Below are 57,052 nucleotides of genomic sequence, written 5' to 3' on the forward strand. Positions count from 1 at the left end.
GACAGCGCCGAGCGGCTCTGGCGCATCCGGGTGCACCTCGACAACAAGCCCGGGCGGCTGGAACTGCTGGCCAAGCAGCTCGCCGACCGGCGGGCCAACATCCTCGCCGTACACGTGCATCACCTGGAGAACGGCGTGCTCGACGAGCTGGTGGTCTCGACACCGGCCGAGATCGGCCCGCAGCGGCTGACCCAGGCCATCGCCCGCGCGGGCGGCGTCGCCGCCGGCATCTGGCCCGCATCCGCGCTCACCCTGGTCGACGGCCAGACGCGCGCCTTGGGACTGGCCGCCCGGGTGGCCGCCGACCCCGCGGAACTGCCGCTGGTGATCGCCGAACTGCTGGGTGCGCAATACGTTCCGGATCCGGACCCGGGCCGCGTGCCCGGCGGCACCCTGCTCGAGATCGGTCCGCACGACGATCTCGCGCCCATGACCTTCCTGCGCACCGGGGAGCCGTTCACGCCCGCCGAGGTCGCCCGGGCACACCGGCTCACCGATCTGGCCCTGGTCACCGCCCGGCACTGACCCGTCACCAGCGGATTCCCTTCGCGCATCCCACCATTCAGGACGCGGTACCGAGGCGTACAGGTTTTCGTACCGCATAGTTTCACTTCGTGGCAGACTCCCTGATGCGCATTCGATCGAAACGCGCGCTAGGGGTTGGTTGATCGATGAGTTTGCGGCGAAGCGGTGCGCGACGGGGGGATGCGGACATTGGCGGGAATCCGCCTGCCCGCACGGTGATTCGCACCGCGAAACTGGCCGCGGTGCCGCTGGCCTACGCCGGGCGGCAGGCGGCCGGGGCCGGCAAGCGGGTGCTGGGCCGGCCGGCGGGTGAGATCGATCGGGAGATCCAGCTGCGCACCGCCGAGCACATGGCCGAGGTGCTGGGCGAATTGAAGGGCTGCGCCGCCAAACTGGGCCAGGTCCTGGGCATCTACGAGCTGGCCCTGCCGCCGGAGCTGGCCGAGCCCTATCGGATCGCGCTGGCCCGGCTGCAGGACGCCGCGCCGCCCATGCTCCCGCGCACCGTGCATACGGTGCTGGCGGCGTCCTTCGGCCCGGATTGGCGGGACAACTTCCGGGAATTCGACGATCGCCGCGCCGCCTCGGCCACCATCGGCCAGGTGCATCGCGCGATCTGGCACGACGGCCGCGCGGTGGCGGTCAAGGTCATGTACCCCGGGGCCCGCGCGGCCGTGGACAGCGATCTGCAGCGGCTGCGCGGATTGGCCTGGCTGACACCGGTTTTCGCGCCGCACGCCGACGGTCGCGCGGTGGTGGACGAGCTGGCCGAATGCCTGCGCATGGAGCTGGACTTCGCGGCCGAGGCACAGAGCCAGCGCCGCTTCGCCGAAGCCTACGCGGGGGATCCGGATTTCCGAGTGCCGCAGGTGGTGGCGCAGTGCGGCGATGTGATCGTCAGCGAGTGGCTGGACGGAATTCCGCTGTCCCGCTTGATCACCACGGGCGCGCAGGCCGAGCGCGACCGGGTGGGCATGCTGGCGGTCCGGTTCTTCTGGTCGTCCGCGCCGCGCTCGGGGCTGCTCTACGGCGATCCGCATCCGGGCAATTTCCGGGTGCTGCCCGACGGCCGCCTGGGCGTGGTGGATTTCGGGGCCTGCCCGCCGTGGCCGCCGGCCCAGTTCCCGGCGCTGGTGCACGACCTGGCCGACGCGCTCATCAACGGCGGGCCGGCCGAGCTGGACCGGGCCACGCGCAGCCATGGGTTCACCGACGAGCAGCGCGGTCTGGACAGCGCGGGGCTGGCCGAGAAGCTGCTGCCGTTCACCGAACTGCTGCGGCGCGAGACGTCCCGGGTCGATACCGAGTGGCTGCGCGGCCGCACCCGCGACGCCATGAGCCCCAGGCTGGACAATGTGTACCGCCAGCTCGGGATACCGGCGTATCTGATGCCGTTCCAGCGCGGACTGGTCACCCTGCTGGGGCTGGTCGCGCAGCTCGGGACGACCGGGCCGATGCGCGCCGAGATCCTGCGCTGGTCACCGGAATTGAGCGCGGTCATGGACCGGCATCGGGCGCGCGGCGGGCAGCCGTCCGATCTCGAGGCCGTGCGGCTGCGCCGCGCGGGCGCGGCGGCAACCGGGTTCGCGGCGGGCTGAGCCGCACCGGACCGGCTTGCGGGCGCACCGTCACCCCAGGTCTTGATCACTGTCCCAGACAGAACTACCCTGGGGTGACAGGCGCAACATAGCGCCGGAGTCTGTCCGGAAGGTCCCCGTCGTGACCAGTGCATCCAAAGACATCCGCCCTCCTGAGCTTTCGGCTCCGGACCACGAGGTCGCCGTCATCGGCGCGGGGCCCGGCGGCATTGCCGCGGGGGTCAAGCTGAAGCGGGCCGGGGTGCGCGACTTCGTCCTGCTGGATCGGGGCGACGAGGTCGGCGGCAGCCGGCACGAAAACCATTACCCGGGGCTGGAAGTCGATATCCCGTCCCTGGCGTATCAGTACTCGTTCGCGCGAAACCCCAACTGGAGCAGACTGTTCGCCTCCGGCGCGGAGGTGAAGCGATATCACGTGGCGGTGGCGCGGCGGTTCGGGCTGTATCCACACATCCGGTTCGGGACCACCGCACTTCCTGTTCGCCGACTACGAATTCGAGCGGTTGCCCGCCTGACCCCGCCGTTCGACAAGGAAGTCGAGCCATGATGGAACTGCCGAAGTCGGTCCGGATCGCACTGGGCGCGGCCGGATACGGCATCAGCGACCGCCGCCTGGCACCGGCCGTGACGGGCCGGGTGATCCTGGTGACGGGTGCGTCCTCGGGCGTCGGGCGGGCCACCGCGCGCCGCCTGGCCGCCAATGGCGCGACCGTGCTCGCGGTCGCCCGCCGCGAGTCCCTGCTGGCGGAATTACGGTCGGAGACAGCGGAATTCCCGGGAACCGTTTACCCCTATCCGGCGGATCTCTCCGATACCGAGGCCTGCGCGGCACTCATCACGCGCGTGCTGGCCGAGCACGGGCACGTGGATGTCTTCGTCAACAATGCCGGTAGATCGATTCGCCGCTGGCTGTCGGATTCGCTGGACCGCTGGGACAATTTCGACGACACCGCGCGCATCAACTTCCTCGGCCCCATGCGCCTGGTGCTGAGCCTGCTGCCGTCCATGCGGGCGCGCCGGCAGGGGCACATCGTCAATATCAGTACCGCCGGTGTGCACGGCCCGGGTGTCGGCTGGACGGCCTATATCGCCTCGAAGTCCGCGTTCAATTCCTGGATGCGCGGCGCCGCACCGGAATTGCGGGCGGACGGCATCGATGTCACGACCATTCACCTGCAGCTGGTGCGCTCGGACATGCTGGGTCCGTACCGGATCTATCGCTACACCCCGAGCATGTCGACCGAGGAGGCGGCGAGCATGGTGTGCCGGGCGATCGTGGACCGTCCGCTGGCGATCCGGCCGTGGTGGGAGCGGGCGAGCGCGCCCCTGTCCTATGCACTGGACAATTCCCGTGCGGCACAACGGCTGCTGACCACCTACGCCAAGGCCGGGAACTGGAACAATCGGCCGGTCGACTGGGCAGGGCCGATCGGGCGGGTCGAGCGGGCCGCCAATCTGCTCGACGACGCGGTGACGGTGGCCGGGTGGATTCCGGCCAGCGGCGCGCTGAACCTGGTGCCGCCCACCCGGATTCCTCAGCTGGCCCGGGCATTGCGCGGTGGGGTCGGACTGGCCACGGCACTGTCGGTGTGCGCCGCGCGATTCCCGGATCGGCCCGCCATGATCGACGACGACGGCCCGATCACCGCGGCCGAGCTGGATCGGCAGGTGCAAAGGCTGGCGGCGGCGCTGCGGGCACGCTGGGATGTGCGGCGCGGGCAGCGGGTGGGGGTGCTGTGCCGCAATCACCGGGGATTCGTGATCGCGGCCTATGCGGCGGCGCGGCTCTCTGCGGATCTGGTGCCGTTGAACTACGGCTTCGCCGGGCCGCAGATCGGTGAGGTGCTCGACCGCGAACGCGTGGAATTGCTGCTGTACGACGGCGAATTCCAGACCGCGATCGACAAGTCCGGATACCGGGGTCGGCGGGTGGTGGTGCGAGGCGCCGCGGACGGCTTGCCGACCGTCGCGGACCTGGTCGCCGCGGGCGGGCCGCCGATGCGCGAACCCGCGGGCGGGGGCGCGATCATTCTGCTCACCGGCGGCACCACCGGAGTACCCAAGGGCGCGCCCCGCACACTCGGCGCGCGGTCCGTACTGGCCGGGCTGAGCCCGCGCATGGTGCTCGCGCTCGGCGACCTGGCCCGGATCGAAACCATTCCGCGGCTCGGACGGCCCATGGTGATCGCCCCGCCGCTGCATCACACCTACGGGTTCCTGGCGCTCGCCGCGGCGTTCCTGCTCGGGTCGACCGCCATCGTGCACGACCGGTTCGACGCCGAAACCGTACTCGCCGATATCGAGCGGCACGGTGTGCAGATCGCCTGCCTGGTGCCGACCATGATCAAGCGGATCATGGATCTCCCGGCGGCGGACCGCCGCGGCCGTCACCTCGAGAGCCTGCGGATGGTGGTGTGCGGCGCCGCTCCCCTGCCGGCCTGGCTGGCCACCGCCTTCATGGACGAGTTCGGCGAGGTGCTGTTCAACGCGTACGCCTCCACCGAGACCGGCGCGGGGACCTTCGCCACGCCCGCGGATCTGCGGGCCGCGCCCGGGACCGTGGGGCGGCCCCTGACCGGGATCGTGGACATCCGCATCGTCGACGGTGACGGCCGCGAGGTACCCGCCGGTGTCACCGGGCGGATCGTCAACAAGAACCCGGGCCTGTTCGCCGGCTACAGCGACGGCCGGACGAAGACGATGGTCGGACAGCACATGGACTCCGGTGATCTCGGGCATGTCGATGCCGAGGGCAGGCTGTTCGTGGACGGCCGCTCCGACGACATGATCGTCTCCGGCGGCGAGAACGTCTTCCCGCAGGAGGTCGAGGAGGCGCTGCTGGCGCATCCGGCGGTGGCCGACGCCGGGGCCGTCGGAGTGCCCGACGACGATTTCGGGCAGCGGCTGGCGGCGGCCGTGGTGCTCCGGCCCGGGGCGCGGGCCGGAGCACGCACCCTGCAACGGCACATCAAGGCCACGCTGGCCGGCTACAAGGTGCCGCGCGACATCGTGTTCGTGCCCGAACTGCCGCGCACGACCGCGGGCAAGCTACGGCGGCACCAGCTTCCGGAGGTCATCGCGCGCGCGGCGGCCGAATCCGGCGTCGCTCCCGAATCCGATCCATCCAGAACGTGAGGTCTCAGTCATGAGCGCTACCAATGGTTCCCAGCCCCGGCCCACCCATGAGGTCGTGATCGTCGGTGCGGGTCTGGGCGGGATCGGCGCGGGTGTCGCACTGCGCCGCATCGGAGTCGAGAACTTCGTCCTGGTCGACAAATGGCCGAAGGTCGGCGGCACCTGGCTGGCCAATACCTATCCCGGTGTGGCCGTGGATATTCCGTCGCCGGTGTACAACTTCTCGTTTCAACCGCGGTCGCACTGGTCGCGATTCTTCGCGCCCGGCGCGGAATTGCAGCGGTACGCGGAGGAAGTCGTCGATCGGCAGGGGCTGCGCGCCAAGCTGCGGCTCGGATCGGGCGTCGTGCTCGGGGTTTTCGACGAGGACCGCGATCTGTGGCGAATCGCCCTCGAGGACGGCACGGAGATCACGGCACGCTACGTGATCGGCGCGGTCGGCGGGCTCGAGCAGCCGCACAATCCGGATATTCCGGGGATCGGCGACTACACCGGCAAGATCGTGCACAGTTCCCGGTGGGATCACGACTACGACTACCGGGGTAAGCGGGTGGCGGTGATCGGCACCGGAGCCACGGCGCTGCAGGTGATTCCCGAACTGGCCAGGGAGGTCGCGCAGCTGACCGTGTATCAGCGGCGGGCCATCTGGATCGGGCCGAAGGTGGACTTCCCCATGGGGCCGGTCGCGAACGCGGTGCTGAATTTCGCGCCGCTCCAGCGGACGGTGCGCTTTCTCGGCAATGTGGGCGTGAACGCCGGGCTTGGGGCAGGGCTGGCCATCTCCAACTATCCGCGGCTGACGTCAATGGGTATGACGGCGGCCGAAACCGCCATGAAGGCCTTCCTTTTCAGTCAGGTGCGCGATCCCGAGCTGCGCCGCAAGCTGACGCCGGACTACCGGTTCGGGTGCAAGCGGCCGTCGATCTCGAACTCGTATTTCAAGACGTTTACCCTCCCGCATGTCGATCTGGTCACCGAGGCAATCGAGCATTTCACGCCGACCGGCATCGTCAGCGCCGACGGGCGGGAGCGGGAATTCGATATGGTGCTGTGCGCCACCGGATTCAAGGTGATGGAGAAGGGGTACACGCCGCCCTATCCGTTCTACGGTCGCGACGGGATCGAACTGGGCGAGTTCTGGGACGAGCACCGCTTCCAGGCCTATCAGGGGGTGTCGGTGCCCAGGTTCCCCAATGCCTTCCTGATCGTCGGGCCCTACGCCTACGCGCCCGGTTCGTATATTCCGCTGATCGAATCGACCTCGGCGCATGCGGCCCGGGTCATCGGAGAGGCTCGCCGGCGCGGCGCGACCCGGGTGGAGGTGCGGCAGCAGCCGCACGACGAGTACTTCGCGCGGATGGACAGGCGGGCCAAGCAGACCCACCTGTTCACCCAGGGCTGTATCACCTCGAACACCTACTACATCAACTACCAGGGCGACGGCGCGGCGTTCCGGCCTTCGACCCAGTTGGAAATGTATTGGGAGAACCGGCATTTCCCGCTCGACGACTACCGCTACACCACCGCCGCGGTCCGCGAGCTCCAGGAAGCGGCCTCCTGAGGTCCCCTGGCACCCGGCTTGCCGATCACTCCTCTTCGGCCAGCGCCGCCAGCCGATCCACCGATCCCCGCAGCATCTCCGAGGTGGTGGCGCGCGCCCGGACCAGGCGCCTCTCGTCGGAGAGATCGGTCCAGTCGAAGGTGTGTGTCACGCGGGTCCGGTTGTCGCCCAACGGCTCCAGCTCCCACCGCCACAGGTGCCCGATCGGCTGCGCCCCGGTTTCCGAAGGCATCCAGGCGATTCGGCAGCCCTCCTCGAATTCGACGATCAGGTTCTCCCGGACCGCTCCATGGGTGAGCGTCATCTCGAAAACGTCACCGACCGACCGCACCCGCTGCCCGGGCTCCGCGTGTGCGAGATTGTCGTTCGCATCCCAGCGGGGCTGCTGCGCCGGATCAGCGATCAATTCGAATATCCGCGCGGCCCCGGCGGCTACCTCACGCTCCGCGGACACAACTCGCCTGGCTTCTCCACCGTCGTTCATTCCCCGATCGAACCACCCCTCGAGCCGTCCACCGCGATCGGGGAGGCCGGACCGGCTAGGTGGTGGCGGCCGGGTAGTCCGGGCTCGGCCGAGGATCGACACGTCGGCCAGGATCGAACCGCCCCCGAGCCAGAGGACGCTGAGCGGGCCCGCGTGGTCGACCGCGATGCCGCCGGCCAGCGCGCCCAGGGCGATACCCCGGCACACCAGTACCCCACGGGCGGCCCGCCGCATCCGGAACGCCGGGCGGCCGTGCTGGATTGGATACGCGCGTCCGGTGCGGTGCTGCTGGAGGACGACTACGACGGCGAGTTCCGTTACGACCGGCAGCCGGTCGGCGCACTGCGGGGACTGGACCCCGATCGGATCGCCTACCTGGGTTCGGTCAGCAAGAGCCTGTCCCCCGCGCTGCGGCTGGGCTGGATGGCGCTCCCTGATTCACTGATCGACAATGTCCTGTCCGCCAAGGGTTCTCGCGAGATGTGGGTCAGCGGCATCGCCGCCGGACTGCACGCCGTCCTCGAATTGCCGGACGGCACAGAGGATTCCACCCTGCATGCCGCCCGCCGCCGCGGCCTGGCCCTCGACGGCCTGCGCCGCTACCGTCACCCCGCCGCCTCCATGCCGCACCGCGACGGTCTGGTCATCGGCTACGGCACCCCCTCCGACCATGGTTTCGGCCCCGCACTCGAAGCCCTGTGCCAGACCGACCGAGGACGCACCACTTCCGCCACGGCGTCGGCCTGTAGCGCGGAGGTAGCTCCGGGCTGCTGAACACTCCCGGCAGTGTGCAGAATAGGACGATGACCGTTCGACAGCTTGTTTCCTCAGGTGCCCAATGGGAGCCGATCGTCGGCTATTCGCGCGCGGTCCGCGTCGGCCAATGGATCGCGGTGGCCGGCACCACCGCCGCCACCCCCGACGGCCCGCCCGTGGGCGGCGACGATATCGCCGAACAAACCCGCGAGGCTCTCCGCCGAATTGCCGCCGCTCTCACCGAAGTCGGCGCCTCCCTCGAAAACGTCATCCGCACCCGAATCTATGTCACCGACATCTCCCGCTGGGAAGAAGTGGGCAAGGCCCACGGCGAAGCCTTCGCGCACATCCGCCCCGCCGCCACCATGCTCCAAATCTCCCAGCTGATCGACCCGGAACTCCTGGTCGAAATAGAAGCCGACGCGATACTCCCGTAGCCGCGCTCTTCCCGAGTGGCAGCCCGGCTCGAGGTTCAGGACATCCATCAGAGACGGGTCCTCGTCGATCGCGTGGTAGCGGTGCCCCGACGGGGCCGTCGACGGTTGCGGCTGTGCTCCCGGTCAGGTGCCAGAGGGTATCCGCGGCGCCAATGGTGACCGAAAGAACGGGCTCCCGTCGTGCGGGTCGGCTCCAACCGGCCAGCCGAACGCGTAGCACGCGAGTTCGCCTCGGGGACCGATGAATTCACCGAAGGCGCGGCAATCCTGGTCGCCCGGGTGTCGGTGCTTCGAGCAGTCGGCCTGGGATTACTTGCACATTCACGCGGCGACCTCAGCCGGAGTCAAGGGGTTTGGAGAGATTCGATCTGGTGGCGGAGGTGGTCCAGGAGTTTTTCGGGATTGTCGAAGTCGGCGGGGTTGATGGGCGCGCCGAAGTGGATGGTTACCGGGTGGCGGCGGTTGAAGGGGCGGGCGGGGGTGGCGGCGCGGCGGATGGGGAGGACATTGTCGGTGCCGGTGGTGGCTACGGGGATGATGGGGACGCCGGTTGTCAAGGCCAGATTGGCTACGCCGGGTTTGTAGGGTTCGTGGTCGCCGGGCGGAACCAGGCGGCCTTCCGGGTAGATGATGAGCACACCGCCGTGGTGGAGAATTTGCTCCGCTTGGGCCGTGGCATCGCGGCCGGAGTCGGAGTCGCGGCGAATGACGGGAATCTGGCCCAGTCGGCGGACGAGCCAGCCGATAACCGGCCAGGACCACAGTTCGGCCATGGCAATGGCGATAGCGCGGCGGCGGAGCGCTCCCCAGAGGAAAACCGCGTCGAGCATCGAGATGTGGTTGCTCGCGATGATGACCGGGCCGGTTTTCGGGATCCGGTCGCGGCCGATCACGGTGACGTGGACGAAGTTCGACCACGCCAGCGTGCGGAGAATACGCCGGACCAGCTGCGTTGTCAGCCAGGCTCGTTTGCCCAGCCCTTTGGGCCGTCGTGCGTCGGTGTTCATCGCTCTCCCACATGGATAGTCCGGCAATGGTTTTCATACTCGCCGGGCGACGGGGTGCGCGCTACCGCAGAACTACTCAGGGACCGAGCGGAAATCGTGAAATAGCAGATTGCTATGGCGATTTTTCGGGCGTAGCCTGGAGATTGCTGTACTCACAGCAGAATCCCAACAGAATTCAGCAAGGGGCGAGTGCTGCCATGACTGGAAACTGGTGGCGTCACACCGTTTTGTCCCAATTGTCCCGATCGCCGGGGAATGCCGCGGTGCTCTTCCTCGTCGTCGAAGACGGTACCAAGGTCATCACCTTCCCGAGACTCAACTGGGGATTCGTGGCGGTCGGTTGCGCCGCGGTGCTCGTATTCGCCATCGCAGTTCTGCTGCTGGTGAATTCCGCGCATTTCGAGGAACCGCAGGCACCGGCACCGGCACCACCCGCATCATGCGAACCGTTCTGCCCCACGCCTCACTGAGTGCTGTTCGCCGATCGCTAAGATGAGGATGAAAACCATTCCGCCGGAATCCGATTCGATCTCCGGCGTGACGTCATGGAGCGCCGCGATCTGGGACGCGATGGACAGTCCCAGGCCGTGGCCCTGCGGCGTGGGCCGCGACGATAATTTTCCCGCCGCAATGAACCGTGACCAACCGCACATTTCGGTTATAGCCTGTAAAAAACCCTCAACGGCAAGCTGAGGAACAGGGTGATGGCGATGGCTCGGTGCGACTTGGTGATACGCGGTGGCACGGTGTTCGACGGCACCGGGAAGCCGCCGGTCCGCGCGGATGTCGGGGTGACCGACGGCAAGGTCACGGTCATCGGTGGCGAGATTCCGGACGGGGAGCGCACGGTCGACGTTACAGGCAGATGGGTGATACCGGGCATGCTCGATGTGCACACCCACTACGACGCCGAGGTGCTCGGGAATCCGGGATTGGGGGAATCGGTCCGGCACGGGGTCACCTCGGTCGTGCTCGGGAACTGCTCGCTGTCCACCGTGTATTCCGAGGCCGAGGACTGCGCCGACCTGTTCGCTCGCGTCGAGGCGCTACCGTGGGACGCGGTGCATTCGGCCGTCGAAAAGCACAAGGACTGGGACGGCCCGCACTCCTACGCGAAGGCCATCGCCGACCGCCCGCTCGGCGCGAATGTCGCTGCGTTCCTGGGACATTCGGATATGCGCGTCACGGTGATGGGCCTGCCCCGCGCGGTGGACGCCGCGGCACGTCCGACGGAGGCCGAGCTGACCCGCATGTGCGCCATGCTCGACGACGCCCTCGACGCCGGATTCCTGGGTCTGTCCACGATTCGAAGCTCGTTCTCCAAGCTGGAGGGCGTCCGATTCCCCACCCGGCAGCTGCCGTCCACGTATGCCACCTGGCGGGAGTACCACGCCCTCAATACGATCCTGCGCCGCCGCGGCCGCGTGCATCAGAGCACGCCCAACCTCACCGCTCGCGCCGAGATCGCCCGCTACTTCGCGGAGAGCGCGGGCCGGTTCCGCAAGCCGCTCAAGACCGCCCTCATCGCCGGCATGGACGTCAAGGCCGACCGTACCGTCGCCCGTGCCGCCACCACCGCGGCCTGGATCGTGAATACCGTTGGCGGAGCACGCTTCCGGTGGCAGCATCTGCCGGTCCCGTTCGAGGTGTATGCCGACGGCGTGGATCTGGTGGTGTTCGAGGAGTTCGGTTCCGGGGTCGCCGCACTCAATATCCGCGATGTCATGAAGCGCGGCGAACTGCTGGCAGACGAATCCTATCGCCGCGATTTCCGCAAGGATCTGGCCAAGAAGTACGGCCCACGCGTGTGGAATCGCGATCTGTACGACGCGGTGATCGTGTCCTGCCCCGAGCCCGAGGTCGTCGGCAAGTCCTTCGGCGCGGTAGCCGACAAACGCGGCATCCATCCGGCCGACGCCCTGCTGGATCTGGCGGTCACCCACGGCCCGAAGCTCCGGTGGCGCGCGGTCATCGCCAATGACCGTGAGGAGGTCCTGGACCGGCTGCAGCGCTCGCCCATGATGCAGGTGGGTTTCGCCGATTCCGGTGCGCACCTGCGCAATATGGCCTTCTACAACTTCGGGCTGCGCCTGCTCGAGCGCGTGCACCAGCGCGGATTCCTGCCGCTCGAGACCGCGATCCACCGAGTCACGGGCGAGTTGGCGGACTGGTACGGTCTGGACGCCGGTCACCTGCGAGTCGGCGCCCGCGCCGATATCGCCGTCATCGACCCCGCCGGTTTCGACGGCTCCAGCAGCGCCTACGCCGAGGCGCCGTTCCCCGGCGTCGCGGGCCTGCAGCGCATGGTCAACCGCAATGACCGTGCGGTGGCCGCCACCGTGGTCGGCGGCCACCTGGTCTACGAGTACGGCGAGTTCGCGCCCGGTTTCGGCACCACGCTGCACGCGGGCACCTTCCTGACCGCGCAGCACTGACACCGAGCGGCGCGGCTACACCAGCTCGGGCATCCTCCCGCGCGCGCGATACTCCTGCGGCGGACAGCCCTGCCACCGCCGGAAGGCCCGGATGAACGAGGCGGCCTCGGCGTAGCCCAGCCGCCCCGCCACCTGCTCGGTGGTCATGTCGGTCCGGTCGAGCAGTTCCTCCGACAGCGCCTGCCGCACCTCGTCGAGCAGTGTGCGGAAGGAGGTGCCCTCCTCGTGGAGCCGCCGCGACAGCGTGCGCGCACTGACATACATCTCGGCCGCCACCTCCGACTGATCCGGAAGCACCCCCGGAGTGCGGATCAGCAGATCCCGCACCGCGCCCGCGACGCCGGTACGAGCGTGGCGGCGGGCCAGCAGGTCCCGGCACATCTGCTCGCACCGACTGCGCGCCCACTCGTTGGCCTGCGGCAGCGCCACATCCAGGTGGGCGGCGTCGAACGCGAGCTCGGTGCCGGCCGCGCCGAAGTCCGGCTCCACCCCGAAGACCGACCGATATCGCGCGGTATCGGCGGGCGCGCCGTGTCGGAAACTCAAGCGCCGCACCGGAACTCCCACGGAGAACAATTCCCGGGCGATCACCTGGACACCGGCCATGACCCGCTCGCCCAGAAAGGCGCGAATCTCCTCGGGAAACTCCCAATCATCGAACCGCAGCCGCCCTTCGCCGTCCGCCTCCTCGAAGCTCAACCGCCCGAAGGCGAAGGCCGGCTCCACGCAGTGCAGGGCAACCTGCACGGCGTCCCGCAGCGTGCGGCTGGCCAGCAGCGCCAGCCCCCACGGTCCATGCAGCGAGACGCGATAGCGGAGCCCTGCCTCCACGCCCAGCCCCGATTCGTCCCCGAATCGGGCGAGCAGATTGCGCACCACCGTAAGTTCCTGCCGCGCGGACAGTTCCGCGTATCGATCGATCACCGCCTCGGGCGGCACTCCCGTGCCGGCCAGGCACTCCCCCACCGGCATCCCCCGTTCCTCTGCGAGCCGCGCCACGATGTGCACGCCGGAGGTGTTCCTGACTAGATCCCAGTCGAACATGTACGCGTCGTCCTCTTCGACTACTCCCGACCAAATGTCTGTTCCCCATCGGGTTGGCGAAACATATCAACGAGAGACCGTCCGGTGTGGCGCAACCGACAGATTCGAATGCGACACATGATGCGTTTCGGTCGACACGCGATTCGTCACGTAACAGCCGGTGCCCCCGTGCGATTCATCGACATCCGGTCCGGACGACGACCAGCAATCGAGGCCTGCCCACCATGAGCTTCACCGCCATCCTGCTAATTCCCGCGCTGGCGGCACCCGCCTTCGGCATCGGCATTTGGCTCGGCATCCGGTCGGTTACCAGCGAGACGGCTGCGGAGCACCGCCAGGCCCTCTGCACCGAGGTCCTGCGCTCATGGCCCGACATCCGGATGCAACACCGACCCACCACCTGGCCGGAGTCCCGCCGAGCCCGATAACGTCTGCCGCATGAGCAGCAACACGACCCGTACCGTGGTGGTCACCGGCGCGTCCTCCGGCATCGGCAAGGCCACCGCCGCTGCCTTCGCGGCCCGCGGCCACAAGGTGATCGGCACCAGCCGCAACCCCGACGCCATCGCCGCAGCCGACCGCGTGGCCGGAGTCGAATACCGCGCACTGGACATCACCGACCTCGCCTCGATCGACCGCTTCACCACCGAACTCGGCGCGATCGACATACTGATCAACAATGCCGGAGAGAGCCAGGCCGGACCGCTCGCCGAACTGCCCCGGGAAGCGATCGAAAGGCTGTTCCAGCTCAACGTGTTCGGTGCGGTATCGCTGACACAGGCGGTGCTGCCCGGGATGCGCGAGCGAGGCTACGGGCGGGTTGTCATGGTCGGTTCCATGCTGGGCAGCTTCCCGATGCCCTACCGCTCCTCGTACGTGGCGACCAAGGCGGCACTGCGCGGATTCGCGACCGCCGCCCGTTTCGAAGAGTCGCCGTACGGAGTCTGGATCACGACCGTGGAACCCGGCCAGATCGACACCGGCCTGAGCGAGCGACGGATGAAGTACATCGCTGAAGGCTCTCCGCACACCGCAGACTTCACCAAGTTCATGGCCGAGCTCGACAGTCAGATGAGCAAGGGCATCCCGCCCGAGACAGTCGCGGAAACCATTGTGGCAGCAGCCGACTCGGACCGGCCGAAGCCGCTCTATGCGGTAGGAAGCAATGCCCCGCTGATGTTCGCAATTCGCCGCATCCTGCCCCGCACCGCGATGGAGCGGCTGATCGCAACCGCCCAAGGGCTCAAACGATAAGAATCAAAGACGCCGAGAACCAGAGAGATAAAGATATCTGCTCGCCCCGATCCACAGCCCCAGCGCCCGAGGGTCGTGCAAAGGAATCCGAATTGTCCAGTATCGCACTATAATTCGCTAATTCCCACCCCGAGACCGATCGGTCAGATGCAGGTCGCGGCCGATCATCTCGCGCATGATCTCGGAGGTGCCGCCATACACGCGAGTAATACGCGCATCAGCCGCCGCACGCGCGATCGGATACTCGCGCATGTACCCATACCCACCGAACAGCTGCTGACACCGATCGATGCACCGGAATTCCATCTCCGAAGCCCGCAGTTTGGCCTTGGCCGCATCGGCCGGCGTGAGCCGACCGGCGTTCAGCTCGAGAACGCATTTGTCGATGAACGCCTCGGCGACCGAGACCTCGGTGGCAACATCGTCGAGGACGATTCGCACGCCGGATGAGAGAATCCCGGCCACACTGGGTGGCCGGGATCCGTTCGCCGCTAGCCGTCGACGGTGAGGACCGTCCCCGCGGCGACCGTCAGGTTGCCCTCACGGACCGCGAAGCCGAGCCCAGGCTCCAGCGGGATGGCGCGGTCGAGCGTGACCGCCACCTCGACGGTCTCGCCCGGCATCGCGCGACCCTCCGGCACCGCCACCTGACCGGAGACGTCACCGGTGCGGACGAAGAACTGCGGCCGGTATCCGGTGACGATCGGCGTGCGCCGACCACCCTGGGACGCCGTCAGCAGCCGCACCCGCGCGGTGAACCCGGTGTGCACCGCGATACTGCCGACCGCCGCGACCACCTGGCCGCGCGCCACCTGACCGCGTTGCACGCCGCGCAGCAGCAGCGCCACATTGTCGCCCGCCTCGGCCGATTCCATGGTCCGGCCGAAGGTTTCGAGGCTGGTGACCACCGACTCGATCGTGCCGCCGAAGCCGAGCACCGCGACGCGGTCGCCCGCCTGGACGCGCCCGCGCTCCACCGCACCGGTCACGACGGTGCCGCGACCGGTGATGGTGAGCACGTTCTCCACCGGCATGAGGAACGGCGCGTCGAGGTAGCGCACCGGCATCGGCACATAGTCGTCGACAGCGTCGAGCAGGCGCAGCAGCTGCACCGACCAGTGCTCGTCACCCTGCAGCGCCCGCAGCCCCGACACCGGCACCACGGGAGCGCCGTCGCCGTCGTAACCGTTGGCGGACAACAGCTCTCGCACCTCGAGTTCGATCAGCTCCAGCAGCTCGCCGTCGGCGATGTCGGCCTTGTTGAGCGCGACCACGATGTGCTCGACGCCCACCTGCCGGGCCAGCAGCACGTGCTCCGCGGTCTGCGGCATGACACCGTCGTCCGCCGACACCACCAGGATGGCCCCGTCCAGCTGGGCCGCGCCGGTGATCATGTTCTTCACGAAGTCGGCATGCCCCGGCATGTCCACGTGCGCGTAATGCCGTGTGGCCGTCTCGTATTCGACGTGCGCGATATTGATGGTGATGCCGCGCTCGATCTCCTCCGGCGCCCGGTCGATGCGGTCGAACGGGACGAAGGCGGTGCCGCCGCGCTCGGCCAGCACCTTGGTGATGGCGGCGGTCAGTGTGGTCTTGCCGTGGTCGACATGCCCCATGGTGCCGATGTTGAGGTGCGGCTTGGTGCGGACATAGGCCTGCTTGGCCATGATCGGTTCTCCAACCGGGAGTCAAGGTTTCGAGGGGACCTCAGCAGCGAGCCGACCTTCCCCGTCTGAGGTCCCGGGACGTCCCGGAGAAGGTCAGCGTCGTGCGCCGTCGAATGCGAAGACCACCGGGGCAGCAGCCATCGCGCCCGCGACTGCGGGGAATGCGGCGATGGACTGTGCGAACATGCCGACGATCGTGCCGGGCGGATCGGCTCGCGCGCAATCGATTTTCCCGATCGCCATCCGGCACAACGCCACTCGGGGATCCGACGCCCCGGTGAGCTGAGTGGGCTCGGTACGGCCGGGCCGGCGGGTCGCGGCGAGTTCCGCCGCGACGAGCAGCCAGACGACGATCGCCACCACCAGCAGCACACGGCCGAGGGTCCGCGCCCAGGCGCCGGTCGAGAGCGCCGCGACCGAGGTGATACCGAGCGGGAACACCGTCGCCCATCGCCGCACGTTGTATCCAGGGCGGAAGCGAATCACCTCGGCCCCGACCAGAATCGCGTAGAAGCCAAGGCTCAGGACGAGCAGCGCCAGGGTCACTGCTCCGAGCACCGCGTGCGGGGTTCCCGTCCACCGCTGTCGGCGTCGTGCCCGGTGAGCGCGGTGAACGCCCCGGCAGTCAGGATCGCCAGCGCCGAAACCACCAGCGCCACATCGAGTCCGTGCCGGAAGGCGACGGTCGCCGTCTGCAGGACCTCGTGGACGTGCGGTGCGTATTTGATGGCCGTGGCCAGGTCGAGGCCTGGTGGGATGCGACCGCGTTCGACCGCGTCGATGGCGATGGGTTGCAGGTCGGCGGGCAGGCCCAGCTCGGTGAGGCGGATCCGCAGATCGGCGGTGAGAAAACCGTTGACCAGCGAGCCGAGGACCGCGACGCCCACGGCCGCCCCGACCTGGCGCATGGTGTTGGTGGCCGCGGCCGCCATGCCCGAATGCTCGGCGGGTACACCGGTCAGCACCGCCGCGGTGAGCGGCACCACGGCGACGCCGAACCCGAGACCGGCGACGGCCAGGGTGGCGGCCAGCGGCGCGAACTCCACCGTGCCGTCCAGCGCGTGCCGGGTCAGCAGAATGCCCGCCGCACCCACGACACAGCCGACGAACATCGGCGTGCGGGCGTCGGTACGTGCGACCCAGAATCCGGCGGCCACCGCTCCGAGCATGAGCGCCACGGCCATCGGAGCGAACACCGCCGCGGTCCGCCCGGCCGAGTAGTGGATCATCACCTGCAGATACAGCGCGGTGAAGAAGAAGATCGAGAAGACCCCGAAGTAGACCGCGAAGGCGACGAACAGTGCGCTGCGCACCGGCGGGAGCCGCAGATAGCGAAAGTCGAAGACGGGGTTGCGAACCCGGTTCTCGACGGCGACGAACGCGAGGAACGCGAGCCCGCCCAGCACGAACAGCGCGACCACCGAGCGCGCGCCGTATCCGCGGTTCTCCCCGCTGATCGCGGCATAGATCACCGCACCGAGGAAGATCGCGCCGAGCAGCGAGCCGAGCCAATCCAGCTGCCCCGGTTGCGGATCCGCGCTCTCGGGCACATACCGCAGCGCGGCGGCCAGCACCGCCACGCCGAGGATCAGATTGAACCAGAAGATCGATCGCCAGCCGTACGACCCGACCAGTACGCCGCCGAGCACCGGCCCGGCGGCCAGGGCGAGACCGGACACCGCCGCCCACACCCCGAGCGCCTTGGCGCGGGCGCGGGGATCGGGGAAGATCTGCCGCAGCACCGACAGAGTGCCCGGCTCGGACGCGGCCGCACCCAGTCCCATGACCGCTCGCCCGGCGATGAGCATCGGCACGCTCGCCGCCAGCGCCGAAATCACCGATCCCGCACAGAAGATCGCCAACCCGGCGACCATGACCCGCTTGCGTCCCCACCGGTCGCCGAGGGATCCCGCCGCCAGCATGAGGCTCGCGAAGACCAGGGTGTACGCATTGACCACCCACTGCAGCAGCACGACATCGGTGCTGAGCTCCGACCGGATGTCGGCCAGCGCGACGGAGACCACGGTGGTGTCGAGGAAGGTCACGAACAGGACCGCGGTGACGGTGGCCAGCGCGATTCCGGGCCGCGCCGCGCCGCGCGACGTGTCACCGATTGCCACGTCCACAGGTTACGTGGCAGGCAGGACCGGCTGTCCGGTTTCGATCGGCGTGGCGGCCGGCCGGACCGGCCTAGCTCGACAGGACCGCGAGCATGCCCGGCTTCAGCACGCCGTTCAGGTCCGACCACGGGACGGTGACGTCGACGACGCCGGCCGCCTCGGGCCCGATCTGCCCCTGCGGGAAGTACACGTGCAGGCCCGCCTGGGTGGCGGTCCAGACCTCGAAGGTGGTGGCGGCGGCCTTGACGTCGTCGAACCGGACGGCATCGGCGACCCGGGTGCGGGTCAGCTGCGTCTTCGTCTGCGCCGCCAGCACATTCAACCCCTGCTGCTCGTTGGTGAACAGGCTCGCGAGCGTGATCTCCTGCGCGGTATCGATATTCGTGACATGCGAGAACAGCAGGTCCTCCGGGTGCGCGCCGTGGAAGTCGACGCGCAGGTACAGCACCCCGCTGAGCACGTGGGTCCCGATGCGCTCGACCGCGCTCGACTTGTTCGGGTCGGTGATCACCGCGGGATCCTGCTGCTGGTCGACGTAGGTCCACAGCCCCTGCACCATGGCGTCGTTGAATTCCCGTCCCGCGGACCAGTTCACGCCCGGGCCCTCGACCCGTACCTGCGGCACGTCGATGTCGAAGCCGACACTGCCCTTGCCGCTGCTGGTCAGGTGCTCGGTGGTGGCGACGAAGCGCCCGTGCCCGCGCTGCTGGTCGGCGGCGGGTGCCACGGTCGAGGCCGGCGTGCCGACGCCGCCCGGACCGGTGGACGCGTGCCGCGCCTCGCAGGCGGCCAGCAGCCCCAGGGCCAGGGCGCACACGGCGATGACGGTGGCGGACTTCAGCCGCATGGGGTGTCTCCAGACGATCGGGGGCGTCCGTCTCGGTGCGGCGCCCGCGATCAGAGTCGGACTCACCGCTTGGAAGCGGCCAATGACCCACCAATGGCCGATGCGACGCGCAGGATGGGTGACGGTCCGGACCACGGACCCATTCCCGAGGGAAGGCGTGAATCGGTGCAGGATAGTCGGCGAATCGTCGCTGTCTCGACCCCTCTAGACTCCCGAACGGGGAGGTCGGTTTGCTGAGATTTGCCGTACTGGGCGAGGTCCGCGCATGGCGTGGGGACACGCCCCTGGACCTGGGTCCGCCACAGCGGCGTGCCGTGCTGGCGGCACTGCTCCTGCGCGAGGGCAAGGCGGTCACCGCCGCCGAACTCGTCGAGGGGATCTGGGGCGAGGACCCGGTGCTGCGCGCCGTGCCCGCGCTGCGCACCCACGTGGCCAAACTCCGGCGCGAACTGGAACCCGACCGCGTCAACCGCGGCCCCTCCACCCTGCTGATCTCCATCGGCGACGGCTACGCCCTGCGACTCCCGCCCGGGCGCACCGATATTCACGACGTCGAGGACGAGATCGCCGCGGCCGAGCGGCTGCGCTACGAGGATCCGGGCAGCGCCCGCGACAGCCTGGAGTCGGCGCTGGCCCGCTGGCGGGGCGCCGCGCTGGGCGGACTGCCCGGGCCCTATGCCGAGCGGCAGCGCGCCCGGCTCGAACAGTGGCGGCTCTCGATCCTCGAGGACCGCCTCGCCCTCGATATCGAAACCGGCCGCAGCGCCGAGGCGGTCGCCGAACTCGGGCCGCTCATCGAGGAGCATCCGCTGCGGGAACGCTTCCGCGCACTGCTCATGACCGGGCTGTACCACTCCGGCCGCCAGGCCGAGGCGCTCGAGGAATACGGGCGCGCCCGCCGCGCCCTGGTCGAGGGCGTCGGCGTGGAGCCCGGACCGGAACTCAGTGACGTGCACGCGCGGATCCTGCGCGCCGAGCTGGCGCCCGTGCTGCGGCCCGCCCGCGCGGTGGTCGCCCCGGCCCAATTGCCGCCCGACATCGCCGATTTCACCGGCCGGTCCCGGGTCGCGGAGGAGATCGCGGCCCAGCTCACCGGCGACGGACCGGCGGTGGCCATCTCGGCGGTCGGCGGGATGGGCGGAGTCGGCAAGACCACCCTCGCCCTGCACATCGCCCATCAGGTGCGCGACCGGTTCCCCGACGGGCAGCTGTATGTGAACCTGCGCGGCGTCGACCCCGAACCGATCCCGCCCGGGGACGCGCTGGGCGGATTCCTGCGCGGGCTCGGGGTCGCCGAGGGCGATATTCCGCCCGCCGTGGACGATCGCGCCGCACACCTGCGAACACTGTTGAGCGACAAACGGATTCTGGTGGTGCTCGACAATGCCCGCGACAGCGCCCAGGTGGCGCAGCTGCTGCCCGGCACGCCGGGTACCGCGGTGCTGATCACCAGCCGCTCCGCGCTCACCGAACTGCCCGCGGTGCGGCGCACCCGCCTCGACGTGCTGGAGCGCGAGGAGGCCATGACGCTGCTGACCCGCATCCTGGGCGCCGAACGCGTTGCGGCCGAACGGGATGCGGCCTACGCGGTGATCGAGCAGTGCGCCTGCCTGCCGCTGGCGGTGCGCATCGTCGGCGCGCGGCTGGCGGTGCGGCCGCAGTGGACCATCGCCTCGCTGGCCGAGCGGCTGGCCGACGAGAGCCAGCGCCTCGAGGTGCTGCAGACCGGCGACCTGACCCTGGAGGCGGCTTTCCGCCTCGGCTACGGGCAGCTGAACACCGAGCAGGCCAGGGCGTTTCGCATGCTGGCCCGCGCCGATGTGCCGGACTTCCCGGTCGACGGGGCCGCGGCGCTGCTGGGCGTGCCGGTGGCGCGGGCCGAGCTGGTGTGCGAATCGCTGGTGGATCTGAGCCTGCTGGAGACGCCCGCGCCCGGCCGCTACCGCTTCCACGACCTGCTGCGGCTGTTCGCGGCCCGGCTGGCCGGGACTGCCGCGAACCGCGATCTCGGCGAACGGGAATCGGAGATCGTGGTCCGGCTGCTGGACTATTACCTGGCCAGCACCAAGAACCTGCTCGGCGCACTGGATTACAGCAACACCACACTGCTGCTGGTGCCCACCACCGTGCCGGGTCACACCTTCGCCGGCGGGGCGGAAGGCCAGTCCTGGAACGATGTCGAACGGCCGGTGATCATCGCGCTGCACCGCCAGGCGGCCCGGCTCGGCGGGCGGGCGGTGGCGCTGGCGGCCGATCTGGCCTGGGTGATGTCGGAGCTCATGGACACCGGCAGCCGCGCCCGCGAGCTCGCCGACGGCCTGCAGGCCCTGCTGGACACCGCGATCCGCGACGGTGACCACGCCAGCGCGCGTCGGTTGCGGGTGGCGCTGGGCGCCATGATGCAGATCGGGCTGGGCGAGGTGGAGGCGAGTCTGGAGTTCCTGCAACCGATTTCGCAGCCCGCCGACGACGCCGAGCGCCGGTTGCAGGTGCTGGCCGAGATCCTGCTCGGGGTGGCGGATCGGCGCACCGGCAATACCAAGGACTCGCATCGGCACTACGCCAATGCCATCGCCTGGACCCGCGCGCTCGACGATCGGTCGCTGGAGGCGTGGATCCTGGCCCTGGCCACCCGCACGCTGTGCGAATCCGGCCAGTACGCGGAGGCGGTGGCGGTGGCCGAGCGGGCCATCGCGCTGGCCCAGGAGTCGTCGAACGCGGTGGCGCTGGGCTGGGCCACCCACGAATTGGCCGCCACCCGTTCGATGCTCGGCGAGCACGCGCTGGCGCTGGCGCTGGCCCAGGACGCGGTGCGCATGACCCATTGCAATGGCGTGCGCCTGTGGGAGGGCTGGGCGCGCACCCGGCTGGCCCAGATCCACCTGCGCGCCGGGAACGACGCCGCCGCGGAAAGCGAGGCCACCCAGGCCCTGCGACTGCTGAGCAAGGCGGCCGACCCCCTCGACCGGGCGCGAGCGCTGTCCCTGCGCGCCACCGCCCGCACGGCCCGCGGCGATCACGAGGCCGCCGCCCGCGAGCACGCCGACGCGGCCGAGATCTTCCGCCGCGCCGGGCTGCCCGCACCGACACTGGCGACGCTGTTCGCACCGGGACCGGCCACCGGATAGAGAATGTTTATTCGCTTTTTATCGGCCCGTGGGAGCGTGCAGACACGCGGGTTCCCCGGGTCTGCAACACCCGGGGTACTCGCGCGCGATGAGGTCATGTCCGCGTGCGCACGAGGGGTGCGCATCCGGCTCATGCAGATCGGATAGCCGCCGCCGGCACCGGCCGGCGGCGCCTCCGGCCCCTTCCTCGAATCTCTCAGGACAGATCCGCGTCCAGGCGAGCACCCAGTGTGCGCAGGTGCGCGGTGGCGCCGCCCGACTCGAACTCTGCGCGCTTGGCCGCGGTGAAGTAGCGCTGCATCGGATAGTCCAGGTAGATCCCGGTGCTGGCGTGGATATGGACAGCGGTGTGGGCGACGCGGTGACCGGCCTCGGCCGCCCAGAATTTCGCCACGTCGACCTCGGATTCCGCTGGGAGCCCGTGGGATTCGCGCCAGGCGGCCTGCCAGAGGGTCAGGCGGACGGCTTCGACATCGATATAGGCGTCGGCCAGGCGCTGGCGCACGGCCTGGAACGAGCCGATGGGTTTGTCGAATTGCTTTCTGGTGCAGGCATATTCGCAGGTCATTTCCAGAGCGCGTTCGAGGATGCCGAGTTGCAGCGCACAGGCGGCCACCGCCGCACGGCGCCGGGCCCAGGCGGCGGCCTCGGGCGCGGCGATCACATCCCGATCCGGGACCCGCACATCACGCAGTTCCAGCACCGCCGCGTCCGTTCCGTTCACCACGTGCTGCCCGGTCACGGTGACGCCGTCGGCGCCCCGATCCAGTAGGAGCAGCATCGAATTCGCGCCGCAGCGGGCTTCGACGAGGAATCCGTCCGCGAAGGCCGCGGCCGCGACGACCGACCGCGAACCCTCGAGGCGCCAGCCGTTCCCGCCGCGCCCGGCCTCGAACGCGACGAAGTCACGCGCGAGCGCCGGCGCCAAGGTCGTCTCACCGCGCAGCAGCGGCCGCACCCAGCGCTGCACCTGCGCGTCGTCACCGAACTCGGCCAGTGTCGCCGCGACCACCGCGATACTCGTGGAATACGGTGCGGGAGCGACCGTCCGGCCGATCTCGATCAGGACGCCACACTGTTCCAGCAGCCCGTAGCCGCCGCCGATCACGCGCTCGGGCAGCACCGCGTCCAGCAGGCCCGCGCCCGCCATGGCCCGCCACAGATCCGGGTCGAATCCGGTGTCGCCGGGCCGGGGATGGCGGCCGGCCCAGTCGGCGAGCAGTTCGCGAGCCAGTTTCGACAGTTCCCGCTGCGCGTCGGTGTATTCGAAATCCATGGTGCTACTCCTCTTCTCAGCGGGTGACGGGCAGGCCGAGGGCGTTCTTCGCGATGATGTCGCGCTGCACCTCGTTGACACCGCCGCCGAAGGTCAGGATCAGCGCGGACCGGTGACAGCGTTCGATGCGCCCGCGCAGCAGCGCGCCCGGGGAATCCGCGCGGATCACCGCCTCGGCGCCGAGCACCTCCATGAGCAGCCGGTATCCCTCGGTGGCGAACTCGGTCCCGAAGACCTTGGTGGCGGAGGCATCCGCCGGGCCGAGCGCACCACGATCGGCCGCCCACGCCGTCCGCCAGTTGCGCAGCTTCAGATATTCGGCGTGTGCGTGCACGCGAGCCAGATGCAGCCGCACCCATTCCGCGTCCATGACGCGGGAGCCGTCGGGCAGGACGGTGGCGCGCGCCCACTCGGTCACCTGCCGCAGCGATTCCTGCAGCGGCGCGGCCGAGGCCAGCGCCACGCGTTCGTGATTGAGCTGATTGGTGATCAGCGCCCACCCCTGGCTCTCCCCGCTCACCAGATTGGCGGCGGGCACCCGGACCTCGGAATAATAGGTGGCACTGGTGCCGACCCCGGCCATGGTGTGTACCTTGGTCCACGAAAACCCCTGGGCCGCCGTGGGAACGATGAAAATCGACAGCCCGGCGTGCTTGTCGGCGCTGGGGTCGGTGCGCGCGGCCAGCCACACGTAGTCGGCGTATTCGATGAGGCTGGTCCACATCTTCTCGCCGGTGATGACGTACTCGTCCCCGTCGCGCACGGCGCGGGTGCGCAGCGAAGCCACATCCGTCCCGGCATCCGGCTCGGAATAGCCGATGGAGAAGTGCACGTCGCCGCGCGCGATCCTCGGCAGGAAGTACGCCCGCTGCTCCGCGGTGCCGTAGCGCATGATGGTCGGCCCGACCGTGTTCACCGTGAGATAGGGCACCGGCACGCCCGCGGCGGCGGCCTCGTCCAGGAAGATCAGCTGGTCGAGCATCGGACGGCCCTGTCCGCCATGCTCTTCCGGCCAGCCCAGGGCCAGCCAGCCGTCGGCGCCGAGCCGGCGCACCACCTCCCTGTAGACGGTCCCGTCGCCGTGCTCGCCGCCCGGACCCGAGCGCAGCGCCGCCCGCTCCTCCGGGGTGACGAAGTCGGCGAAATACTCGCGCAGCCGTTTGCGCAGCCGGTGCTGTTCATCGCTGAAACTGATGTGCATAGGCTGAAAGGTAGGAAGCCGCGAGGCCGGATCCGCCCGGCTGGCAGGAAGCTGCCAGATCCACCGGGAGCGACCGGTGCCCGTGTCAGGATCGGGGAAGTGATGCAGCGACAGCAGACCGGCGCCCTGGCCACCGGCATCGTCCGGTTCAGCCAGGAGGGGCGCTGGGATCAGGACGTCCACCACCTGCTCCGCCATGCCCGGCGAGAGGCGGTGGTAGCGGTCTCCAATCCCACCCACTCCAGTGATCACCTGCGGCTCGGGCAGGTGGTCGTGGACGACCTGCTGGCCGCGGGCAAGCAGGTGCGGCTGCTCTACTCCCCCGACTATCTGGAACTGCGCGACCGCCGGCCGCTGCTGCGGCATTCCTCTCAGGGCGCGCAGATCCGGGTGACCGACAACGACTTTCACAATGTGCTGATCATCGACCGCACCGTGGCGGTGCTGTGGAGCGGCGCGGGAGCCGGCCACCCCTACGCCTACCTGGTCCGCGAACCCGTCCTGCTGCGCGCCCTGCACCAGTTCGCCCTGCTGAGCTGGCGGTCCGGCCACGGCCTGGCCGGGCACCTCGACACCGCGGGCGTCGAGATCACCTCCACCGCCCGCGCCGTGCTCAATACCCTCAACCTCGGGCTGATCGACGAGGCCGCCGCCCGCCGGCTGGGCATGTCGCTGCGCGGCTACCGCCGCCACATCGCCGATCTCATGATCCGCCTCGAGGTGCGCAGCCGCTTCCAGATCGGGGTCCGCGCAGCGCAACTCGGCCTCCTCGACGACACCCCGCACCCTGTCGCATCCCCCTGACGCTCCCGGTACCCCTGCCGATAGCACCGGTGGACGGCGAGCCTCCCCCGGTGGTTGCGGGCCCGCGCCGAGTACCTGGCTGGGGCGGCGAAGAGTGTTGCCGGACAGCGGTTTCGGCATCGATATTGACTGAATGAACGTGGGGATGAGCGCGGCGGCGGCGCGCCGGGCGGCACGGTTCGGGCTGCCGCTGTCGCTGCCGATGGCCATGCCGGAGGTGGAGGAACTCTACTACCGGGAGCTGGCGCGTCGCGGCACAGCGGGTTTCGTTCACAAGCCCGAACCCGGCAGCAGACTCACCCCGCTGCACACCGATCCGGACGCGGCCTGGCACAGCTACGGCCCGCACATTCTGACCGAGATCCGCGAGTACCGTCGTGGCGGCGGGACGGGGTGCCGCGCCCGCACGAGACGGTGCCGGATTCGGTGGATGCGCTACGGGCGCACGGTTACCTGGAGATCCTCACCCCCGGCGAGCTACGGGACCAGATCGCGGGCGGCCGTATCGAAATCCTGATCAACCCCCTGATCGGCGGGGTGCCGATCGAGGAGGGCTGGGCCGTCCTGCGCCTGCTCGGCGACGAGGTGCTCTCACGCATCGAGCTCGCTCCCGCCGTCGGATAGCCCACCGGCATCGACCGATCACCCTGGCCCACAACACTTTTCGACTCCGAAGTACCCGATCGCTAGGACAAGCATGACCGATCTGCGCCCCGGCCGGCTCACGGCCGCCGCCAAGAAATTCCTGACCTGGGACCCGAACCCGGCCGTCTTCGGCGTCACCATTCCCTGCCCGGTGCCGGTGGCGATGGGGCTGGAAGAGGCTCAGCGGCTGGTCAATACCCTGATCGACACGCACGAGGCCCTGCGCAGTCGCTACAGCTACGGCGAGGGCGCGGCCTGCGAGATCGAACCCGAATCCGGTGGCGTCATCGACCCGGCCCGCGTCGACGTGCGGACCATCGATATCGAGAGCCTCGACCCCGGCGCGCTCATGGAACTGATCGAGGCGGAGTCCGCCCGGGCCAACCTGCGGCTGGATCCGCCCGCCGGGAAGGTCGTCACCGCGGTACTGCTCACCCGCTCCTACGACGTGAACATTCTGCTGTTCACCGCCCACCACGTCGCCATCGACGGCGTCGCCATGTGGGTGCTGTGGGACGACATCGCCACCTACGTCCGGCAATGGGAAGCGGGAGAGGCGATCTCGCTACCGCCCGAGACCACCACCGGCTCGGAATGGGCGGAGTTCCTCGACGGCTACGCACCCACCCGGGTGGGCGAACGGGACTACTGGCTGGCGGCATCCGACAGCGAACCCAATCAGCAGATCCGTTCGGCCACACCGAAATCGGCGCACTTCGACGGCGTCATCGACGGCGCGCTCGCCCAGCGGCTGCTGGTCGAGCTGCCCGCCGCGTACGACGCCAGCTACACCCGGATCCTGCTCGTGGCACTGGGACTGGCCATCGAGGACGCCACCGGTGTGGCACGGCCCATCCAGGTGCAGAAACACGGCCGCTACAGCCGCCTGCGGCCGGGCACCGACCTGTCGCGCACGGTCGCCTGGATCTCCGACGACTACCCCTGGCTGCTGCGGCCGGTATCGGGCAGCCTCGGGACGCGCCTGCGCGACGCCATCGCCACCTATCCGCCGCACCCGGAGGACTTCACCCTGCTCTGCTGGCATCACCCCGAGAGCTGGCCGCACTTCCTGACCTTCAACTTCCCCAAGTTCTACTTCAACTTCCTCGGCGATGTGGGCGTGTGGATTCCGGACGCGCAGTCGCGCGAACAGTCCCGGCTGACCATGTTCGATCTGAGCATGTTCCTCGGCACCAGCAAGCCCGAAGGCATTGAGCAGGTGCACTATTCGGTGCACTCGCCCGACGGCGGGCTGGGGGCCGAGCGGATGCGGGCCATCGTCACCCGGTGGCTGTCGATCCTCGAGACCGTGGAGGTGCCATGAGCAGGATCATCCTGGTCGGCATCGGCAGCTGCGGTGACATCGCCCCGCTGACGGGACTGGGCGTGGGCCTGCGCATGTCGGCGCTCGTCCACCACTGCGGCGCCGGCACCACGGGCGCGGGACTGTGTGCGGGCGTGCCGGCCATCGGTGCGCCGGTGTACGCCGAGCAGCCGTTCTGGGCGCAACGCCTGGTCGATGTCGGCGTCAGCCCGGCCACCATCCCCTACTCGAAACTGTCCGAGGACCGGCTCACCGCCGCGATGAAGTGCGCCACCACCGATACCGCCCTGCGTGACAATGCCACTCGGCTCGCCGCCCGGATCGCCGCGGAGGACGGCGTCGGCCTCGTCGTGAAGGCCATCGAGGCCCACCTGGCCGCACACGGGAAGGGCTGATCCACCACTCACCCTGTGCCCGAGGGCGGTCCGCCCCGCCCGGGCCCGCCCACGCCGGATTCCACGCTCCGACTGTGGTTAGATAGCGCGCAGTTTCGCCTGGTATTTGCTATGCATCGATCCTTTTAGCGCTGATCAGCGGTGGAGGCGGGCCATTTGAGCGTGCTGCGCGGGCACAAGACACTGATGTCGAACCTGGCTCTGATCCTGCTACTCGCAGTCGGGGCGGCATATCTGGCGATCCATGTGGCGCGGGTGCGCGCACCGGGCAGCACCTACACTGTCACCGTTCAGCTGGATCGCTCCGGCGGTTTGCAGGTGGGTAACGACGTCACCTGGCGCGGGTACCGGGTGGGATCGGTCAAGGCGATCCAGATCGGCGACGGTGGCGCCCTGGTGTCGGCGGTCGCGGAAATCGACAAGCGGTACCGGATTCCGGCCGATAGCCAGATCGCGGTCTCGGCGCTGTCGGCGGCGGGCGAGCAGTACATCGACTTCCGGCCCAACACCGACAAGCCGCCCTATCTGCACGATGGGCAGGTGGTGCGGTTCAACCCCGGCAAGATCACCACGCCGACACCCGTCTTCGAGACGCTGACGAACACCAGCGAACTCATCGCGCAGATCGATCCGGACAAGTACGCGGTGATCCTCGATAATCTGGACACCGCGCTCAGCGGCGGGCCCGATCAGCTGCGCGGACTCATCGACGGATTGAGCATCGCCACCACGGGTTTGGACAACCGGCTGCCGCAGACGGTCAGCCTCATCGAGAATCTGCGCGTCATCACGGGCGCCACCTCGCACGCGCAGCCCGATCTCGGCACGCTGACCCGCAATACGTCGATCGTGGTCGACCAGGCCCGCGCCGCCGACGCCGAATTGCGGCAACTCCTCGACCGCGCACCCGGACAGCTGGGGATCTTCGATGCGGTACTGGACCGGAACATGGATCCGATCCATAGCCTGGCCACCACCATGTCCGCCATCGTGCGGGCCGCGCTGCTGCGGGTACCCGCGCTGCGCGCCCTGTTCCCGGCGTTGGTGGTCGGCTCCTCCGCCATCGGCGTGCCCGCCCACGACGGCGAGTTCTACACCATCGTGGACGCCTGGCTGCGGCCGTGGTGCAACTATCCGACCCGGACCGTGCCCCCGTCCATCGCCACGGTGCCCGTCTTCAGCAGCTGGAACTACTGCGACAATCCGCCCGACGACCAGCAGATTCGCGGATCCGCCAACGCGCCGCGCCCGGATGTCGCCAACAATGGCGCGCACCGGCCGACCGGAGTCGACCCGAATCAGCGCACGCTGCCACCTGTTCGGTGAATTCGGGCGTGTCGGCGCGCCTGTCGCGGTTTATCCCGCGAATCTCGATTTCCACCAGTCAGAATGATCACCGGTACCCAGTGGTCCCATGCTTGTGCCAACGAACAATGTCCCTTTGCCCTGAGAGCGGCATCGAACAGGGTGGCGGGCCAAGGTTAGGAGAGGGTCGAAACTCGATGATGAGCAGAAGTTCCCTCGGCTTGGCGGCGCGATCGGCGGTCATCGCCGGTGTGGCGGTCGCAGGATTCGCGGCCGCACCCGCGCAAGCCGAACCATTGTGGCCCGGTGGTCCGGACGTTCCCGGTGTTCCGGCGATCGTCCCCGGCATCGCACCCAGCGATGTCAACGCGCCGTGCCAGACGGCGGGTACTCGCGCCTGCCTCAAGCTCGGCAGCAACGAAGCGTGGCTGATGGACAACGGCAAGGTCGTCTTCGGCCCCACGCCCATCTCGCACGGCATGCCCGGATTCGAGACGCCGCCGGGCGTATTCCATGTGTCGTTCAAGAAGCCGTTCCACTGGAGCACCATGCACAACGCTCCGATGGAATACGCGGTGTTCTTCAACGGGGACATCGCCTTCCACATCGGACCGGTGGACAAGAAGTCGCACGGCTGCATCCGCATGACGCCGGACGGGGCGCGCGAGTTCTTCAACTACCTGAACCCGGGTGACACCGTCGAGGTCGTGCCGTAACGGCGACGGGAATGCGTGTGCGAGCCCCCTCCGGCGCCTGTCCGGAGGGGGTTCGCTCATGTCCGGGTCGCGCCGGACATTCGGGCGGCTACGCCGGGCAGTTGTGGTACGAGGTCACCAGCCAGCGGCCGTCGCGCTGGATCAGGGCCCAGGTGGCCACGATCCAGCCGTCGGCCGGCGGCTCGGTCTCCCCGGCGGGCACCACCGCGCTGCGGCTGACCACGATGGCGGTGCCGGGGGCCGGGAAGCGGACCGATTGCGGTTCGTCGACGGTGTGCGAATCCCGCAGCGGGCCCGCGAAACCCGCGGCCATGGAGGTCCGGACCGCCTCGCGGCCCACGTTCACCACGCCCCGCACGACGGTGGTGGCGTCGGGGTCGTAGTCGGCGACGAAGGCATCCGCGTCATTGGCGGCCCAGGCGCGGTAGAGGTTGGTCAGGACGTCGAGGACGGCCTCGCGGTCGGTCGGTACGGCGGTGTCGGTCATGGTTTCCTCCTCGGATCGCGGCCGCGGTGAGCGGCTCACGAGTACCTACCGGCGGGCCGTGCCCGATTCATCGCCGCGGGTGTACAAAGTTCGGCAGGGCCCCGATTCGAGGAGCAGAGGCCCGGATTCGAGGAGCAAGAGCATGGCGAACGTGGACTTCGAGGCGGACACCGGCCGCTACCGACGGGAATTGCTCGCGCATTGCTATCGCATGCTCGGGTCAGTGCAGGACGCCGAGGATCTGGTGCAGGAGACCTACCTGCGGGCCTGGCGGGCACGCGACAGCTACGACGAGAAGCGGGCCGGGATGCGGACCTGGCTGTACCGGATCGCGACCAATGCCTGCCTGACCGCGCTCGAACAGCGCGGGCGGCGGCCCATGCCCTCCGGACTCGGTCACGAACCCGGTGACGACCCGCGCGAGGCACTGGTGCACGGCGGGGAAATCCCTTGGCTGCAACCGATTCCGGACGCGCTGCTCGGCGATCCGTCGGAAGCCGCGGTGGCCCAGGGCAGTCTGCGGCTGGCACTGGTCGCGGCCATGCAGCAGCTGCCCGCCCGGCAGCGGGCGGTGCTGGTGCTGCGCGAGGTGCTCGACTGGCCGGCCGCCGAGGTGGCGCGGGCGCTGGACATGACCCCGGCGGCGGTGAACAGCGCGCTACAGCGGGCTCGGAAGACGCTGAGCCAGAGCGGTATTCGCGAGGACGAGGTGTCCGAGAGCGCCGAGCAGCGGGCCGTGGTCGACAGCTATGTCGCCGCCTTCCGCAATGCCGATCTGGCGGCGCTGGAGAAGCTGCTGTCCGACGACGTGATCATGGAGATGCCGCCCATGCTCAATTGGTACGTCGGGCGCGCGGACTACATCGGGTTCATGGCGCGCGTCTTCGACATCAACGGCAGCGATTGGCGCCTGGTGCCGATCGGGGCCAATGGCCAACCGGCACTGGCGGCCTACGTCCGCGACGGCGACGGGTACGCCCTGCACACCCTACAGGTCTTCACGATCCGCGACGGCCTGGTCACGAACCTGATCGCCTACCAGGTCGAGGAGATCTTCCGGCTCTTCGACCTGCCGTCCCGATTGCCCTGAGCCTCAGTCGTTGTCACCGGAGGACGCCAGCAGGCCGTGGTCGTGCGCGAAGGCCGCGGCCTCGGTCCGGCTGGCCACGCCGAGCTTGGTGAGAATCCTGGAGACGTGCACACCGGCGGTGTTCGCGCTGATGAACAGCTCGGCCGCCAGCCCGCGATTGCTCATGCCCTTGGCGACCAGCCGCAGCACCTCCAGCTCGCGCGGAGTCAGGCCGTGCCGGCCGGACACGGTGCCGCCGTGCGGTTTCGGCGCTTCCGCCGTTCGCCCGGCGGTGAGGCGGGCACGGTCGGCCAGCCGTGCGGCCGCCTCCTGCAGCGGCAGTGCACCCAGCTTGGCCGCGATCTCGGCGGCCTCGCGCACGGCCAGATCCGCGGCCGCTCGATTCCCTTCGGCCGCATAGGATTCCGCCCCGTCCAGCAGCGCGGCGGCGATCTCGTGCGGCCGCTCGACGGCGCGCCAGGCGGCGACCGCCTCCGACCAGCGCGCCGCCGAACCGGCCAGCCGCGCGGTGAAGACGGCGCGATAGGCGGCATCGACCGGCGACACCGCGGGCAGCGTGTCACCGAGGGCGAGCAGTTCCGCGGGCGCTCCGGCGGTTCGGGCGGCCAGCGCCACCAGCGGCCATGCGTCGTGCGGATGCGCGAACAGGGTTGCGGCACCGTCCCCTTGGGCGAGCACGCCGGCCAGCACCGCCGCCGCTCCGGTCTCATCACCCGCCGCCGAGTCCACGGCGCAGGTCAATGCGGCGAGTTCTAGCCGATACTGCGCGGCCCACCGGCTGTCACCCAGCAACCGACCGGCCTCGGCCGCCGCTGCCCGCGCCGCGCCGATGTTCCCTTCCGCCAGGGAGATTCGCGCGAGGCACAGGGTCAGCGCCGCCCGGCTGAGCGGCGGTAACTGGTCGAACTGCGTCTCGTCGACCACGGCCCGGGCCTCGTCCCAGCGGCCGAGCGCGGCGAGCGCCTGCGCCCATTTGACGAACAGGATCGGTGCGGACTCGGAGAACCGGAACGACTCGTGCGCGGCCCGCAGTCCCTGCCGGACGGCGGCGATGGCGGCGTCGTACCGCCCGGCCGCGACCAGCACCGCCGATTCCCAGGTGGCGACATCCACCACGATCCGCGCGTCCCCGGCCGCGGCGGCCGCCCGGTGAGCTTCGGCGAAATGATCGAGCGCCCAGTCGGTTTCATTCGCGGCCGCCGATTCCGGCCCGGATGAACCATCCCCCGCCACCTCCGCCGCGGCGGCCCCCGCCAGCCCGAGATGGGCGTGCGCCCGCGCCACGAGGGCGTCCGCCCCCAGTCGCTCGGCGATAACCAGCGCCGCACGGGCGTCCGACGCCGACCCGGCGGCGTCCCCTCGGAAGATCCGCGCGGAGGCCGATTGCACCAGCGCCTCCGCCCGCTCCGCACCGGCACCCGTCACCGGCAGCAGCTGCAGTGCCCGCACCAGATCCGTTCCCGGTCCGGCTCCGGTGGTCCCCCGCAGGTACGCCCGCCGCCGATACATGCGCGCCACCCGCTCGACCTCGCACCGGTCGGCGTCCGCATCGACGGCGCGCTCGCCATCGTCCCGGTCGGCCGAGCGGTGGCCCGACCTCGACTCGGTACTTCCGGTGGCGGACTCGGCCGGGGCTATGTCGCCGGTGGGGTCGAGCAGGGCCAGCGCCGCGTCTGCGGCGGCGATGCCGCGCTCGGTCGCGCCGCAGGCCACGGCGACATCGACGATCTGTTCCAGGACAGCCAGTTTCGTGGTGGGCAGGATCTGTTCGGCATCGGGCACCCGATCCCAGAGGACGAGGATCTGTTCGAGGAGCCGGAGGCGTTCCGGGTGGGTGGCGGGGACGGTGGTGGCGGCCGACCAATAGGCACGCAGGGCCTGCTCCAGATCGCCGGCGGCACGGGCGTGACGGGCCAGGTCGGCACGGGATTCGGCGTCGAGGGCCTCGCCGCGGGCGCGCAGCGCCGCGGCCGCGCGGGCGTGCAGGCGGGTGCGCTCACCGGGCAGCAGCCGGTCGTAGATGGCCTGGCGGATGAGGCCGTGCCGGAATTCGTAGCCGGTCTCGGTGGTGTGCAGCAGGTGGCGGTCGACCAATTCCCGTAGGGCGCGGTCCAGTTCGCCCGGGGGTATGTCGACGATGGCGGCCAGCAGTTCGTGGTGGATCGGGGAGCCGAGGACGGCGGCCGGGGGCACCACGGCGAGAGCGTCTGCGGAGAGGCCGGATTGGAAGCCGAGCAGCAGGTCGGTCAGATCGGCGGGCAGCTGGTCGGGGCACTGGCCGAGCGCCTCGACGAACAGCGGGTTGCCGCCGCTGCGTTCGAAAACCTTGGTGATGAGCCGGGGTTCGGGCTCGCGGGCGAGCAGGGCGGCGAGCTGGCGGCCCACCTCGTGGCGGGTCAGCGGGTGCAGTTCCAGCACCCGCACGCCCGGATTGCGGCGCAGTTCGGCGACCAGGCCGCGCAGCGGGCCGGCCTCGCCGGGACGGTAGGTGCCGACCAGCAGGGCGTCCGCGTCGGCGAGATTGGCGGCCAGGAAGGTGAGCAGTTCACGGCTGGCGTCATCGGCCCAGTGCAGATCCTCGAGGATGAGCACCACCGGCCGGGTCATGGCCAGTTGCTCCAGCAGCGTGAGGATTTCGCCGAACAGCCGGATGCGGTCGGCCTCCGGGGCGGCGCCGCCGGTGTGAACGGCCAACTGCGGCAGCCAGTTCGCCAGCGCCGGATGCGGCGGCAGCAGCGTGGCCACCGCCGCGCCGCCGAGCTGCCGCACCAGCCCGCGCAGCACCGCCAGGAACGGCGCGTAGGCCACACCCCCGGTCCCCAGCTCCGGGCAGCGACCGAGCAGCACCAGCGCCCGAGAGTCCAAACGCTCGGTGAACTCCCCCACCAGCCGGGATTTCCCGATCCCGGCCTCCCCCGCGATCAACACCGTCTGTGTACCGGGATCACCCACCGCCTCGACCAGCGCGGACACCTCTGCCGCCCGTCCCACGAGGACACTGCTGCCGGGAAAACTCACCACTCCCCGATCATGCCGTGACTGTCACAATTCGCCCACTCGACAGGCCATTTCGCACCCGGTTCACAGCTTCGGGCGGCTTATAGTGCACGCGGCGCTAACGCGTGAGCTATCGGTATGTGGATGGGCAGGAATGACAGTCGAGAACCCGGCAGTGGTGTCGGTGCACGGAATGTGGGCCGCGGCGGATCCCGGCGATCGCCGGCGTTGGTGGCCGGTGATCCTGTTCCTGGTCGTGGTCCTGGTGGCGGGTTTCGCGATCGCGGGATGGTTGCTCATCGGGCAGTCACACCGGTCGCCGGCCGCGGCCACCCGCGCGGATCTGAACAGCGCCCGGCTGGCCCTGATCAATGCGCCCGGAGCGCACTACACCGGCCGCCTGACCGGGCAGGACGGGAAGAAGGCGACTGTGGACCTGCGGGTCACGAATGTCGGTGACGCGTCCGGGACTCTCGAATTCGCTCCTGGAAAAGCCTTGTCGTACCAGCGAATCGGCGACAAGACCTTCGTGCGGGGCAACACCGAGGCCTGGATCGCCTACGGCTTCTCCGCCGACGATGCCGCCCGTTCCGACGGCCAGCAGCTGCTCGAACCCCCGGCGATCGGCGGCCTCGATCTGCCGGCGGCCCTGACTCCTTCGACCCTGGGGCGGCATCTGGACCCCAATGCGGAAGCGCACCGGCCGGTCACAGCGGGCGTGCCCATCACCATCGACGGCCACCGGTCCACCCCGATCATCAGCGGCGCCGTCACCACCTATGTGAGCTCCGGCCAGGTCGATCGAATTACCGAGCCGGCCTTCGACATCCGGGTGGCGCCCCTGAGCGCCGACGAGGTGGCCGGGCTCTACCGCGATCTCCGGACCGCGGCCGCGGAGACCGAGAACGCCACCGACTCGGAAACGAAGATCACCGTCGCGGGCAGCTGGAGCGACCCGTGCGGACCGGACTGCACCGCGATCGAAACCCTGACCAGCGCACGGCAACCCTTCGGCGCGGCGGCGATCCCCGCGTCGCACCCGGACGAGATCTCCGTGTGGTACCAGATGGTGCTCACTGTCAACGGGATCGTCATGCCGACACCGCTGTGCGCCGGCGTCCAGCCGATGCCGGGAAACGGAACGGCGACGGTGTCCTGCCCGTTCACCATCGAGGCGGACGGCGGCACCGTCGACGCGGTGCTGAAGAATCACCCGCTGATGGGCCGGGCCCGGGCCGACGCCCTCGTGAGCACGGTCGACAGCAATGCCGGACGCAGCCGGGACAAGACCGCATGCCCGGTGGTGCAGGTCGAGGGCACGGCGTTCTGGACCAAGCCCGGCTGCTGATCGTGCGCGGGGGCCCGAAACCGAAGGGCCGCAGCCGCTGATCAGGGTTTGGCCAGGAAGCCCTCGACGGTCCGGCGCACCTTCGACACCGCACTGTCGTCCCCCAGGCGCAGTGCGGTATTCGCCGCCGCGAGCACCGCGTCGATCTGGAAAGCCGCCAGATCGGCGTCCAGAGCGGCGATTTCGCCATGGTCGCAGGCGTAGGACAGCTCACCGGCCAGCAGGTCGAGCCAGTCCTGCTGATTGGCCACCAGCGCGTCGCGCACCGGCCCTGGGCGGCTGTCGAATTCGGCCAGGTTCGCGGACTGGAAGCAGCCGCCCTCGAAGCAAGGGCCGGTGGCGTAGTCGATCCACAGCTCGATCAGAGCCCTCAGGCGTTCGGCGCCACGGGGTTTCGCCCGGGCGGGCCGGGTGACGGTGTCGATGAAGACCGCGCGGAAGTAGTCGATGGTGGCGAGCTGCAGGGCTTCCTTGGTGCGGAACAGGGTTTGGATGCCCGCCTTGCTGAGACCGGTGTCGGTGGCCAGGCGACCGAAGCTCAAGCCCTCCAGGCTGTCCAGCGAGGCGATGTCCACGGCCCGGCCGAGCACCACCTTGCGGGTGCGCGAGCCGCGCAGCAGTCGCTTGTCGGTGATCTCGGTGGCATCCGCTGCCGGAACCGCGCTTTCCATACGGCCGATCGTACTCCTGACCCGTGCCGGAAACGGCCGCGGCAATGGGCCGCCCGCGGCGGAAGCGGTCAATCGATATTGCCGCGTCAGGTGACCCACGCTACAGTTACGGGCCAGTAGGAACGCTAGCGTTCCCTGACAGCTGTGGAGGATTCGCGCATGATCAAGGCAACGCAACCCCTCACGGCCGCACCGATTTCCGGACCGCTACGCGATGCGCGCGGCCTGTCCGCCGCCCTGGTCGCGCACTTCGCCGAACATGTGGCCCGCTGCGGCACCCTGCCCGGGGACGCGCTGCGGGGGGAGGTCACCGCCGTCACCCGCACCTGCCTGGAACTCGCGGCCGGGGTGCTGGAGGGCCGTGACGTGAGCGCCAAGGTCGAACGCCTGCAGCGCGCGGGCGCGGACTGGGCGCGCGAGGGCATTCCCATCGGGACCATCCACCGCGCCGTGCACGACGGCTTCGCCGTGGGTTTCGATCTCATCGTGGACGCCACCGGGCCCGAGGACTACGCCCGGCTCGCGGTCACCGCGCGCCGGCTGTTCGAGGTGCTGGCCATCGTGGATTCGGCGTTCGCGGTGTCCTATGTGCGCGAGCACCGGGCGGTGGTGGCCGAGCATCACACCGCGGTGCACACGGTGGCGTCGGCCCTGCTGGCCGGGCATCCCGCCTCGACCATGGCCCGCGCCGGCGGCATCGAGATCGACGAGTCGTATTACGTACTGGCGCTGAGCATTCCGTCGCATCCGGGCGAGGACGATCCCCGGGTGGACGGTGAGGTGGTGGCCCGCCGCAAGCTGCGGCGGGTCCAGTCCGAGCTGGCCCGCGGCGGTCGCGGCCGGGCGCTGTCGCTGCTCAGCGCCGACGGCGGCACGGTGCTGCTACCCGCGGCCGAGGTGACGCCCGCCGAGATCGGCGACCTGGTCGACGGATTGTCCACGGCCGCACAGGTTCCGGTGACCGCCACCGTCATCCACGCCGAGACGCATCGCATTCCGGAGGCCGCCGAGCAGGCGCACGAGCTGCTGGACATGGTGCACCGCCTGGAGTGCGCGCCCGGCCTGCACCGCTTCGACGACCTGGCCATGGAGTACCAGCTGACCCGGCCGGGCCCGGCCCGCGAGTACCTCGGCACCCTGCTCGATCCGCTGGACGCCTACCCGGAACTGCTGGAAACCCTGCGCCGCCATATCGGCAACGACCTGAGCCGACGGCATACGGCGCGCGTGCTGGGCGTGCACACCAATACCGTCGACAATCGGCTCAAACGGATCGGGCAGCTCACCGGATTCGATCCGGCCCAGCCGTCCGGGCTGTGGTACCTGCGGTCCGCGCTGGTGGCGCGCAGCTATCGGAAGTCCGAGCGGATGCGGATCGGGCGGCCGGACACCATGGCCGCCAGCAACGCGGCGAAGTGACGGTGCTCGGACAGGGCGCGCCGCGACGCGGCCACCGACCAGACGGTGCGCACCTCCGACGGCGGCAGCGGGCGGCCGGCCAGACGGTCGGCCAGCCAGTCCACCATCACCGGAATCGCGATGAACTGCAAGGGAAGATGCGTGCTGAGCCGGTCGCGCAGATAGCGGACATGCGCGCCGCGGGCGTGATAGCGCCGCACGTGCGCATCGACATCGGCGACCGCGATCACCTCGTCGTTGACACCCTGGACCACGAACAGCGGCATGGCGGGAGCCTGCGCGCCCGGCTGGATGTCCTCGAGCACCGCCCGCATCTCGGGCCGGGTCAGCAGCGCGCCGAGGCCACCTTTGATGTGCCGGTTGGCATTTCGCCCGGCATAGCGGGCCAGCAGCGGGAACGTCGCGATCGATTCGGCGCGGTCGAGCAGTTCGAGGTACTCCGCCGACACCAGACCCTGGACACAGTCGTCCAGTTCCGGGTAGGCGCGGCGCAGCCCGGAGGTGAACACCATGGCGAATCCCGCGAAGGGAGAACCGTTCAGGCGCACGAAGGCCGAGGCGGGATCGCCCACGGGTGAGCCCGCGACCGCGCCCACGATATCGAGTTCGGGGGCGTAGCTCGTGGCGAGTTCGGCCGCCCACACCGTGGCCAGGCCGCCGCCGGAGTAGCCCCACAGGCCGATTCGGGTGCGCGGATGCAGGCCCAGCGGTGCGAAGCGCAGGGCGGCGCGCACGCCGTCGAGGGCGCGATGGCCGGGCTCACGGGCCGCGCCGAAGTGGCCGTTGATGCCCTCGTGGTCGGGCACCGAGACCGCCCAGCCGCGGGCCAGTGCGGCGGCGATGAGCGGGAACTCCACCTGCGGGATGGCGCCCAGCGCGCGAGCGCGGTGCTGTAAAGCGTAGGAGGGGAAGCATTTCGGCGCGACGGCGTCGATGGCGCACTGGAACGACACCAGCGGGCGGTCAGCGGAGGGTTCCGCGTCCCAGGGCAGCAGGACGGTGGTGACCGCCGCCTCCGGCCGGCCGTTGAGATCGGTGCTGCGGTACAGCAATTGCCAGGCTCGGACGCGCTGCGGAATGCGCCCGAACAGGCCGAGCCGCACCGGCCGCGACCGCAGGATCGTGCCCGGCGCAACCGATCCCGGGTCGATCGGCGAACGGTAGAACGGATCCTCACCGGGTAGTAGAGGATGCCCGCGCGGCGGGTCGGATTCCATTGTGAAACTGCCGGATTCGACGGCATCGCCGATCGTCATCGTGATCCTTTCGGAGAGAAGCCAGAGGGCCGGGGCAAGTCCCCGGCCTCCCTCGTGCTGGTGATTCGGGAGCGAGAGCCCCCGGACGTCGCTCAGATGTGCCCGCTGCCGCCGATCATCCAGGGGTTGAAGGTGCAGACCAGGTCGGGATGGGCGGCCGGGTCCAGGGCGTGCAGCGCGATGGAGGCCGCCCGGGGCGAGTACATGATGGTGAGGTGATCGGAGACGTCCTCGGGGCAATCCTGTTGCAGCGTGATGTTTTCCACGGGGGCGTCGGGGCCCGGGGTGAGGAAGGTCCACTCGTAGGGGTTGGAGATCTCGTCGTGGGTGGTGCCGACGACGGTGTACGCCACACCGGGCACGGTGTCGCCGCCGGCATTCAGCTTGGCGTAGAACGGCGAGCCGAGGACCTGCTCGGTATTGGCCTGGCCGATCAGCGGCTCGTAGAAGCCGAGGATGTTCAGGCCGAGATCGGTGATGATGCGCCCGAGGGTGGCGATGCCGAGCAGCGAGGTGCCGTGGGTGGTCGCGCCGAAGCTGATGACCTTGCCGACTTTCCCGAGGCCGCCCTCGAATTTCAGGTACTGGCTGGTGACCGGTCCGCCCTGGGAGTGGGCGATCACATCGACCGCGGGCGCGCCGGTGGCGGCCAGCACCCGATCGATGAACTGACCGAGCTGCCGGGCGGAGTCCTCCATCGGCCCGACACCGAAGCGGCCCGGCAGGATCGGCCCGACACCGCCGCCGCCCAGCGGCGTCTCGCGGCCGAAATTGAAGGCGTAGACGCAGAATCCGGCGCGGGCGATCTGCGGGGACAGGAACGAGAAGCTGTCGTAGGTATTGAGCCAGGTGCCGTGTACCAGCACCACGGGGTTGGGGTGCTCCGGGGTCGGTTTGCAGTTCCAGTCATTGGATCCGGGCGGCGCGGCATCCGGGTGGGTCAGGCCGTAGCCGAAGGCGGCCAGGAAGGACGACATCTCCGGGCCCACGCCGACGGTGTCGGAGGCGGTGCTGACGGTCGCCGAGCCGGAACTGCTGCCGGAGTCGGCGATGGAATCCGGCTCGGAGCGCGCGACGCCGGTCGAGAACGCGACCGCGAAGGCGGTGGCACTGGCGAATACGGCACTGCCGAGGGTACGGATGGTCGGCCTCATGAAATCTCCTACTGCGTCCGGCGGATCCGACCGAACGCGTCGAATCCGATTGCGACCGTAGGAGCGTGCTGTGGCCCGTGTCACGGGCGCTGTGCCAGGTGACAGCGCGGCCCGGCGTGGATGCCGGGCGATTGTGGCGACCAACAGCCGTCAGGGGGCGGGTGTGCTCACAATGGCCATGGCCGTGCGGGTGAACAACGGCGCCAGTTCGGGCAGCGCCTGGGCGCCCTTGGTGTGCAGGCAGGCGCGCACCCGATCGTCGATGCCGCCGAGCAGCATGTCGATCAGCTGCCGATCGGGTTCGGCGGTCAGATCGCCGTCCCGCACGCCGACCCGGGCCACCGCCATGATGTAGTCCGCGAATCGCTCGTGGACGCGCAGCCGGTGTTCCACCAATCCCGGTCCGGCCGCCAGGGTTTCGACATACAACGCGCGGGCCGCGCCGGGCTGCATGGACAGCACGCCGAGATAGATCTCGAAGGAGATCCGCACCCGGTCGGCGAAATTCACGCCCTGGAGGCCCGTGACGGTCTCCTGCAACTGTTCCAGTGCCGCGCCGACCGCGAGATCGTATGCGGCGGCGAAACATTCGTCCTTCCCGCCGAATACCGCGTAGAAGGTGCGGCGCGCCACCTGCGCCCGGGTCACGATATCGGCGACCGTGGTGGCCGCGAAGCCGAGCTCACCCACCGCCTCCAGCACGGCGGTGCACAGGCGCCGGTACTGCGAGGCCTCCACCTGTTCGCGGGTCAGCCCGTGCCGGCCACGCGGCAGCGGTCCCGGTTCACCGATGGTTTCCACACTCACGTCCCCAGAATAGGTTTCCACGTCACCGAGCGACTAACGGTCCGGCCAATACCAGGGCGGTTCATCCGCTGTTTGCTGTCCCGCCACCGTCGTCACGCCTTCCTGTTCGAGCAATTCGATCATGGTCGCGTCGTCGGCGTACTCGTCGATGACGCCGCTCAGTTCGTCCGAATGGCTCACCACCTCCAGCTGGGCGTCCTCGGCGGCGCGGGCGACGAGCCGGCCCAGCGGGGCGGGCAGGTCCGGATGCGGGCTGGTCACGGGCTCGTTGAGCACCAGCAGCTGCGGTCGGGTGCGGGACCATGCCCCGGGGGCCGGTGACCACGTTCAGGCGGCCGAGCGGCACCCGCGGTTTGCGCAGGGACCGGTAGTTCTCCACGGCCAACGTGGTCAGCATGGGGTCCAGCGTATTAGTTACCAACCGGTCTCGATCAGTCGGCGAGTCCGGCCCGCCACTCCCGATAGGCCGACCGCGAGCATACCGCGCAGGGGCGATAGCCGGCCGCGACCGCGGTCGCCTCGTCCGCGAAGAAGACCCGGTGGGCGGTGTAGCCGCCGCGGGCGAGGGCACGCAGCGCGGCCGGACAGTCCAGGCGGCCGTAGATCCTCAGGCGGCGATGGCCGCCCAGGACGCCGGGGGTCCGGCTGGCATACGGGCGGCCGTCCGCGCCGAGCAGGGTGTACGCCATCGCTCTCCCTCTCAGGCGTCGTGGAAGACCAGGCCCAGGGTGTGGCGCTGACCGGACCGCACCAGGCTCACCCCGTGCCGCATGGGCGCGGCGGACCAGCCGCGCGTGCCGCGCACCGGGCGATCGCGGGTGGTGAAGATCAGGCCGTGGCCCTGCGGCAGCGCCATGGCCGCGCCGCGGGATTGCGCGCGCGGGCGCTGCTCGACCATGAGGAATTCACCACCGGTGTAGTCCACGCCCGGTGCGTCCAGGCCGATCACGACCTGGAGCGGAAACACCATGTCGCCGAACAGGTCCCGGTGCAGGGCATTCCAGTCGCCGGGACCGTAGCGCAGCAGGATCTGCGAGCCCTTCACCTGACCGGCCCGATGACACTGGGCGATCCACTCGTCCAGGCGTTCCGGCCAGGTGCCGGGCCGGCCCAGCCGGACGGCCCAATCCCTGGCTATGGGAAGCAGTTTCGGATACAGAGCCCACCGCAGCTCGGCCACGATCTCCGGGAGGTCATGGGTGAAGTAGCGGTATTCGCCCGAGCCGAAGCGGTGGCGGGCCATGTCGACCGTCGAACGGAAATGCTCCTCCTCGTCGTAAAGCCCTGCGAGGGTCCGGCATTCGGCGGCGGTGAGCAGCGGACCGGTGAGCGCGTGGCCCTGGTCATCGAGCTCGCCGGCCAGGGCTGCCCATTCCTGCTGGGCGACCCGGCCGGCCCACACCGAGCCGAGGGCGGCGGTGGTCATGCCGCCCGCTCGAGGTCCAGCAGTTGCTGTTTGCGCTCCACTCCCCCGGCGTAGCCGGTGAGCGAGCCGTCGGACCCGATCACGCGGTGACAAGGTCGCACGATCAGCAGCGGATTCGCGCCGATGGCCGAACCCACCGCCCGCACGGCTGCCCTGGGCGCGCCGATGCGCGCCGCGATCTCCCCGTAGGTGGTGGTGGTCCCGTAGGGGATCTCTTCCAGGGCACTCCACACGCGCCGCTGGAAATCGGTTCCGGCGCTGCCGAATCGGAGATCGAACTCACTCCGCTCCCCGGCGAAGTAGGCGGTCAGCTGCCCCACCACCTCGGCGAACGCTTCGGCGTCCGCGGTCCACTCCCCCTCCACCAGAATGCTCTTGCTCCCGGCCATCGACACCGCGGTCAGCTCCACCGAGTCGCCCCGCAGCTCCCCGACCAGCAGCAACTCCCCGACCGGGCTGGCCATCGTGGTGTACACGCGCATCGCTTCCTCCTTCGTCGTCTTCTCTCTTCCTCACCTACTCTGGCCCAGCCGATCCCCGATGACCGGCGGGAATCAGCCATCGCGTTGGCGGCATTCGGACAGACGTCAGCCGGGCCCGTGGCCCGGATCGAGAACATTTGTTCAATACCTCCGGCGGCGTGCCGCCGAAGCTGAGGGGCATGTTCAGACACGACAGGAATGACACGAACGGGGCGGGCGAGGGCGAGCGGCCTCCGCTGGGCATTCGGCTGCTGCACGCCCTGCGCAAGGACCCGGATTGGGAGACGCTGACGGCGGCGGATTTGGCCACCCACAGTGCGGCGGCCAATCGTCTCTTCGGGTCGCGGTCAGTGCGGGTGATCACCGGTTTTCCGAAGCGCGGCACCACTATTGATTGGGAGGAGGTGGCGCTGGGCGATCGTGTGATCCCGGTCCGGGTGTACCGGCCGTCGGGCGAACGCGTCGGCACGCTGCCACTGGTGGTTCACGTCCACGGTGGCGGGTTCGCGGGAACGGCGGCGCAATGCGATTGGGGGAACAGTCATCTCGCGGCGCGGCTGCCCGCGGTCGTCGTGTCGGTCGAGCATCGTCTGCTCGCGCCGGGGATTCCGCTGTCGGCGGCCGCCGATGACGGCTGGGATGTGCTGCGGCACATCGTGAATCACGCCGGGGAATGGGGAATCGACCCCACACGGGTGGCCGTCGCCGGGGAGAGCACCGGCGCATTGATCACCGCGCTGTCCGCGATCCGCGCCAAGGCGTCCGGCCTGACGCTGCGGGCACAGGTACTGGTCAACCCCGCGAGCGATCTGGCCGGGTCGTTCGATGACTACGCGTCGATCTCCCGGTACGCGGACAGTCCGACGCTCAGCCTGCCGAAGCTGAACCTGTTCCGGCGGTTGGCAGTACCGCCCGGCTCCGATCCTCGTGCGGTATCGCCGATGTGTGCCGACGACCTCGGTGGGCTGGCCCCGGCGCTGGTGGTGGTGCCGACCCTGGACCCGCTGGCAGACCAGGGCCGTCGCTACGCCGAGCGGCTGCGCGAGTCCGGCACGCCCGCCCAGCTTTCCGAATACCCCGGTGCGACACACGCTTTCATCACGATGCCCGGCCTGGTCCCACAGGCCAGAGCGGCGCGAGCGGAGATCACCAGCTTCCTCCGCGACCACGTGGCCGGATCACAAACTCGACAGGCAAACTTGCAAGTTTGACTTTGTTTATGGCACTCTGGGCCGGTGAGCACGAACGGAGAGGACAGGTCGGCCGCAGCAGTGGCCGCCGCCGCGAGCGAGCTGCGGGTGGCGGCGAGCCGGCTGTTGCGGCAGTTGCGGACGGCCCGGGCCGGAATCGAGATGACGCCCTCCCAGGCCGTGGCGCTGAGCCGCCTCGGGCACGAGGGGCCGATGTCGGTCGCCGATCTGGCGCGGGCCGAGCGGGTGCGGCCGCAGTCCATGCGCACCACCCTCGCCGTACTGGAGGAGCGCGGGCTGGTGGTGCGCGCGCCGCATCCGACCGATCAGCGGCAGGTGCTGCTGTCACTGTCCGAGGCCGGGCAGCGGTTGCTGCGGCTGGCGCACGACGCCAAGGAAGACTGGCTGGCAACCGCGATCACGACCAAACTCTCGCCCGGCGAACAGGATTCGCTCATCGCCGCGATCCCGCTGCTCGCCCGGCTCACCGAAGACTGACCGGAACCACCACTCCCAGAGAAGGATTGCACCTTGACCGACACCCTGCTCGATCCCAACACCGCTCTGGTCCTCATCGACCTGCAACGCGGTATCGTCGCCGCCCCCACCCAGCCCTACCCCGCGGACGAGGTGGTGCGCCGGGGAACCGAGCTGGCCAAGGCCTTCCGCGACAAGGGCCTGCCGGTCGTCCTGGTGCGCGTCACCTTCGCCGCGGACGGCAGCGACATGCCGCCCGGCCGCACCATGCAGCTCGCCGGCGCCTTCACCCCGCCGCCCGGCTGGGACGAACTCCTCGACGAACTCGACATCCAGCCCACCGATATCCGGATCACCAAGCGCCAGTGGGGCGCCTTCCACGGCACCGACCTCGACCTGCACCTGCGCCGCCGCGGTGTCACCGCCATCGTCCTGGGCGGCATCGCCACCAGCATCGGCGTCGAATCCACCGCCCGCGCCGCCCACGAACACGGCTATCACGTCATCGTCGCCACCGACGCCGCCGCCGACCGCGACCCCGCCGCCCACGCCCACTCCGTCGAAAAGATCTTCCCCCGCCTCGGCGTCACCGCCACCACCGAGGAAGTCCTGGACGCCGTCACCAAGCTCTGACCGAATCACGACCACGCAGCAACCAAGATCAGGGAGCTCCCACTGCGGAAATCTGTCGGCGATTTCCCCCGCTGAGAGCTCCCTGATCTTGTTGCCGACTGCCCACTGCGCGCCGTCGCCGAGATCGATTCCGGCCCCGGCGATTACCGTGCCGCCGAGCTCGATGGGCCCGGCCAGGTCGGCGCAGGCGATGGCCACGCGGGCGGGATCGCTGTCCCATGCGCCCAGGACGACCGCCGCGCCCTCGGGCCCGTCGTGGTCGATCGCCTCCCCCGTCTCGACCAGCCAGGCGCGCCGGTCACGTGCCGCGATCACGCCGAAGGCCAACAGCACTGCCAAACCAGAACTCCCACAGGCGAATTGCCGCGCCGGCTCGAATCAGCACGGCACGCTCCTGCCCCGGCCATACGATCGGGGCGGGGGCGCGGTAATCGAGTCTTCCGGCCGTTCACAACCGGCGGGCGTCGATCATCCAGATCTGGATATTGGAGGCTTCGTGGTTGGAGCCGATCCGGCCGATCATGCGCACCAGATCGGTGACATCCTCGGTCCGGGCGAGTAATTCGACTCGCAGGCCGGCGGAGACATCGGTTTCGAAGCGTTGTCCGCGATAGCTTTCGACGCGGTTGGCACGGTCGTCCACGCGATAGACCTGGGTGACCACCATGCGCCGCACACCGAAGGCGGCGAGGGCCTGTTTGATCTGATCGAACAGGCCGGGCGGCACCACCAGCGTGAGGAGTTTCGCGTCCGCACCGCCGCCCGGGTCCATATTGTGATAACCGATCATGCCGCCGAGGTGCAGCGGCGCCGACATCAGGATTCCTTGGCCGGAATCTCCGCTCCGTCCTGCCGCACCGCCGCTTCCGTTCGCACCGCTTTCCGCACGGACGGTTGCGCGTGGACGAGCGTGTCGTCCGGGTACGCCTCTTCCTCGTGTGCTCCGACATCACCGGTCTCGAGCACTTCGTCGGGCATGCGCAGGCTCATGAACAGGCTCAGCACCTTGAGAATGACGAAGGTGACCAACGCATCCCAGACGATCACCGTCGCGGCCGCACCCGCCTGCCAGAGCAGCAGTTTCGGATTGTGCCCGTAGAGCCAGCCGCCGTAGGTGGCGTCGGCCGCGCCGCCGGTCCCCAGGTACACCCGGATGTTCGGGTCGGCCAGCACACCGACCAGCATGCCGCCCGCCAGCCCTGCCACGCCGTGGGTGTGCACCACGCCGAGGGTGTCGTCGACCTTGCGGAACAGCCGGGTGCGCCCGAGCTTGTTCCAGGACAGCCACACCAGGGTCGAGGCGATCAGACCGATCACCATGGCCCCGAAGCTGTTCACGAAGCCGGCCGCCGGGGTGATGGCGACCAGGCCGGCAATCATGCCGTTGACCGCGCCCAGGAAATTGGGCCGCCGCGACGGACCGGCCAGCATGTCCCAGATCACCCAGGTCAGCACCGCGACCGCGGTGGCGAGATTGGTATTGATCACCGCGAGTGAGGCATCAGCGCCCGAGAAGTACGGGTCGCCGCCGTTGAAGCCGTTCCAGCCCAGCCACAGGATGCCCGCCCCGGCCGCGGCCATGGGCAGGTTGTTGGGCACCGCTCGTTCCCGGTCGCGGGTCAGCCGCGGGCCGATGACCGCCGCGGCCACGAAGCCCGTGGTGCCCGCGGCCAAGTGGATGACATATCCACCGGAGTAGTCGAGCGCACCCATTTGCGACCACCAGCCGCCGCCCCAGATCAGGAATGCATTGACCGAATACGCCAGCGTCGACCAGAGTGGGACGAAGATCAGCCACACCTTGAAATTGATGCGCCCGATCACGCTGCCCAGGAACAACAGCGGTGTGATGCCGGCGAACACGAACTGGAAGTAGGCCAGCGTGGTCTGGGAGAATCGGAACTTGGGCATGAGTCCGTCGAGCAGCGGAATCACGGCCTGCTCTTGATTATTGGAACTCAGAATTGTGTGCGGCTTGCCGATTGCGGCCCGCAGTATTCCTGGGCCCAGTTTGACGGGCTCGCCGAACCCCATCTTGAAGCCCCACAGCACCCACACCACCAGGACCAGCGAGAATCCGGTGAACGCCATGAGCATGGTATTGACGGCCCATTTGCGTTGCACCAGACCGCCATACAAGATCGCGATACCGGGAATGCTCATCAGGCCGACTAGAGTCGCGGCTACCAACTGCCAGGCATTGTCGCCGGGATTCAGCCAGTCGGGATACGGTGACATGGTTCAGCGCTACCTCACCGCGGAGCGGGCAGGCACCAGACTCGCTCCAGCACTAAATTACGTTGTGACATAAGGTGTCTAAGGTCACATCGGGTGAACCAAGTGTTGTGCCGGAACATTTCCCGGCGATTACACGCGGTTAAATCTGGATTTCATGGTCCGGTCATGAATGCACGTGCATTCGAAATGATGGACCCACTCAGCAAATTCCGACCGGTTGGAACTCGATCGACAGGGTGCGATCGCTACCGTACGATCTGGCTACGGGGAGCACCGGCCGGTCGAACGGGGGAAACGGAGTTGAGGAGTCGCTTACCGGCGACCATTCGCAGTCGCTCAGCGGCGATCACTCGCGGGGGCATGCAATGGACGCGACGCTTCGTGCGCACCGCGCCCGGCGTCATCGGTGCGGTGGGCGCTGCCCTCGCACTGCTGGCCCTGCTCGGCGGCCTGGTGACCGCCGATCAGCAGAGCACCAAGATCACTCGCCACGACACCGTCCTGGCGCACACCGAACCGCTGGCCAATGCCGCACAGCGGCTGTACGTGGCACTGTCCACGGCCGACGCGGCGGCGTCCACCGCCTATCTCTCGGGCGGGATCGAGTCGCCCGAGGTGCGGATCCGCTACGAGAACGCGCTGACCGACGCGGCCGCCGCGCTCGCGGAGGCCACCACCGGCGCCGCGGACGCCGAGACCCGTACCATCCTGGGCCGGATCTCGGCCGAATTGCCCAGTTACACCGGCTATGTCGAGGCGGCGCGGGCCAATAACCGGCAGGGCCTGCCGGTCGGCTCCGCGTATCTGCGGCAGGCGTCGGCGCTCATGCAGGGCTCGATCCTGAAGGACGCGGGCGAACTGGAGCACATTCGCCTCGCACAGCTGCACAGCGATCAGGGCGCGATCACCGGGCTGCCCTGGTGGAGCGCGGGCACGCTGGTGCTGCTGCTCGCGGCCTGCGGCTACGGCTCGTGGATTCTGGTCCGGCGCACCAACCGCTGGATCAATCCGGGCGTGGTCACGGCCGGCGGTCTGACGGTGGTCGCGCTGTTGTGGATCCTCGCCACCACGGCCGCGACCACGGCGGCCATCGACACCGGCGCCACTGCCCGCTTCGAAAAGCTCGCGCAGGCAAGGATTCTCGCCCAGCAGGCGCGCACCGAGGAGACGCTGCAGCTCATCACCCGCGGCGACCTCGACGCCAGCGAGCAGCGCTTCACCGCCGGCAGTGACCAGCTGCGCGCGGATCTGGCCGGCCTGCTGAGCGGCAATTCCGCCGCGTCGAAGGCCTTCTCGGGCTGGCAGGACGGCCATCAGAAGGAGCTCGCCGCCTACAAGTCCAACGACTATCGCGGGGCGGTCGACCAGTCGATCAAGACCGACGGCGCGGGATCCGCGGCGCAGTTCACCGCCCTCGACGACGCCTTGAAGACCGAACTCGAGCGCACCCGCCAGGAAGTGCGCGACGATGTGAACACGGCCGGAAATGCCCTCACCCTGAGCCCGCTGGGCACGCTGGTGCTGCTGCTGGCGGCGGCGGGATCGATCGTCGTCGGGGTGTGGCCGCGGTTGAAGGAGTTCCTGTGAAGCGGATGCGGATGCGGATGCTGATGGTGGCAGCCGTGGCGCTGCTGGCCGCCGCGTGCGGGTCGACGCCGGATGCCGCGCCCTTCCAGCTGCCGTCCGGCAGCCGGCTGCCGGTGGGCGCGACCGTCCTCGCCACCGCGCCCAATCAGCGCGCCGACCAGTCCTGTAACCCGACCGCGAGCCTGCGGCCGCTGAGTCCGCAACCGCAGCCGGGGTCCATGCCCGCCCGGTCGACGATGGCGAACATCGTCGCCGGCGGGAAGATCCGGATCGGGGTGGACCAGAACCAATTCCTGTTCGGTTACCGCAATCCGTCGACCGGCGAGCTCGAGGGCTTCGATATCGATCTCGCCCACGAGATCGCCCGCGACCTGTTCGGCGACCCGGGCCGGGTGGACCTGCATCCCATCGACTCCGCCCACCGCGCGGATGCGCTGGCGAAGAACGAGGTCGACCTGGTCGTGCAGAACTTCACACCGACCTGCTCGCGCCGCCAGCAGGTCCAGTTCTCCGCCGTCTATTTCGAGACCGACCAGCGGGTGCTGGTGACCAAGGGCTCGGGCATTCGCTCGGCGGCCGATCTGGGCGGCAAGAAGGTGTGCGGCATCCCCAACTCGACGACGCTGGACGCGGTGTTCGCACTTCCCCAGCGCCCCATCGTGATCGGGATCGAGAACTGGCTGGACTGCCTGACCGCGCTGCAGCAGGGCGAGGTCGACGCCGCCAGCACCGACCTGCCGCTGCTGTACGGCTTGAAGATCCAGGACCCGAATCTCGAGGTGGTCGGCGACGCCATGGCCACCGATGTGTACGCCATCGGAGTCCAGAAGCAGAACACGGATCTCGTGCGGTTCGTCAATGGCGTGCTGGAGCGGGTGCGCGCCGACGGCACCTGGCAGCGGATCTACAACCAGCGGCTGAGCGTGCTCGGGCCGTCCAACGGTCCCCCGGCGCCCAAGTACAGCGATTGAGCCGGTCATGCACGAGAATCCTGGGCACATTCTCAGCGTCGCCGAGATAGATCGTGACATCGCCGAGCGGGCACGCGAAATCGAGACCATTGCCGCGACCCTGGTGGAGCTGGACAAGCATCCGGGGCTGGTGCTGCTGCGCCGCTTCCCGCCCACCGGTGTCACCGAGCAGCGCTGGGCGCCGGCGCGGGCGGCGCTGGAACTCATGTGGGAGGACTTCGGGCGGCTGGGCACCGTGCTGGACCAGGCCCGGACCGCGCGCGGACGGCGACGCCTGGACGCACTGGACCGGGAGGAGCTCACGCGCCTGCTCCGCGGACAGCCGGTCGAGGTGTCGCGCAGCACGATTCCGATGTCACAGCGTTCGCTGAGCGGGCCGCGCGAGCAGATCGAGCTGATCGGCATCACCGAGTTGCTGGACCGCATGCGCGCGGCCTTCCCGACCGTGGTGCGGGTGCTCGACGCGGTGGAGGCGGTGCACACCCGGGTGATGACCGATATCGCGCCGCTGCAGGCGGAGCTGACCCGCACCGGCATGTCGATTCCCGAATTGCAGTCGCTGACAAGCGATATCGACGCCCTCGCCATGCAGGTCGCCACCGATCCCCTGGCGCTGGCACCCGATGCGCTCGAGCGCCGCCTGGGCGACCTGTCCCGGCGTATGCGCGAGGCCGCGACCGTACTGACCGAACTGCGGGCCATCTCGGCGGATTGGGACGCGGCGATCGAACGGTCCCGGGCCCTGGTCGAGGCGCTGCGCAAGACCTACGAGCGGGCTGATCGCGCCCGCACCGAGGTGGAGCGCACCATCCTGGCCGCGCCGCTCCCCCGGCATCCGGACGACAGTGCCGTGTACAGCGCGGAACTGACCGCGCTGGAAGCCAATCCGTCCGTGCCCACGGTGCTGTGGGAGCTGCGGCAACGCATCACCGGGGCCCTCGACACCGCGACCCGCAACGAACAACTCGCGCAGGGGCTGCTCGATCGGCGGATGGAACTGAAGGGGCGGTTCAGTTCCTACCGGGCCAAGGCCGCCCGGTTGGGGGTGGCCGAGGACCAGGATGTGCTCGCCGCCGCCCGCATCGCGGCGGGGCTGCTCTCGCGCCGGCCCTGCGATCTGGCCGCGGTCACCCGCGCCATCACCGACTACCGCCAGCTCATCGACCAGAAATCGGGGAGGCGATCATGAACTGCACCGAACCCGGCTGCACCGGGACCATCGAGGACGGCTATTGCACCGTCTGCGGCACCGCCCCGAGCGCGGCGCCCGCGGTCACCGGGGGCGGGCCGACCACATCGACCGGGACGAGGGCTGCCGGCGCGGCGAGCGCCGTCGGCTCCGACCGCTGTGCCGAACCCGGTTGCACCGGAACGATTCTCGACGGCTACTGCGATGTGTGCGGCAGCGCGCCCGCGCCGCCGTCGGCGCCGGCCGCCACCGCGCACGACACCGGGCACGCGTCGGCGATGAGCACGGGATCGACGGTCAGCGGCCGGTCATCCCGCAGTGGGCGTTCGGTGCGCACCGGACGGTCGGGAGCCTCCGGGGCCAGCCGCGGCAGGCTGGGCGCGGGCATGGTCAAGGTGCCGTCGGTGCCGCGCCGGGATCCGGCAGAGGCCGTGCTCGTCGATCCGGAGGTGCCGGAGAACCATCGCGAATGCGGTAGGTGCAATCGGCCGGTCGGGCGCAGTCGCAATGGTCAGCCCGGCCGCGCCGAGGGCTTCTGCGCCCACTGCGGGACGCGATTCTCCTTCACCCCCAAGCTGTCCGGCCGGGATGTGGTGGGCGGCCAGTACGAGGTGCTCGGCCCGCTGGCGCACGGCGGCCTGGGCTGGATCTACCTCGCGGTGGACCACAAGGTCGACGACCGGCCGGTGGTCCTCAAGGGCCTGCTCAATACCGGCGATGCGGACGCCATGCGGGCGGCCGTGGCCGAGAAGCGGTTCCTCGCGCAGGTCGATCACCCGAATATCGTGCGGATCTACAACTTCGCCGAGGACACCGGGCCGGACGGCAAACCGGTCGGGTACATCGTGATGGAGTACGTGGGCGGCAAGTCGCTCAAACAGCTGCTGCGCGAACAGCGCACCGCCGATCAGCGGTATCTGCCGCCCGCGCGGGCCATCGCCTACATCCTGGAGATGCTGCCCGCATTGGAGTACCTCCATGACCGCGGGCTCGCCTACTGCGACTTCAAACCCGACAATGTGATGCAGACCGAGGAGCAGCTCAAGCTCATCGACCTCGGCGCGGTCGTCGGCCTGCACGATCAGACCGAAACCATCTACGGCACACCGGGTTACCAGGCCAAGGAGATCGCGCAGACCGGGCCGACCGTCGCGTCGGAGGTGTACACGGTGGGCCGCACGCTGGCGGCGCTCATCATGCGGATCCCGCCGGTGAACAACGAACTCGGCCCGCTGCCCGGTCCCGAGCTCGAACCGCTCATGGCCCGCCACGAATCGCTGTACCGATTCCTGGTGCGCGCCACCGATATCGAGCCGGACGCGCGCTTCACCTCCATGACCGAGATGGGCGATCAGCTCACCGGCATTCTGCGCGAGGTGCTGGCCACCGAGGACGGGCGGCCCCGGCCGGGACTGTCCACCCGGTTCGGCCCGCCGCGCGGGGTGTTCGGCGTCGGCGACCAGCTGCCCGGCGATCCTCGCGCCCTCATTGCGGCGCTGCCGGTTCCGCTGGTCGACCCGAGCGACAGCGGCGCGGCATTGCTGGCCTCCACCAGCGCGGTCACGCCCGAGGACCTGGAGCGCGAGATCACCGCGGGCCTGCAGTCGGTGGTCACCGGCCGCGAGGAGTCGGTGGAGATCCCGCTCCGGCTGATTCGCGCCGCACTGGAATTCGGCGATCCGGACGACGCGCTGCGCCGGCTGGACGCGGTGGGCGAGACGCTGTCCGGCGACTGGCGGCTGACCTGGTTCACGGGCCTGGCCCGCCTGCTGCAGCGCGATTGGCCCGCCGCCGCAGCCGAATTCGACGCCCTCTACAGCGCCCTGCCGGGCGAGGCCGCCCCGAAGCTGGCCCTGGCGGTCACCGCCGAGCTCATGGCCGCGGACGGACTGGACCCCGAGACCGCGCGCGAGCGGGCCGCCCGCTACTACGACCTGGTCTGGCGCACCGACCGCTCCTTCACCAGCGCCGCCTTCGGCGCGGCCCGGCTGCGGCGCGCGACCGGCGACCGGGCGGGCGCGGTCACCGTGCTCGATCAGGTCGACGCCGCCTCGGCGGTGCACACCGAGGCCGGGGTCACCGCCGTCGAGACGCTGCTGGCCGTCGCCGAGCCCGCCGAGCTGACCGAACAATTGGTTCGCGATGCCGGCAAACGCATCGATAGTCTGACCCTCGACTCGAAACGCCGTGCCGCACAGGCCCGTCTGCGAGTCCTGGACGCGGCGCTGCGCTGGCTGCGCCTGGGCAGGGTGCCCACCGACCACTCCCCGCTGCTGGGGGTGGCGCTCGATCAACAAGGGGTACGCACCGGTTTGGAACGCTGTTATCGCGACCTGGCGCACGAGACCGAGGACATGTGGGAACGGATCGCCCTGGTGGAGCAGGCCAATGCGGTGCGCCCGAGGACGCTGCTGTGACGGCCCGCTGCCCGCACTGCGGCACCTTCGTCGCCGACACCGACCGTTTCTGCGAGGCCTGCGGGCGCAAACTCGGCATCCGGGCGATCGCGCTGCCGCCCAAGGAATTCCGGCCCGGCTCCGGCTCGACCGTGCCGGTGGCCGAGGCGGCGCGCAGTGCCCGGCTCGCCCCCACCGGCACCACGGCCACCGTCGAATCCGGTCCGCCGCCCGACTGCACCGGCTGCGGCGGAAGCGAATTCGACCCGGACGGCTACTGCGCGACCTGCGGTGAGCTCGGGCCCGAGCGGGATCGCTTCGAATTCGACCTGGGCACCGCGTGCCTGATCACCGATCGCGGCCTGCTGCACGCCCGCAACGAGGACGCGGTCGCGGCGGCGGTGCTGGAGGGCGCGGTGCCGAATCGTCCGGCCGCCGCGGTCATCACGGTCTGTGACGGGGTGTCGACCTCCGAGGATCCGCAGGCCGCCTCGGGTGCCGCGGCCCGGGCGGGGCTGGACGCCTGCCTGGCCGCCCTCGCCGCGGACCAGCCCGCCGAGGACTGCGTCATGGCCGGGCTCACCGCCGCCGCCGACGCGGTCAAGGCGGTCGGCTCGCCGGGCGGGAAAGCACCGTCGTGCACCTATGTGTCGGCGATCGTGCAGTTCGACGCCGAGGGCGGCGCGGACATCACCGTCGCGAATGTCGGTGACAGCCGCGCCTATTGGCTGCGCGGCGACGACTCCGACCGGCTCACCGTCGACGATTCCCTCGCCCAGGCCATGGTCGACAACGGCGTGCTGGACGCGGCCACCGCCATGGACGGCCCGCACGCGCACGTGCTCACCCGCTGGCTGGGGGCCGACAGCGAACACCAGTGGTCGCCCACCTGCGTGCGCACCCTGCACACCGACGCGCCCGGGGTGCTGCTGGTGTGCACCGACGGGTTGTGGAATTACCTCCCGGAGGCAGCGGCCCTGTCCCGCTTCACCGGCTCGCTGGCGCCGTTGCCCGCGGCGCGCGCCCTGGTGGAGCACGCGCTCGGTGCGGGCGGCAAGGACAACATCACCGTCGCCCTCGTACCCGTCCCGTCCCTCGCACCGTCAGGAGACACACCGTGACTTCCGCTGAGAACAAAGGCATTTCGGTAGCCATCGACCAGAACGCATTCCTCGCCGAGGGGGTGCGCACGGTCGACGCCATCGTCACCGTCGAGGCCACGGGCGATCTGGTGGTGTCGGTAGCGCCGCCGCCGCGGGTCGAGATCCTGATCATCGACACCTCCGGGTCCATGGGCGCGGCCGACAAGTTCGCGGGCGCCCGGCGGGCCACGCTGGCGGCGCTGGACGTCATGCCCGACGGCACCCGGTTCGCGATCGTGGAGGGCACCGACAAGGCGCAGGTGGTGTTCCCGCACCGCGGACCCTCGGCGGTGGCCAGCCCGCAGGAGCGCGCCAACGCACGGCGAGCGCTGGACAAGCTGGTACCGCACGGCGGCACCGCGATCGGCACCTGGCTGGGACTGTCACGCCTGATCGCCCAGCAGCATCCGGGGGCCATGGTGCACGCCATCCTGCTCACCGACGGCAAGAACGAGCACGAGACGCCCGAGCGGCTGGCGGAGGAGATCCGCCAGTCCATCGGTGTCTTCACCTGCGACTGCCGCGGCGTCGGGGTGGACTGGGAGCCGAACGAGGTGCGCCCCATCGCCTCCGCGCTGCACGGGACGATCGACACCGTGGCGACCGCGGATCTGCTGGCCCAGGATTTCGCGGCCACAATGGAATCGTCGATGGAGAAGGCGATTCCGGACCTGACCATGCGGGTGTGGACACCGGTGGGTGCGAAGATCGTGTTCCTCAAACAGGTCGCGCCGTTCATCGAGGATCTCACTGCGCGACGCACCGAGGTGGGACCGCAGGTGGGCGAATATCCGCTGGGCTCCTGGGGCGCCGAGGATCGCGACTATCACATCCAACTGGAGCTCGAGCCTGCCGCGCCGGATCGGGAGAAGCTGGCCGCGCGGGTGAGCGTGCTGGCCGAGGGCGACGTGCTCGGGCAGGGTCTGGTCAAGGCGGCCTGGACGACCGATACCGACAAGTCGGCGATCATCAGCCGCCGGGTCGCGCACTACACCGGACAGGCCGAGCTGGCCCAGACCGTTCAGGAGGGCCTGACCGCGCGCAAGCAGGGCGACTTCGCCACGGCCACGGCCAAACTCCAGCGCGCGTACCACCTGGCCAGCGAGTCGGGCAATGAGAACACCGCCAAGCTGCTGCTCAGTGTCGTCGACGTGGTGGACGAGCGGACCGGGACCATCCGACTGCGCAACAAGATCGATCCCGCCGACGAGATGGCCCTCGACGTCCGCTCCACCAAGACCGCCCGAGTCCGCAAGGAACCGTGATGGCGCTCTGCATCGAGGGGCACGAGACCGCCGCCACCGACTACTGCGATTTCTGTGGTGCGCCGATGGGCGGTCCATTCGGTAGCGCCGCACCGCAACTCGCGGTGTGCCCGTCCTGCGGGGCGCCCTCGGAGGGGCGATTCTGCGAGAACTGCGGACACGACTCGGCGCTGCCGGCGCCTCCGCCCGCGCCACCGGTGAGCGCGGAACCGGCGACGACCGGCGGCGAATCCGGGGCGGTCGAGAACGGTGCCGCAGCGCTGATCTGGGTCGCCACCATTTCCGCCGACCGGGCGCACTACGCGCGCATGCAGGCGCAGAAAGGGCCCGATCTGGAGCGGGTCGACTTCCCCGCCTACTACCCCGACCGCCGAATCCCCTTGCAGGGGCCCAATATCCTGATCGGCAAGCGCAGCGTCTCGCAGGGCGTGCACCCCGATATCGACCTCTCGGTCGCGCCCGCCGATATCGCGGTCTCGCGCTCGCACGCCATCCTGCACATCGACGGCGGGACGCTCACGGTCACCGACCTGGGCTCCACCAACGGCACCTGCCTCAACGACAGCCCGCAACCCATCCCGCCGAAAACTCCTGTGCCACTCCAGGCAGGCGACCGCATCCACGTGGGCGGCTGGACCACCATCACGGTGACCACCGAACCGGGCTGATCACTCAATTCGAGCAAAACGGCAATCTTGGTCCATTGTCCAGGTTAGGCTCCCCGCCCTATGAGCTTGACCCGCCGAGACTTCGCCCGCACCACCCTGGCCGCCGCCGCAGGCGCGCTCGCCACCGGCCTGACCAGCCCTGCGGCGCAGGCGATCCCGCACGCGCGTACCGTCGGCGCACCACCGCAGGCGTGGATGTCCACGCTCCCCGACGCCACCTCGCTGCTGCGCCTCACCATCCCCGGCACCCACGACTCCTGCTGCACCAGCGCCGCCAACGGCACCGAGTGGGCACACACCCAGAACTGGTCGCTCCCGGACCAATTCGCGCACGGCATCCGCTTCCTGGACATCCGCTGCAACGGCCTGCAGGACCACACCGCGGACTCCTTCGGCGTGTACCACAGCGCCTTCTACCAGGGCATCACCTTCGATACGGTGCTCGACCAGTGCCGGGCCTTCCTGGCCGGCAATCCCGGCGAAGTCCTCGTCATG

Annotated in this window: 51 protein-coding genes and 2 pseudogenes (2 of these 53 running past the window's edge); 31 read left to right on the top strand and 22 right to left on the bottom strand. The window is 69.5% G+C overall.

Translation table 11 applies throughout. The features are described 5' to 3' along the window. The 5 genes and pseudogenes from ACFXKA_RS17735 to ACFXKA_RS17755 all read left to right on the top strand — a co-directional run. A protein-coding gene (locus tag ACFXKA_RS17735) for an amino acid-binding protein (RefSeq protein ID WP_379428043.1) crosses the window boundary here: on the top strand, positions 1–525 show its 3' portion. The gene continues 279 nt to the left of window position 1, outside the view; 525 of the gene's 804 nt are visible here — the last part of the coding sequence; its start codon lies beyond the left edge, outside the window; the stop codon is at positions 523–525. 146 nt (positions 526–671) lie between these two features. Beyond that, entirely contained in the window at positions 672–2,123 is a 1,452-nt protein-coding gene (locus ACFXKA_RS17740) for an ABC1 kinase family protein (protein WP_379428044.1), read from the top strand. Between the two features lie 142 nt (positions 2,124–2,265). Continuing rightward, a pseudogene (locus tag ACFXKA_RS17745) lies at positions 2,266–2,589 on the top strand (NAD(P)-binding protein); the annotation flags it as partial. Positions 2,590–2,666: 77 nt separating this feature from the next. Further along, a complete protein-coding gene (locus ACFXKA_RS17750) occupies positions 2,667–5,258 on the top strand; it encodes an SDR family NAD(P)-dependent oxidoreductase (protein ID WP_379428045.1) in 2,592 nt (863 codons plus the stop codon). 10 nt (positions 5,259–5,268) lie between these two features. Further along, positions 5,269–6,819, top strand: a complete 1,551-nt coding sequence (locus ACFXKA_RS17755; protein ID WP_379428046.1) for a flavin-containing monooxygenase — start codon at positions 5,269–5,271, stop codon at positions 6,817–6,819. Between the two features lie 25 nt (positions 6,820–6,844). Here the strand turns inward: ACFXKA_RS17755 and ACFXKA_RS17760 are convergent, their stop codons facing one another. Then, a complete protein-coding gene (locus ACFXKA_RS17760) occupies positions 6,845–7,303 on the bottom strand; it encodes an SRPBCC family protein (RefSeq protein ID WP_379428047.1) in 459 nt (152 codons plus the stop codon). 153 nt (positions 7,304–7,456) lie between these two features. On the opposite strand from ACFXKA_RS17760, the gene ACFXKA_RS17765 reads away from it, so the two are divergent. Both ACFXKA_RS17765 and ACFXKA_RS17770 read left to right on the top strand, forming a co-directional pair. Then, on the top strand, positions 7,457–8,077 hold the full coding sequence (locus tag ACFXKA_RS17765; protein ID WP_379428048.1) for a hypothetical protein: 621 nt from the start codon (positions 7,457–7,459) through the stop codon (positions 8,075–8,077). A 29-nt stretch (positions 8,078–8,106) separates the two neighbouring features. Continuing rightward, positions 8,107–8,496 (top strand): RidA family protein, encoded by a 390-nt coding sequence (locus ACFXKA_RS17770; RefSeq protein WP_379428049.1) that lies wholly within the window; start codon positions 8,107–8,109, stop codon positions 8,494–8,496. A gap of 344 nt (positions 8,497–8,840) precedes the next feature. On the opposite strand, the gene ACFXKA_RS17775 is transcribed toward ACFXKA_RS17770, so the two are convergent. After that, a complete protein-coding gene (locus ACFXKA_RS17775; RefSeq protein WP_379428050.1) occupies positions 8,841–9,503 on the bottom strand; it encodes a lysophospholipid acyltransferase family protein in 663 nt (220 codons plus the stop codon). Positions 9,504–9,529: 26 nt separating this feature from the next. Between ACFXKA_RS17775 and ACFXKA_RS17780 the strand changes: the two genes are divergently transcribed. Continuing rightward, positions 9,530–9,973, top strand: a complete 444-nt coding sequence (locus ACFXKA_RS17780) for a hypothetical protein (protein WP_379428051.1) — start codon at positions 9,530–9,532, stop codon at positions 9,971–9,973. A 240-nt stretch (positions 9,974–10,213) separates the two neighbouring features. Then, a complete protein-coding gene (locus ACFXKA_RS17785; protein WP_379428156.1) occupies positions 10,214–11,938 on the top strand; it encodes an amidohydrolase family protein in 1,725 nt (574 codons plus the stop codon). Positions 11,939–11,953: 15 nt separating this feature from the next. On the opposite strand, the gene ACFXKA_RS17790 is transcribed toward ACFXKA_RS17785, so the two are convergent. Continuing rightward, positions 11,954–12,910, bottom strand: a complete 957-nt coding sequence (locus ACFXKA_RS17790; RefSeq protein ID WP_379428052.1) for an AraC family transcriptional regulator — start codon at positions 12,908–12,910, stop codon at positions 11,954–11,956. Between the two features lie 510 nt (positions 12,911–13,420). On the opposite strand from ACFXKA_RS17790, the gene ACFXKA_RS17795 reads away from it, so the two are divergent. Next, positions 13,421–14,236, top strand: a complete 816-nt coding sequence (locus ACFXKA_RS17795; RefSeq protein ID WP_379428053.1) for an SDR family oxidoreductase — start codon at positions 13,421–13,423, stop codon at positions 14,234–14,236. Positions 14,237–14,353: 117 nt separating this feature from the next. On the opposite strand, the pseudogene ACFXKA_RS17800 reads toward ACFXKA_RS17795, so the two are convergent. From ACFXKA_RS17800 to ACFXKA_RS17820, 5 genes and pseudogenes are all read right to left on the bottom strand, one after another. Next, a pseudogene (locus ACFXKA_RS17800) lies at positions 14,354–14,674 on the bottom strand (acyl-CoA dehydrogenase family protein); the annotation flags it as partial. Between the two features lie 53 nt (positions 14,675–14,727). After that, positions 14,728–15,903 carry an elongation factor Tu gene (tuf, locus tag ACFXKA_RS17805; protein ID WP_354846347.1) on the bottom strand — a complete coding sequence of 392 codons (1,176 nt, stop codon included), beginning with the start codon at positions 15,901–15,903 and terminating at the stop codon, positions 14,728–14,730. 93 nt (positions 15,904–15,996) lie between these two features. Beyond that, positions 15,997–16,449, bottom strand: coding sequence for a hypothetical protein (locus ACFXKA_RS17810; protein WP_379428054.1), 453 nt, complete (start codon positions 16,447–16,449; stop codon positions 15,997–15,999). After that, positions 16,446–18,023 (bottom strand): MFS transporter, encoded by a 1,578-nt coding sequence (locus ACFXKA_RS17815; protein WP_379428055.1) that lies wholly within the window; start codon positions 18,021–18,023, stop codon positions 16,446–16,448. The genes ACFXKA_RS17810 and ACFXKA_RS17815 overlap by 4 nt, the downstream gene beginning before the upstream one ends. A 70-nt stretch (positions 18,024–18,093) precedes the next feature. Further along, entirely contained in the window at positions 18,094–18,870 is a 777-nt protein-coding gene (locus ACFXKA_RS17820; protein ID WP_379428056.1) for an RsiV family protein, read from the bottom strand. A 230-nt stretch (positions 18,871–19,100) separates the two neighbouring features. Here ACFXKA_RS17820 and ACFXKA_RS17825 point away from each other — a divergent pair, with 230 nt between their 5' ends. Continuing rightward, positions 19,101–21,998, top strand: coding sequence for a BTAD domain-containing putative transcriptional regulator (locus ACFXKA_RS17825; RefSeq protein WP_379428057.1), 2,898 nt, complete (start codon positions 19,101–19,103; stop codon positions 21,996–21,998). Positions 21,999–22,194: 196 nt separating this feature from the next. Here ACFXKA_RS17825 and ACFXKA_RS17830 read toward each other — a convergent pair whose 3' ends face one another. Beyond that, the gene (locus tag ACFXKA_RS17830) at positions 22,195–23,274 is read right to left on the bottom strand and encodes an acyl-CoA dehydrogenase family protein (protein WP_379428058.1); all 1,080 of its coding nucleotides are present in this window, start codon (positions 23,272–23,274) and stop codon (positions 22,195–22,197) included. A 16-nt stretch (positions 23,275–23,290) separates the two neighbouring features. After that, positions 23,291–24,475, bottom strand: coding sequence for an acyl-CoA dehydrogenase family protein (locus ACFXKA_RS17835; protein ID WP_379428059.1), 1,185 nt, complete (start codon positions 24,473–24,475; stop codon positions 23,291–23,293). A 102-nt stretch (positions 24,476–24,577) separates the two neighbouring features. On the opposite strand from ACFXKA_RS17835, the gene ACFXKA_RS17840 reads away from it, so the two are divergent. From ACFXKA_RS17840 to ACFXKA_RS17865, 6 genes are all read left to right on the top strand, one after another. Then, positions 24,578–25,279 (top strand): hypothetical protein, encoded by a 702-nt coding sequence (locus tag ACFXKA_RS17840; RefSeq protein ID WP_379428060.1) that lies wholly within the window; start codon positions 24,578–24,580, stop codon positions 25,277–25,279. A 426-nt stretch (positions 25,280–25,705) separates the two neighbouring features. Continuing rightward, complete coding sequence (locus tag ACFXKA_RS17845; RefSeq protein WP_379428061.1) at positions 25,706–25,903, top strand: hypothetical protein; 198 nt, start codon at positions 25,706–25,708, stop codon at positions 25,901–25,903. A gap of 73 nt (positions 25,904–25,976) precedes the next feature. Continuing rightward, a complete protein-coding gene (locus ACFXKA_RS17850) occupies positions 25,977–27,248 on the top strand; it encodes a condensation domain-containing protein (RefSeq protein ID WP_379428062.1) in 1,272 nt (423 codons plus the stop codon). Next, positions 27,245–27,643, top strand: coding sequence for a glycosyltransferase (locus tag ACFXKA_RS17855; RefSeq protein ID WP_379428063.1), 399 nt, complete (start codon positions 27,245–27,247; stop codon positions 27,641–27,643). The genes ACFXKA_RS17850 and ACFXKA_RS17855 overlap by 4 nt, the downstream gene beginning before the upstream one ends. 186 nt (positions 27,644–27,829) lie before the next feature. Beyond that, positions 27,830–28,969, top strand: a complete 1,140-nt coding sequence (locus ACFXKA_RS17860) for an MlaD family protein (protein WP_379428064.1) — start codon at positions 27,830–27,832, stop codon at positions 28,967–28,969. Between the two features lie 176 nt (positions 28,970–29,145). Further along, a complete protein-coding gene (locus tag ACFXKA_RS17865; protein ID WP_379428065.1) occupies positions 29,146–29,664 on the top strand; it encodes a L,D-transpeptidase in 519 nt (172 codons plus the stop codon). A gap of 88 nt (positions 29,665–29,752) precedes the next feature. Here ACFXKA_RS17865 and ACFXKA_RS17870 read toward each other — a convergent pair whose 3' ends face one another. Continuing rightward, positions 29,753–30,151 carry an SgcJ/EcaC family oxidoreductase gene (locus ACFXKA_RS17870; protein WP_379428066.1) on the bottom strand — a complete coding sequence of 133 codons (399 nt, stop codon included), beginning with the start codon at positions 30,149–30,151 and terminating at the stop codon, positions 29,753–29,755. Between ACFXKA_RS17870 and ACFXKA_RS17875 the strand changes: the two genes are divergently transcribed. Further along, complete coding sequence (locus ACFXKA_RS17875; protein ID WP_354846307.1) at positions 30,150–31,241, top strand: sigma-70 family RNA polymerase sigma factor; 1,092 nt, start codon at positions 30,150–30,152, stop codon at positions 31,239–31,241. The two genes, ACFXKA_RS17870 and ACFXKA_RS17875, sit on opposite strands and share 2 nt — an antisense overlap. 3 nt (positions 31,242–31,244) lie before the next feature. Here the strand turns inward: ACFXKA_RS17875 and ACFXKA_RS17880 are convergent, their stop codons facing one another. Further along, entirely contained in the window at positions 31,245–34,232 is a 2,988-nt protein-coding gene (locus tag ACFXKA_RS17880; RefSeq protein WP_379428067.1) for a helix-turn-helix transcriptional regulator, read from the bottom strand. Positions 34,233–34,392: 160 nt separating this feature from the next. Here ACFXKA_RS17880 and ACFXKA_RS17885 point away from each other — a divergent pair, with 160 nt between their 5' ends. Further along, positions 34,393–35,586 (top strand): hypothetical protein, encoded by a 1,194-nt coding sequence (locus ACFXKA_RS17885; protein WP_379428068.1) that lies wholly within the window; start codon positions 34,393–34,395, stop codon positions 35,584–35,586. Between the two features lie 41 nt (positions 35,587–35,627). On the opposite strand, the gene ACFXKA_RS17890 is transcribed toward ACFXKA_RS17885, so the two are convergent. Then, entirely contained in the window at positions 35,628–36,257 is a 630-nt protein-coding gene (locus ACFXKA_RS17890) for a TetR/AcrR family transcriptional regulator (protein ID WP_379428069.1), read from the bottom strand. 159 nt (positions 36,258–36,416) lie between these two features. Between ACFXKA_RS17890 and ACFXKA_RS17895 the strand changes: the two genes are divergently transcribed. Beyond that, complete coding sequence (locus tag ACFXKA_RS17895) at positions 36,417–37,676, top strand: PucR family transcriptional regulator (RefSeq protein ID WP_379428070.1); 1,260 nt, start codon at positions 36,417–36,419, stop codon at positions 37,674–37,676. On the opposite strand, the gene ACFXKA_RS17900 is transcribed toward ACFXKA_RS17895, so the two are convergent. The 7 genes from ACFXKA_RS17900 to ACFXKA_RS17930 all read right to left on the bottom strand — a co-directional run bounded on the left by ACFXKA_RS17900 (position 37,607) and on the right by ACFXKA_RS17930 (position 42,801). Beyond that, the gene (locus tag ACFXKA_RS17900; RefSeq protein ID WP_379428071.1) at positions 37,607–38,932 is read right to left on the bottom strand and encodes a lipase family protein; all 1,326 of its coding nucleotides are present in this window, start codon (positions 38,930–38,932) and stop codon (positions 37,607–37,609) included. The two genes, ACFXKA_RS17895 and ACFXKA_RS17900, sit on opposite strands and share 70 nt — an antisense overlap. Before the next feature lie 92 nt (positions 38,933–39,024). Further along, a complete protein-coding gene (locus ACFXKA_RS17905; RefSeq protein WP_379428072.1) occupies positions 39,025–40,086 on the bottom strand; it encodes an esterase/lipase family protein in 1,062 nt (353 codons plus the stop codon). Between the two features lie 150 nt (positions 40,087–40,236). After that, a complete protein-coding gene (locus tag ACFXKA_RS17910) occupies positions 40,237–40,893 on the bottom strand; it encodes a TetR/AcrR family transcriptional regulator (protein WP_379428073.1) in 657 nt (218 codons plus the stop codon). A gap of 33 nt (positions 40,894–40,926) precedes the next feature. Continuing rightward, positions 40,927–41,154: a hypothetical protein gene (locus tag ACFXKA_RS17915; RefSeq protein ID WP_379428074.1), complete on the bottom strand. Its 228-nt coding sequence runs from the start codon at positions 41,152–41,154 to the stop codon at positions 40,927–40,929. Positions 41,155–41,324: 170 nt separating this feature from the next. Further along, entirely contained in the window at positions 41,325–41,582 is a 258-nt protein-coding gene (locus ACFXKA_RS17920) for an Ada metal-binding domain-containing protein (RefSeq protein WP_379428075.1), read from the bottom strand. A gap of 11 nt (positions 41,583–41,593) precedes the next feature. After that, positions 41,594–42,319: a 2OG-Fe(II) oxygenase gene (locus tag ACFXKA_RS17925; protein WP_354846285.1), complete on the bottom strand. Its 726-nt coding sequence runs from the start codon at positions 42,317–42,319 to the stop codon at positions 41,594–41,596. Further along, on the bottom strand, positions 42,316–42,801 hold the full coding sequence (locus ACFXKA_RS17930) for a methylated-DNA--[protein]-cysteine S-methyltransferase (protein WP_354846282.1): 486 nt from the start codon (positions 42,799–42,801) through the stop codon (positions 42,316–42,318). Before ACFXKA_RS17930 ends, ACFXKA_RS17925 begins: the two co-directional genes overlap by 4 nt. Positions 42,802–42,980: 179 nt before the next feature. On the opposite strand from ACFXKA_RS17930, the gene ACFXKA_RS17935 reads away from it, so the two are divergent. The 3 genes from ACFXKA_RS17935 to ACFXKA_RS17945 are packed head-to-tail and all read left to right on the top strand — an operon-like array spanning position 42,981 to position 45,101. Beyond that, positions 42,981–44,012 (top strand): alpha/beta hydrolase, encoded by a 1,032-nt coding sequence (locus ACFXKA_RS17935; protein ID WP_379428076.1) that lies wholly within the window; start codon positions 42,981–42,983, stop codon positions 44,010–44,012. A 24-nt stretch (positions 44,013–44,036) separates the two neighbouring features. After that, positions 44,037–44,489 carry a MarR family winged helix-turn-helix transcriptional regulator gene (locus ACFXKA_RS17940; RefSeq protein WP_379428077.1) on the top strand — a complete coding sequence of 151 codons (453 nt, stop codon included), beginning with the start codon at positions 44,037–44,039 and terminating at the stop codon, positions 44,487–44,489. Between the two features lie 33 nt (positions 44,490–44,522). Further along, entirely contained in the window at positions 44,523–45,101 is a 579-nt protein-coding gene (locus ACFXKA_RS17945) for a hydrolase (RefSeq protein WP_379428078.1), read from the top strand. A gap of 448 nt (positions 45,102–45,549) precedes the next feature. On the opposite strand, the gene ACFXKA_RS17950 is transcribed toward ACFXKA_RS17945, so the two are convergent. Beyond that, the gene (locus tag ACFXKA_RS17950) at positions 45,550–45,918 is read right to left on the bottom strand and encodes a P-II family nitrogen regulator (protein ID WP_379428079.1); all 369 of its coding nucleotides are present in this window, start codon (positions 45,916–45,918) and stop codon (positions 45,550–45,552) included. Continuing rightward, positions 45,918–47,339 (bottom strand): ammonium transporter, encoded by a 1,422-nt coding sequence (locus tag ACFXKA_RS17955; RefSeq protein ID WP_354846267.1) that lies wholly within the window; start codon positions 47,337–47,339, stop codon positions 45,918–45,920. The genes ACFXKA_RS17950 and ACFXKA_RS17955 overlap by 1 nt, the downstream gene beginning before the upstream one ends. Before the next feature lie 360 nt (positions 47,340–47,699). Between ACFXKA_RS17955 and ACFXKA_RS17960 the strand changes: the two genes are divergently transcribed. The 8 genes in view from ACFXKA_RS17960 to ACFXKA_RS17995 are tightly spaced (at most 60 nt apart) and all read left to right on the top strand, a layout consistent with a single transcriptional unit that may run on beyond the window. Then, positions 47,700–48,926, top strand: coding sequence for a hypothetical protein (locus tag ACFXKA_RS17960; RefSeq protein ID WP_354846265.1), 1,227 nt, complete (start codon positions 47,700–47,702; stop codon positions 48,924–48,926). Positions 48,927–48,931: 5 nt separating this feature from the next. Beyond that, on the top strand, positions 48,932–49,897 hold the full coding sequence (locus ACFXKA_RS17965; protein WP_379428157.1) for a glutamate ABC transporter substrate-binding protein: 966 nt from the start codon (positions 48,932–48,934) through the stop codon (positions 49,895–49,897). Positions 49,898–49,904: 7 nt separating this feature from the next. After that, the gene (locus ACFXKA_RS17970) at positions 49,905–51,086 is read left to right on the top strand and encodes a hypothetical protein (RefSeq protein WP_379428080.1); all 1,182 of its coding nucleotides are present in this window, start codon (positions 49,905–49,907) and stop codon (positions 51,084–51,086) included. Then, a complete protein-coding gene (locus ACFXKA_RS17975) occupies positions 51,083–53,503 on the top strand; it encodes a tetratricopeptide repeat protein (RefSeq protein ID WP_379428081.1) in 2,421 nt (806 codons plus the stop codon). Before ACFXKA_RS17970 ends, ACFXKA_RS17975 begins: the two co-directional genes overlap by 4 nt. Then, positions 53,500–54,603, top strand: a complete 1,104-nt coding sequence (locus ACFXKA_RS17980; protein ID WP_379428082.1) for a PP2C family serine/threonine-protein phosphatase — start codon at positions 53,500–53,502, stop codon at positions 54,601–54,603. Before ACFXKA_RS17975 ends, ACFXKA_RS17980 begins: the two co-directional genes overlap by 4 nt. Beyond that, a complete protein-coding gene (locus ACFXKA_RS17985; RefSeq protein ID WP_379385268.1) occupies positions 54,600–55,889 on the top strand; it encodes a VWA domain-containing protein in 1,290 nt (429 codons plus the stop codon). Before ACFXKA_RS17980 ends, ACFXKA_RS17985 begins: the two co-directional genes overlap by 4 nt. Continuing rightward, complete coding sequence (locus ACFXKA_RS17990) at positions 55,889–56,557, top strand: FHA domain-containing protein (protein ID WP_379428083.1); 669 nt, start codon at positions 55,889–55,891, stop codon at positions 56,555–56,557. Before ACFXKA_RS17985 ends, ACFXKA_RS17990 begins: the two co-directional genes overlap by 1 nt. A 60-nt stretch (positions 56,558–56,617) precedes the next feature. Continuing rightward, positions 56,618–57,052, top strand: partial view of a phosphatidylinositol-specific phospholipase C gene (locus tag ACFXKA_RS17995; protein ID WP_379428084.1) — the beginning only. It continues 564 nt past the right edge of the window; 435 of the gene's 999 nt are visible here — the first part of the coding sequence; the start codon lies at positions 56,618–56,620; its stop codon lies beyond the right edge, outside the window.

This window comes from Nocardia sp. NPDC059228 (assembly GCF_042754245.1).
GTDB lineage: Bacteria > Actinomycetota > Actinomycetes > Mycobacteriales > Mycobacteriaceae > Nocardia.

What these genes read in the sequence shown, in the direction of transcription:
- ACFXKA_RS17740 (WP_379428044.1), top strand. Translation starts at nt 672, where the DNA reads ATGAGTTTGCGGCGAAGCGGTGCGCGACGGGGGGATGCGGACATTGGC.
- ACFXKA_RS17750 (WP_379428045.1), top strand. Translation starts at nt 2,667, where the DNA reads ATGATGGAACTGCCGAAGTCGGTCCGGATCGCACTGGGCGCGGCCGGA.
- ACFXKA_RS17755 (WP_379428046.1), top strand. Translation starts at nt 5,269, where the DNA reads ATGAGCGCTACCAATGGTTCCCAGCCCCGGCCCACCCATGAGGTCGTG.
- ACFXKA_RS17760 (WP_379428047.1), bottom strand. Translation starts at nt 7,303, where the DNA reads ATGAACGACGGTGGAGAAGCCAGGCGAGTTGTGTCCGCGGAGCGTGAG.
- ACFXKA_RS17770 (WP_379428049.1), top strand. Translation starts at nt 8,107, where the DNA reads ATGACCGTTCGACAGCTTGTTTCCTCAGGTGCCCAATGGGAGCCGATC.
- ACFXKA_RS17775 (WP_379428050.1), bottom strand. Translation starts at nt 9,503, where the DNA reads ATGAACACCGACGCACGACGGCCCAAAGGGCTGGGCAAACGAGCCTGG.
- ACFXKA_RS17780 (WP_379428051.1), top strand. Translation starts at nt 9,530, where the DNA reads ATGGTTTTCATACTCGCCGGGCGACGGGGTGCGCGCTACCGCAGAACT.
- ACFXKA_RS17785 (WP_379428156.1), top strand. Translation starts at nt 10,214, where the DNA reads ATGGCTCGGTGCGACTTGGTGATACGCGGTGGCACGGTGTTCGACGGC.
- ACFXKA_RS17790 (WP_379428052.1), bottom strand. Translation starts at nt 12,910, where the DNA reads ATGCCGGTGGGGGAGTGCCTGGCCGGCACGGGAGTGCCGCCCGAGGCG.
- ACFXKA_RS17795 (WP_379428053.1), top strand. Translation starts at nt 13,421, where the DNA reads ATGAGCAGCAACACGACCCGTACCGTGGTGGTCACCGGCGCGTCCTCC.
- tuf (WP_354846347.1), bottom strand. Translation starts at nt 15,903, where the DNA reads ATGGCCAAGCAGGCCTATGTCCGCACCAAGCCGCACCTCAACATCGGC.
- ACFXKA_RS17820 (WP_379428056.1), bottom strand. Translation starts at nt 18,870, where the DNA reads ATGCGGCTGAAGTCCGCCACCGTCATCGCCGTGTGCGCCCTGGCCCTG.
- ACFXKA_RS17830 (WP_379428058.1), bottom strand. Translation starts at nt 23,274, where the DNA reads ATGGATTTCGAATACACCGACGCGCAGCGGGAACTGTCGAAACTGGCT.
- ACFXKA_RS17835 (WP_379428059.1), bottom strand. Translation starts at nt 24,475, where the DNA reads ATGCACATCAGTTTCAGCGATGAACAGCACCGGCTGCGCAAACGGCTG.
- ACFXKA_RS17840 (WP_379428060.1), top strand. Translation starts at nt 24,578, where the DNA reads ATGCAGCGACAGCAGACCGGCGCCCTGGCCACCGGCATCGTCCGGTTC.
- ACFXKA_RS17850 (WP_379428062.1), top strand. Translation starts at nt 25,977, where the DNA reads ATGACCGATCTGCGCCCCGGCCGGCTCACGGCCGCCGCCAAGAAATTC.
- ACFXKA_RS17855 (WP_379428063.1), top strand. Translation starts at nt 27,245, where the DNA reads ATGAGCAGGATCATCCTGGTCGGCATCGGCAGCTGCGGTGACATCGCC.
- ACFXKA_RS17860 (WP_379428064.1), top strand. Translation starts at nt 27,830, where the DNA reads ATGTCGAACCTGGCTCTGATCCTGCTACTCGCAGTCGGGGCGGCATAT.
- ACFXKA_RS17865 (WP_379428065.1), top strand. Translation starts at nt 29,146, where the DNA reads ATGATGAGCAGAAGTTCCCTCGGCTTGGCGGCGCGATCGGCGGTCATC.
- ACFXKA_RS17875 (WP_354846307.1), top strand. Translation starts at nt 30,150, where the DNA reads ATGGTTTCCTCCTCGGATCGCGGCCGCGGTGAGCGGCTCACGAGTACC.
- ACFXKA_RS17870 (WP_379428066.1), bottom strand. Translation starts at nt 30,151, where the DNA reads ATGACCGACACCGCCGTACCGACCGACCGCGAGGCCGTCCTCGACGTC.
- ACFXKA_RS17885 (WP_379428068.1), top strand. Translation starts at nt 34,393, where the DNA reads ATGACAGTCGAGAACCCGGCAGTGGTGTCGGTGCACGGAATGTGGGCC.
- ACFXKA_RS17890 (WP_379428069.1), bottom strand. Translation starts at nt 36,257, where the DNA reads ATGGAAAGCGCGGTTCCGGCAGCGGATGCCACCGAGATCACCGACAAG.
- ACFXKA_RS17895 (WP_379428070.1), top strand. Translation starts at nt 36,417, where the DNA reads ATGATCAAGGCAACGCAACCCCTCACGGCCGCACCGATTTCCGGACCG.
- ACFXKA_RS17900 (WP_379428071.1), bottom strand. Translation starts at nt 38,932, where the DNA reads ATGACGATCGGCGATGCCGTCGAATCCGGCAGTTTCACAATGGAATCC.
- ACFXKA_RS17905 (WP_379428072.1), bottom strand. Translation starts at nt 40,086, where the DNA reads ATGAGGCCGACCATCCGTACCCTCGGCAGTGCCGTATTCGCCAGTGCC.
- ACFXKA_RS17920 (WP_379428075.1), bottom strand. Translation starts at nt 41,582, where the DNA reads ATGGCGTACACCCTGCTCGGCGCGGACGGCCGCCCGTATGCCAGCCGG.
- ACFXKA_RS17925 (WP_354846285.1), bottom strand. Translation starts at nt 42,319, where the DNA reads ATGACCACCGCCGCCCTCGGCTCGGTGTGGGCCGGCCGGGTCGCCCAG.
- ACFXKA_RS17930 (WP_354846282.1), bottom strand. Translation starts at nt 42,801, where the DNA reads ATGCGCGTGTACACCACGATGGCCAGCCCGGTCGGGGAGTTGCTGCTG.
- ACFXKA_RS17935 (WP_379428076.1), top strand. Translation starts at nt 42,981, where the DNA reads ATGTTCAGACACGACAGGAATGACACGAACGGGGCGGGCGAGGGCGAG.
- ACFXKA_RS17950 (WP_379428079.1), bottom strand. Translation starts at nt 45,918, where the DNA reads ATGTCGGCGCCGCTGCACCTCGGCGGCATGATCGGTTATCACAATATG.
- ACFXKA_RS17955 (WP_354846267.1), bottom strand. Translation starts at nt 47,339, where the DNA reads ATGTCACCGTATCCCGACTGGCTGAATCCCGGCGACAATGCCTGGCAG.
- ACFXKA_RS17960 (WP_354846265.1), top strand. Translation starts at nt 47,700, where the DNA reads ATGCAATGGACGCGACGCTTCGTGCGCACCGCGCCCGGCGTCATCGGT.
- ACFXKA_RS17965 (WP_379428157.1), top strand. Translation starts at nt 48,932, where the DNA reads ATGCGGATGCGGATGCTGATGGTGGCAGCCGTGGCGCTGCTGGCCGCC.
- ACFXKA_RS17970 (WP_379428080.1), top strand. Translation starts at nt 49,905, where the DNA reads ATGCACGAGAATCCTGGGCACATTCTCAGCGTCGCCGAGATAGATCGT.
- ACFXKA_RS17975 (WP_379428081.1), top strand. Translation starts at nt 51,083, where the DNA reads ATGAACTGCACCGAACCCGGCTGCACCGGGACCATCGAGGACGGCTAT.
- ACFXKA_RS17990 (WP_379428083.1), top strand. Translation starts at nt 55,889, where the DNA reads ATGGCGCTCTGCATCGAGGGGCACGAGACCGCCGCCACCGACTACTGC.